Origin of the sequence: Paraburkholderia ferrariae NBRC 106233 (assembly GCF_000685035.1) — a bacterium.
In the GTDB taxonomy this organism is placed as follows: Bacteria; Pseudomonadota; Gammaproteobacteria; order Burkholderiales; family Burkholderiaceae; genus Paraburkholderia; species Paraburkholderia ferrariae.
On the sequence record NZ_BAYB01000034.1, the window covers coordinates 1 to 55,626 of the forward strand.

Annotated in this window: 54 protein-coding genes and 1 pseudogene (1 of these 55 only partly in view); 34 read left to right on the plus strand and 21 right to left on the minus strand. The window is 67.0% G+C overall.

Translation table 11 applies throughout. The annotated features are described in order from the left end of the window. Positions 1-245 precede the first annotated feature (245 nt). A complete protein-coding gene (locus BFE01S_RS40625; protein ID WP_042338963.1) occupies positions 246-704 on the plus strand; it encodes a hypothetical protein in 459 nt (152 codons plus the stop codon). 433 nt (positions 705-1,137) lie between these two features. Here BFE01S_RS40625 and BFE01S_RS29235 read toward each other — a convergent pair whose 3' ends face one another. From BFE01S_RS29235 to BFE01S_RS29245, 3 genes are read right to left on the minus strand one after another with little or no spacing between them, the layout of a single operon-like run. Then, positions 1,138-2,154 (minus strand): Acg family FMN-binding oxidoreductase, encoded by a 1,017-nt coding sequence (locus tag BFE01S_RS29235; protein WP_028228555.1) that lies wholly within the window; start codon positions 2,152-2,154, stop codon positions 1,138-1,140. A 54-nt stretch (positions 2,155-2,208) separates the two neighbouring features. After that, positions 2,209-3,021 (minus strand): universal stress protein, encoded by an 813-nt coding sequence (locus BFE01S_RS29240; protein ID WP_028228556.1) that lies wholly within the window; start codon positions 3,019-3,021, stop codon positions 2,209-2,211. Positions 3,022-3,081: 60 nt separating this feature from the next. After that, positions 3,082-3,897: a universal stress protein gene (locus BFE01S_RS29245; RefSeq protein WP_028228557.1), complete on the minus strand. Its 816-nt coding sequence runs from the start codon at positions 3,895-3,897 to the stop codon at positions 3,082-3,084. 180 nt (positions 3,898-4,077) lie between these two features. On the opposite strand from BFE01S_RS29245, the gene BFE01S_RS29250 reads away from it, so the two are divergent. The 3 genes from BFE01S_RS29250 to BFE01S_RS29260 all read left to right on the plus strand — a co-directional run bounded on the left by BFE01S_RS29250 (position 4,078) and on the right by BFE01S_RS29260 (position 6,744). Beyond that, positions 4,078-4,824, plus strand: a complete 747-nt coding sequence (locus tag BFE01S_RS29250; protein ID WP_028228558.1) for a beta-ketoacyl-ACP reductase — start codon at positions 4,078-4,080, stop codon at positions 4,822-4,824. Positions 4,825-4,891: 67 nt separating this feature from the next. After that, positions 4,892-5,542, plus strand: coding sequence for a BON domain-containing protein (locus BFE01S_RS29255; RefSeq protein ID WP_028228559.1), 651 nt, complete (start codon positions 4,892-4,894; stop codon positions 5,540-5,542). A 257-nt stretch (positions 5,543-5,799) separates the two neighbouring features. Beyond that, the gene (locus BFE01S_RS29260; protein WP_028228560.1) at positions 5,800-6,744 is read left to right on the plus strand and encodes a 1-phosphofructokinase family hexose kinase; all 945 of its coding nucleotides are present in this window, start codon (positions 5,800-5,802) and stop codon (positions 6,742-6,744) included. A 45-nt stretch (positions 6,745-6,789) separates the two neighbouring features. On the opposite strand, the gene BFE01S_RS29265 is transcribed toward BFE01S_RS29260, so the two are convergent. Further along, the gene (locus BFE01S_RS29265; protein WP_028228561.1) at positions 6,790-7,632 is read right to left on the minus strand and encodes a universal stress protein; all 843 of its coding nucleotides are present in this window, start codon (positions 7,630-7,632) and stop codon (positions 6,790-6,792) included. Positions 7,633-7,995: 363 nt separating this feature from the next. On the opposite strand from BFE01S_RS29265, the gene BFE01S_RS29270 reads away from it, so the two are divergent. The 9 genes from BFE01S_RS29270 (at position 7,996) to ftsH (ending at position 17,989) form a co-directional block, all read left to right on the plus strand. Beyond that, a complete protein-coding gene (locus BFE01S_RS29270; RefSeq protein ID WP_028228562.1) occupies positions 7,996-8,190 on the plus strand; it encodes a DUF2964 family protein in 195 nt (64 codons plus the stop codon). A gap of 10 nt (positions 8,191-8,200) precedes the next feature. Next, positions 8,201-9,337, plus strand: a complete 1,137-nt coding sequence (locus BFE01S_RS29275; RefSeq protein WP_028228563.1) for an ABC transporter permease — start codon at positions 8,201-8,203, stop codon at positions 9,335-9,337. A gap of 4 nt (positions 9,338-9,341) precedes the next feature. Next, on the plus strand, positions 9,342-10,043 hold the full coding sequence (locus tag BFE01S_RS29280; protein ID WP_028228564.1) for an ABC transporter ATP-binding protein: 702 nt from the start codon (positions 9,342-9,344) through the stop codon (positions 10,041-10,043). Continuing rightward, on the plus strand, positions 10,040-11,125 hold the full coding sequence (locus BFE01S_RS29285) for an HlyD family secretion protein (RefSeq protein ID WP_028228565.1): 1,086 nt from the start codon (positions 10,040-10,042) through the stop codon (positions 11,123-11,125). Before BFE01S_RS29280 ends, BFE01S_RS29285 begins: the two co-directional genes overlap by 4 nt. Then, positions 11,103-12,680, plus strand: coding sequence for an efflux transporter outer membrane subunit (locus tag BFE01S_RS40630; RefSeq protein ID WP_084170225.1), 1,578 nt, complete (start codon positions 11,103-11,105; stop codon positions 12,678-12,680). Before BFE01S_RS29285 ends, BFE01S_RS40630 begins: the two co-directional genes overlap by 23 nt. An 11-nt stretch (positions 12,681-12,691) precedes the next feature. Further along, on the plus strand, positions 12,692-13,141 hold the full coding sequence (locus BFE01S_RS29295; RefSeq protein WP_028228566.1) for a universal stress protein: 450 nt from the start codon (positions 12,692-12,694) through the stop codon (positions 13,139-13,141). After that, on the plus strand, positions 13,138-15,615 hold the full coding sequence (gene ppsA, locus BFE01S_RS40635) for a phosphoenolpyruvate synthase (RefSeq protein ID WP_156967188.1): 2,478 nt from the start codon (positions 13,138-13,140) through the stop codon (positions 15,613-15,615). The genes BFE01S_RS29295 and ppsA overlap by 4 nt, the downstream gene beginning before the upstream one ends. A 46-nt stretch (positions 15,616-15,661) precedes the next feature. Next, positions 15,662-15,982, plus strand: a complete 321-nt coding sequence (locus tag BFE01S_RS29305) for a hypothetical protein (RefSeq protein ID WP_028228567.1) — start codon at positions 15,662-15,664, stop codon at positions 15,980-15,982. An 81-nt stretch (positions 15,983-16,063) separates the two neighbouring features. Continuing rightward, positions 16,064-17,989 carry an ATP-dependent zinc metalloprotease FtsH gene (ftsH, locus tag BFE01S_RS40640; RefSeq protein ID WP_042338968.1) on the plus strand — a complete coding sequence of 642 codons (1,926 nt, stop codon included), beginning with the start codon at positions 16,064-16,066 and terminating at the stop codon, positions 17,987-17,989. A gap of 140 nt (positions 17,990-18,129) precedes the next feature. Here ftsH and BFE01S_RS40645 read toward each other — a convergent pair whose 3' ends face one another. The 4 genes from BFE01S_RS40645 to acs form a co-directional block, all read right to left on the minus strand. Further along, on the minus strand, positions 18,130-18,504 hold the full coding sequence (locus tag BFE01S_RS40645; protein WP_042338970.1) for a hypothetical protein: 375 nt from the start codon (positions 18,502-18,504) through the stop codon (positions 18,130-18,132). Between the two features lie 30 nt (positions 18,505-18,534). Continuing rightward, complete coding sequence (locus tag BFE01S_RS29320; protein WP_028228568.1) at positions 18,535-19,179, minus strand: nitroreductase family protein; 645 nt, start codon at positions 19,177-19,179, stop codon at positions 18,535-18,537. A 233-nt stretch (positions 19,180-19,412) separates the two neighbouring features. Further along, the gene (locus tag BFE01S_RS40650) at positions 19,413-20,009 is read right to left on the minus strand and encodes an acetate uptake transporter (RefSeq protein ID WP_042339009.1); all 597 of its coding nucleotides are present in this window, start codon (positions 20,007-20,009) and stop codon (positions 19,413-19,415) included. A gap of 82 nt (positions 20,010-20,091) precedes the next feature. Continuing rightward, positions 20,092-22,050 (minus strand): acetate--CoA ligase, encoded by a 1,959-nt coding sequence (gene acs, locus BFE01S_RS29330; RefSeq protein ID WP_042338972.1) that lies wholly within the window; start codon positions 22,048-22,050, stop codon positions 20,092-20,094. Between the two features lie 297 nt (positions 22,051-22,347). On the opposite strand from acs, the gene atpD reads away from it, so the two are divergent. From atpD to BFE01S_RS29395, 13 genes and pseudogenes are all read left to right on the plus strand, one after another. Next, on the plus strand, positions 22,348-23,841 hold the full coding sequence (gene atpD, locus BFE01S_RS40655; protein WP_084170227.1) for a F0F1 ATP synthase subunit beta: 1,494 nt from the start codon (positions 22,348-22,350) through the stop codon (positions 23,839-23,841). A gap of 10 nt (positions 23,842-23,851) precedes the next feature. Continuing rightward, positions 23,852-24,310 (plus strand): F0F1 ATP synthase subunit epsilon, encoded by a 459-nt coding sequence (locus BFE01S_RS29340; protein WP_028228570.1) that lies wholly within the window; start codon positions 23,852-23,854, stop codon positions 24,308-24,310. Continuing rightward, a pseudogene (locus tag BFE01S_RS46655) lies at positions 24,193-24,648 on the plus strand (AtpZ/AtpI family protein); the annotation flags it as partial. The gene BFE01S_RS29340 and the pseudogene BFE01S_RS46655, both read left to right, overlap by 118 nt. Then, complete coding sequence (locus BFE01S_RS29350; RefSeq protein WP_028228572.1) at positions 24,641-24,919, plus strand: N-ATPase subunit AtpR; 279 nt, start codon at positions 24,641-24,643, stop codon at positions 24,917-24,919. The pseudogene BFE01S_RS46655 and the gene BFE01S_RS29350, both read left to right, overlap by 8 nt. Beyond that, a complete protein-coding gene (locus BFE01S_RS40660; protein ID WP_042338976.1) occupies positions 24,916-25,614 on the plus strand; it encodes a F0F1 ATP synthase subunit A in 699 nt (232 codons plus the stop codon). Before BFE01S_RS29350 ends, BFE01S_RS40660 begins: the two co-directional genes overlap by 4 nt. A 2-nt stretch (positions 25,615-25,616) precedes the next feature. Then, complete coding sequence (locus BFE01S_RS40665) at positions 25,617-25,862, plus strand: F0F1 ATP synthase subunit C (RefSeq protein WP_042338978.1); 246 nt, start codon at positions 25,617-25,619, stop codon at positions 25,860-25,862. A 9-nt stretch (positions 25,863-25,871) separates the two neighbouring features. Further along, entirely contained in the window at positions 25,872-26,621 is a 750-nt protein-coding gene (locus BFE01S_RS29365) for an ATP synthase F0 subunit B (protein WP_028228573.1), read from the plus strand. Further along, a complete protein-coding gene (locus tag BFE01S_RS40670) occupies positions 26,539-28,206 on the plus strand; it encodes a F0F1 ATP synthase subunit alpha (protein ID WP_084170228.1) in 1,668 nt (555 codons plus the stop codon). Before BFE01S_RS29365 ends, BFE01S_RS40670 begins: the two co-directional genes overlap by 83 nt. Further along, on the plus strand, positions 28,203-29,078 hold the full coding sequence (locus BFE01S_RS29375) for a F0F1 ATP synthase subunit gamma (protein WP_028228574.1): 876 nt from the start codon (positions 28,203-28,205) through the stop codon (positions 29,076-29,078). Before BFE01S_RS40670 ends, BFE01S_RS29375 begins: the two co-directional genes overlap by 4 nt. A gap of 80 nt (positions 29,079-29,158) precedes the next feature. Beyond that, positions 29,159-29,809, plus strand: coding sequence for a BON domain-containing protein (locus BFE01S_RS29380; protein WP_028228575.1), 651 nt, complete (start codon positions 29,159-29,161; stop codon positions 29,807-29,809). A gap of 136 nt (positions 29,810-29,945) precedes the next feature. Further along, positions 29,946-30,557, plus strand: coding sequence for an NAD(P)H-dependent oxidoreductase (locus BFE01S_RS29385; RefSeq protein ID WP_042338980.1), 612 nt, complete (start codon positions 29,946-29,948; stop codon positions 30,555-30,557). A gap of 2 nt (positions 30,558-30,559) precedes the next feature. Continuing rightward, positions 30,560-31,438 carry an LOG family protein gene (locus tag BFE01S_RS40675; RefSeq protein ID WP_042338982.1) on the plus strand — a complete coding sequence of 293 codons (879 nt, stop codon included), beginning with the start codon at positions 30,560-30,562 and terminating at the stop codon, positions 31,436-31,438. Positions 31,439-31,572: 134 nt separating this feature from the next. Further along, positions 31,573-32,223, plus strand: a complete 651-nt coding sequence (locus BFE01S_RS29395) for a BON domain-containing protein (protein WP_028228577.1) — start codon at positions 31,573-31,575, stop codon at positions 32,221-32,223. Positions 32,224-32,359: 136 nt separating this feature from the next. Here the strand turns inward: BFE01S_RS29395 and BFE01S_RS29400 are convergent, their stop codons facing one another. Then, positions 32,360-33,832: an efflux transporter outer membrane subunit gene (locus tag BFE01S_RS29400; RefSeq protein ID WP_028228578.1), complete on the minus strand. Its 1,473-nt coding sequence runs from the start codon at positions 33,830-33,832 to the stop codon at positions 32,360-32,362. 226 nt (positions 33,833-34,058) lie between these two features. Here BFE01S_RS29400 and BFE01S_RS29405 point away from each other — a divergent pair, with 226 nt between their 5' ends. The 6 genes from BFE01S_RS29405 (at position 34,059) to BFE01S_RS29430 (ending at position 41,380) form a co-directional block, all read left to right on the plus strand. Next, positions 34,059-35,054 (plus strand): HlyD family secretion protein, encoded by a 996-nt coding sequence (locus tag BFE01S_RS29405; RefSeq protein WP_028228579.1) that lies wholly within the window; start codon positions 34,059-34,061, stop codon positions 35,052-35,054. 7 nt (positions 35,055-35,061) lie between these two features. Beyond that, entirely contained in the window at positions 35,062-36,024 is a 963-nt protein-coding gene (locus tag BFE01S_RS29410; protein ID WP_042338984.1) for an ABC transporter ATP-binding protein, read from the plus strand. Then, the gene (locus BFE01S_RS40680; RefSeq protein ID WP_042338986.1) at positions 36,021-37,019 is read left to right on the plus strand and encodes an ABC transporter ATP-binding protein; all 999 of its coding nucleotides are present in this window, start codon (positions 36,021-36,023) and stop codon (positions 37,017-37,019) included. Before BFE01S_RS29410 ends, BFE01S_RS40680 begins: the two co-directional genes overlap by 4 nt. Further along, positions 37,016-38,152: an ABC transporter permease gene (locus tag BFE01S_RS29420; protein WP_028228581.1), complete on the plus strand. Its 1,137-nt coding sequence runs from the start codon at positions 37,016-37,018 to the stop codon at positions 38,150-38,152. Before BFE01S_RS40680 ends, BFE01S_RS29420 begins: the two co-directional genes overlap by 4 nt. A gap of 23 nt (positions 38,153-38,175) precedes the next feature. Then, positions 38,176-39,306 (plus strand): ABC transporter permease, encoded by a 1,131-nt coding sequence (locus BFE01S_RS29425; protein WP_028228582.1) that lies wholly within the window; start codon positions 38,176-38,178, stop codon positions 39,304-39,306. 262 nt (positions 39,307-39,568) lie between these two features. Beyond that, entirely contained in the window at positions 39,569-41,380 is a 1,812-nt protein-coding gene (locus BFE01S_RS29430) for a PHA/PHB synthase family protein (protein ID WP_084170230.1), read from the plus strand. Positions 41,381-41,382: 2 nt separating this feature from the next. On the opposite strand, the gene phaZ is transcribed toward BFE01S_RS29430, so the two are convergent. The 4 genes from phaZ to BFE01S_RS29450 all read right to left on the minus strand — a co-directional run bounded on the left by phaZ (position 41,383) and on the right by BFE01S_RS29450 (position 46,109). Continuing rightward, the gene (phaZ, locus tag BFE01S_RS40685; protein WP_084170231.1) at positions 41,383-42,729 is read right to left on the minus strand and encodes a polyhydroxyalkanoate depolymerase; all 1,347 of its coding nucleotides are present in this window, start codon (positions 42,727-42,729) and stop codon (positions 41,383-41,385) included. Positions 42,730-42,767: 38 nt separating this feature from the next. Beyond that, a complete protein-coding gene (locus tag BFE01S_RS40690; protein WP_042338988.1) occupies positions 42,768-44,459 on the minus strand; it encodes a bifunctional aminoglycoside phosphotransferase/ATP-binding protein in 1,692 nt (563 codons plus the stop codon). Between the two features lie 195 nt (positions 44,460-44,654). Continuing rightward, on the minus strand, positions 44,655-45,371 hold the full coding sequence (locus BFE01S_RS29445; RefSeq protein WP_322787844.1) for a CBS domain-containing protein: 717 nt from the start codon (positions 45,369-45,371) through the stop codon (positions 44,655-44,657). Positions 45,372-45,389: 18 nt separating this feature from the next. Continuing rightward, positions 45,390-46,109: a Bax inhibitor-1/YccA family protein gene (locus BFE01S_RS29450; protein WP_028228585.1), complete on the minus strand. Its 720-nt coding sequence runs from the start codon at positions 46,107-46,109 to the stop codon at positions 45,390-45,392. Positions 46,110-46,554: 445 nt separating this feature from the next. On the opposite strand from BFE01S_RS29450, the gene BFE01S_RS44670 reads away from it, so the two are divergent. Continuing rightward, entirely contained in the window at positions 46,555-46,983 is a 429-nt protein-coding gene (locus tag BFE01S_RS44670; RefSeq protein WP_156967189.1) for a hypothetical protein, read from the plus strand. Positions 46,984-47,033: 50 nt separating this feature from the next. On the opposite strand, the gene BFE01S_RS40695 is transcribed toward BFE01S_RS44670, so the two are convergent. The 5 genes from BFE01S_RS40695 to BFE01S_RS29480 form a co-directional block, all read right to left on the minus strand. Beyond that, positions 47,034-48,848 carry an oleate hydratase gene (locus tag BFE01S_RS40695; protein WP_042338991.1) on the minus strand — a complete coding sequence of 605 codons (1,815 nt, stop codon included), beginning with the start codon at positions 48,846-48,848 and terminating at the stop codon, positions 47,034-47,036. A gap of 163 nt (positions 48,849-49,011) precedes the next feature. Next, positions 49,012-50,034 (minus strand): alcohol dehydrogenase AdhP, encoded by a 1,023-nt coding sequence (gene adhP / locus BFE01S_RS29465; RefSeq protein WP_028228587.1) that lies wholly within the window; start codon positions 50,032-50,034, stop codon positions 49,012-49,014. Positions 50,035-50,251: 217 nt separating this feature from the next. Continuing rightward, positions 50,252-50,512 (minus strand): hypothetical protein, encoded by a 261-nt coding sequence (locus tag BFE01S_RS44675; RefSeq protein WP_156967190.1) that lies wholly within the window; start codon positions 50,510-50,512, stop codon positions 50,252-50,254. Between the two features lie 148 nt (positions 50,513-50,660). Next, positions 50,661-51,476, minus strand: coding sequence for an oxidoreductase (locus BFE01S_RS29475; protein ID WP_028228589.1), 816 nt, complete (start codon positions 51,474-51,476; stop codon positions 50,661-50,663). A 34-nt stretch (positions 51,477-51,510) separates the two neighbouring features. Then, the gene (locus tag BFE01S_RS29480) at positions 51,511-52,251 is read right to left on the minus strand and encodes an SDR family NAD(P)-dependent oxidoreductase (protein WP_028228590.1); all 741 of its coding nucleotides are present in this window, start codon (positions 52,249-52,251) and stop codon (positions 51,511-51,513) included. A 289-nt stretch (positions 52,252-52,540) separates the two neighbouring features. Here BFE01S_RS29480 and BFE01S_RS29485 point away from each other — a divergent pair, with 289 nt between their 5' ends. Then, positions 52,541-53,122 carry a TetR/AcrR family transcriptional regulator gene (locus BFE01S_RS29485; protein ID WP_028228591.1) on the plus strand — a complete coding sequence of 194 codons (582 nt, stop codon included), beginning with the start codon at positions 52,541-52,543 and terminating at the stop codon, positions 53,120-53,122. Between the two features lie 168 nt (positions 53,123-53,290). Here the strand turns inward: BFE01S_RS29485 and BFE01S_RS29490 are convergent, their stop codons facing one another. From BFE01S_RS29490 to BFE01S_RS29500, 3 genes are all read right to left on the minus strand, one after another. Further along, on the minus strand, positions 53,291-53,836 hold the full coding sequence (locus BFE01S_RS29490; RefSeq protein ID WP_028228592.1) for a carbonic anhydrase: 546 nt from the start codon (positions 53,834-53,836) through the stop codon (positions 53,291-53,293). A gap of 53 nt (positions 53,837-53,889) precedes the next feature. Further along, positions 53,890-54,813, minus strand: a complete 924-nt coding sequence (locus tag BFE01S_RS29495) for an MBL fold metallo-hydrolase (protein ID WP_028228593.1) — start codon at positions 54,811-54,813, stop codon at positions 53,890-53,892. A 104-nt stretch (positions 54,814-54,917) separates the two neighbouring features. Beyond that, positions 54,918-55,626: the 3' portion of an alpha/beta fold hydrolase gene (locus BFE01S_RS29500; RefSeq protein ID WP_028228594.1), read on the minus strand. 113 nt of this gene lie beyond the right edge of the window; 709 of the gene's 822 nt are visible here — the last part of the coding sequence; its start codon lies off the right edge, out of view; it ends in the stop codon at positions 54,918-54,920.

Here is a 55,626-nt window from a genome sequence, read left to right on the forward strand (position 1 = left end):
GGGTGACGGACGTGCGTGCCGGCTCACCGGTCATGCTGGCGAGCCAGCACAGCGTCTTCCGGTAATCAGCATGCATGACCCCGTTGCGTGAGGCAATGGCCTTCGCGAGCGCCTGGGTCAGTCCGGCCGGCAGGGTTCGGGCCGGGGCCCGGCTTGAGCCAGGTCAATCGCGCGGGGCACCCCTTTTTTTATAGTGGGACAGGTGGCTCGCCGTCGCGGGCCCGTTCCAGATCGGAGTCCCGGTAATGGTTCGCAGATCGAAGGTGTTTCGGGATTTCGTTTCGCTTCTGCTCGCGGGCATGCTGGCGGCCTGTGCGACCCAGGATCGGCTGGAAGCGTTCCAGCAATCGGAAACCGCGCTGGAGGCCGCGCGCGAGCAGGCAGCTATCGAGTGTGCGACGCCCGGTGCGTGCGCACAGGCCTGGGAGCGCACGCGCGCCTTCGTCGAGTCGCATTCGCCCACGCCGGTCGAGCGCGTTACGCAAGAGTCGATCGAAACGCGCGAGCCGCACGAGTTCGGCGTCGCGTACTTCTGGGCGGAACGCTATACGGCGGCCGACGGCACGACGACGATTCACCTGAAAGGCATGTGCCGCGGCATGTACAGCACCGATGGCGGCCCCGGCTGGGCCTACCGGCGCTGCGCCCCGCAGTTGCGCGAGGTGCAGCTCGAATTTGCGCGCGAACTGGGCGGCGTCCGGTGAGGAGGCCCGGGGCGGTCTGCGCTAAGCGGAACGCCCGGGATTCCGGAGGATCTCGACCGGCAACGCCGAATTCAGCGGCAATCGTGAAGCACGCCCCGTGACGCCCGCTCCGGGCCGGCTATCGACCGAAAGCGAACCGGCCGAAAGCGAGCCGCCGGTTTGAAGCATGCGTTAGCGCCTGCCGGGCAGTCCGAACGCGATCAGCAGGCCGTACCGGTCCGATATCGCGATGCTGCTGTCGTTGCGCCTGTGCCAACAGGGCACGGACGCTGCCGTATGCATGGGGGGCTCCGGAAAGCCGGACGAATCCCTCGCCGCCGGACATATAAAGGCAGGGCAGACCCGAGCCCATCGCTCATAAGCATGGCAGGGCAGGCGCAGTCAGTGCCCGTCCGGCAATGTGGCAAGGAGCGATGCCGGCACGCATGCGCCGCTATGCAACCACCTCGTCGACCGGGCGGCGAGGCGTGGCCGCATCCGGGGTTCCGCGCCCGATGCGCAAGACAATCTGCGGGATGCACGTGTCGGGCAGACCGAACAGCGCAGGCACCCGCGCGCGCAGCGCTTCGACCTCGACAGGCTGGTTGAGATACGAAGCGCACAGACCGTGCAGGGTCGCCGTCAGCAAGACGCGTTCGAGCGCCTGACCGGTGGCGAGCCACGCCGGTGCATTGTCCACGCCGGTGGCAAAGCAGACCAGCAAGGGCGAGCCTGCCGCCAGCTCGCGATGTGTGGCGGCGACTCCGCCCCCTAAATCGAAGGTGCGGATCGCCGAAGCCACGAGCGGTGCCGCAAAATCGAGGAGATCGCCGAGCCCGGCCGCGTAGGCCGGCATGCCGTCTTCGGTGTGGCGCGGATGGATCCATCTCGCGAGTTCGCGCCGAAACCTCGAATCGGCAAACTGCTGCCGGTCGGCTTCGGCCACGAGGTCGGCAACCGCCTCGCGGCGCGCCATGGCGCTCACGCAAGCCATCTCCACGTTTTCGGCGCGCCCGGCTTCGAGCAGATGCTGTTCGATGGCGGCGTCCACGGGTTCCGGAGAAAACGCGTGGCGCGTGGTGACGCGCTCCTGGATCGCGCCCACGAGCGCGGCGAGTTCCGCGCCGGTGGCGTGGTTGCGCAGCAGCCGGATTTCGGCGAGCACATCGGGATCGACGCTCGACGGGAACAAGGTGATGGCATAGCCGATGCCGAGACTGGCGAGTGCCACGCGCAGGTTGAACAGCGCCGCGCCGCAACTGATGATGAGCTCCCGGTCGTACGGATCGACCACGGGCAACGCTCGCAGCCGGTCGGCGCACAGCATGATGCTGTCCTTGCCGAGCACGAAGCGCCAGGGCTGGCTGTTATGGCTCGACGGCGCGAGGGTGGCATGACGCAGTGCAAAGCGCACGGCGAAGTCGTCGGCAGCTTCGCTTGCATGGGAAGACGCGAGCGGATTGTCGAGCATGGCGGAACTCCTTTGTCAGAGCGGGCAACGGATCCGTAGTGGATCCGTAGCGGATCAGTGGGACAGCAGGACCGGGACGGTCATCGACTCGAGCAGCGTGCGCGTCACCCCGCCGAGCACGCGTTCCTCGATGCGTGCATGGGCGTAGGCGCCCGCCACGATCAGATCGGCGTGCACGTCGCTGGCCCGGCTCAGGATCGCCGCACCGGTCTCGAAGCCTCGCGCGGCGCTTTCGTGAAACGAAGCGTAGATGCCGTGCAGATCGAGCCACGCGGCCGCGTCCAGCAGTTCCTCCTCGGCGCGCATGCGGGCGGACTCCCGGTGCGGCACGATCATCTCGATCGATACCGCATTGGCGCGCCGCAACAGCGGCAGCGCGTCGGAAGCAGCACGGGCGGCTTCGCGGCTGCCGTCCCACGCGATCAGGACGTTCTGCCCGGGTGCCGGGAAATCGCCGGCTTGCGGAACCACGATGGCGGGCCGGGCTGCCGTCATCACCAGGTGCGTGACGAAGCGCTCGCTCGCCTGAAGGCCGCGATCGCCGTTTTCGTTCTGTCCGAGCACGAGCAGGTCCGCATGGCGCGCATGCAGCGTGGCCACCACGGCGTCGCACGGCCACGGCGCGCGCCATTCGACGCTGCGGCCCGCGCGCGCGGCCGCTTCGAGAAACTGTGTCCGGGCGAGCTCGCATCGTTCCTCCGGCGTGCGGGAGTCGGCCGCCGGTGCGCGGGCAGGCCATGCCGTATGCGGCAGATAGAAACCGATGAGATGGGCGTCGAAGCGTTCGGCAAGATCCAGTGCGAATGCGCGACGCACTGCGCATCGCTCCGAGTCGTCGAGGTGAACGAGCAGGGTCTTGTAGCACATGGCGATTTTTCCTTAGGGGGCGGTCGGGAAGCCAGCGCGTCGTGCGGCAGCGCGATCCGGTCAATGCGACATCAGTACGGGCACCGGCAGCGGCATCGAATCCATCAGGGTCTTCGTCACGCCGCCGAGGATCAGTTCCTTCCAGCGCGCGTGGCCATAGGCGCCCATGACGAGCAGGTCGCTGCGACTCTGCTCCACGCGCGCGAGCAGGGCCTCGCAGATCGTGCCGGTCGGCGCCGGATGCAGCCCGACGACTTCCACGTCGAGGCCGTGCCGCGCCAGCACGAGGCCCGCGTCGGCGCCGGGAATGCGGTCCCGCTGGTTACGCGACGGGGTCACGGTCACGAGCGTGGTGTGGCTTGCGAGCCGCACGAACGGCAACGCGTCGTACAGCGCGCGCGTGGCGGACTGGCCGTCGTCCCACGCCACCAGCACGCGCTCGCCTATAGTCGGGAAAGCCCCCGCGGAGGGAACCCACAAGACCGGCCGGCCCGCGGCCAGCGTCACGCGCGCCTGCAACGGATCGCCGGGGCCGGTCTGCCCCACCACGATCAGGTCTGCGAAACGCGCGCGCCGCAGCAAGTCGTGCTGCGCGTCCTCCGTCGTGCGCCACGTGCCCTTGAGGTCCTGTTCCGCCAGGCGCGCATGGAAGGCATGCTCGTGTTCGCGGCAGCGTTCGGCCAGTTCGCGCCGGCGCGCAGCCCAATAGCCCTCTTCGGGGAAGCGGGCGTAATCGGCGCGATGCTCGGGCTGCACGGGCGCGAAGAGCACGCTCACGTGCGCGCCGTGCCGTTTCGCGATGCGCAGCGCGATATCGAGGCGGCTTTGCGCATGTTCGCTTTCGTCCAGATGAACAAGAATGCTGCGGTACTCCATGATCGGCGCTCCACGCTGAAAGGGCCACCCATGCGGCGTTCTGTGTGGCTCAGTCTAGGCACCGAAGCCGGAACCCGATTGATGCACGTCAATCGTGGCTTCAGGCCGCTCCCTATAGTTGAGCCACGATGCGATCGCGCCCATACGCGGCCGGTCGCCGACTTGCGAGGAGGGGTGGTCATGGGCAGCGAACGCGTTGCATTTGTAAGTGGCGGGATGGGAGGGCTGGGCGCCGCGATCAGTCGCAGGCTGCACGATGCCGGCTTTATCGTCGCGATGTCGCATTCGGAGCAAAACGATCACGTGGCGACCTGGCTGCATCGCGAACGCGACGCGGGCCGCTCGTTTCATGCGTTCGAGCTCGATGTGGCGAACTACGATTCCTGCATCGAGTGTGCGAAAAGAGTGGTGGCGGAATTCGGCGCCGTCGACGTGCTGATCAACAACGCCGGCATCACGCACGACGCGAGCTTCCTCAAGCTCTCGAAGCAGGACTGGGACGACGTGCTGCGCACCAATCTCGACAGCATGTTCAATCTCACGAAGCCCTTCCTGCCCGGCATGGTGGAGCGCCGTTTCGGACGCGTCGTGAACATCGGCTCGGTCAACGGTTCGCGCGGCGCATTCGGGCAAACCAACTATGCGGCTGCGAAGGCGGGCATCCACGGTTTCACCATGTCGCTCGCGCTGGAGGTCGCAAAGCACGGCGTCACGGTGAACACCGTTTCGCCGGGCTACCTGGCCACGGCGATGGTGGAGGCGGTGCCGCAGGAGATCATGCAGACGCGCATCCTGCCGCAGATTCCGGTGGGCCGGCTGGGGCATCCCGAGGAAGTGGCCTCGCTGATTGCCTATCTGTGCTCGGACGACGGCGCGTTCGTGACGGGCGCCGACATTGCCGTCAACGGCGGAATGCACATGGGCTGAACGAGCGCGGCCGGGCGCCATGCCCGGGTCGGCCGTCCGGCCAGGACACACTTCGATGGAGGCAGCAATGAAGACGGATCTGCAGCTCAAGCACGACGTAGAAGAGGAACTGGAGTGGGAGCCGGCGGTGACGGCTTCGAATATCGGCGTAGAGGTGAAAGACGGCGTGGTCACGCTGACCGGCCATCTCGCCAGCCTCGGCGAGAAGCTCGCGGCCGAACAGGCCGCCCAGCGCGTGGGCGGCGTGCGGGCGCTGGTGGTGGGGCTGAGGGTGGATCTGCCGGGCAACGACGTCCGGACCGACGAGGACATTGCGCACATCGCGCGTTCCGTCTTGCGCTGGACGGCCGGGTTGAGCGAAGACGCGGTGCAGGTGCAGGTCGAGAAGGGGCACGTCGTGCTCAAGGGGGCAGTCGAATGGCCCTGGCAGAGCCAGACGGCGATGCGCGCGGTCGCGCAGCTGCGCGGCGTTGCGGACGTGGTCAGCCAGATCGAGGTCAGGCACAAGGTGGAGCCGGAAAAGATCGGCAAGGACATCCTGGCCGCCATGCGGCGCCACGCCGACCGGGAGGCACGCCATATTCAGGTGAGCGTGCACGAAGGCACGGTGACGCTGTCCGGCAAGGTTCACTCGTTTGCCGAACGCGCCGTGGCGCGTGGCGCCGCGTGGGCGGCGCCGGGCGTGCGTGCCGTGGTGGACGATCTGATCGTGGAATGACGCGGCCTGGCGCCAGCGCGAGCCGCGTTTCGCCGGCTTCCGCGGCAACGGCTCGGGCGAGCGTGACGGCAGCCGGCGAGCGGTTTTCGGCGGCGGACCTGGCGGCTCTTCTTGGGGTGAACGGTGGGATCGGCGATCCCCTGGTCTTGAGTCGGGTTCGCGCCCGCATGCGCACCCGCGAGCCGTCACCGGGCGTGCTGCCGGTCGTCGTGTGGAACGGTGTTGGCCTTGTCCTATAGGGAAAAAGCGAGCCAGGCATGGTGGATATTCTGACGCTGACGGTCAATCCCGCTGTGGATCTCTCCACGGCGGTGGAGCAGATGGTCGATACGCACAAGCTGCGCTGCGAGCCCGCGAGCCGGCACCCGGGCGGCGGCGGCATCAACGTCGCGCGGGTAATCCAGCGGCTCGACGGCGAGCACGCCAACTGCCTCGCGCTCTATCTCGCGGGCGGTGTGGCCGGCAACCTGCTGGAGCAGATGCTCCTGGCGGAGCGCGTGGCAAGCCGCCGGGTGCACATCGCGGGCGAAACGCGGGAGAACTTCTCGGTGAAAGAGCGCGCGACGGGCCGCGAATTTCGCTTCGTGCTGCCGGGGCCGCAGATCGGCACATCCGAATGGAGGAGTGCGTTCGAGGTTTTCGAGTCGCTCGCGCCGCAGCCGCGATACCTCGTGCTGAGCGGCAGCTTGCCCCCCGGCATGAGCGCGAACGCGTATGCGGAGATGGCGCAGCGGGCCCGTGCGCGCGGCGTACGGGTGGTGCTGGATACATCGGGGGCGCCGCTTGTGGAGGCGCTGAAAGCCGGCGTCTATCTCGTGAAACCGAGTCTGGGCGAACTCGCGGGGTTTGCCGGCCAGCCGCTCGAAGACGAAGCGCAGCAGATCGCGGCAGCGCGCCGGCTGGTCGGAGAAGGATGCGCGGAAATCGTCGCCTTGACGCTTGGGGAACGGGGGGCGCTTCTCGTCACTTCCGAGGAGATCTTGCGCGTGAAGGCGTTGCCGGTGCCGGTATCGAGCGCCATCGGCGCGGGCGACAGCTTTCTTGCCGGGCTGATCGTTGCCTTGCGCCGGGGCGAGGCGCTGGCCACGGCGGTGCGGCTTGCCCAGGCAGCCGCGTCGGCGACCTTGCTGACAACCGGTACGGCGCTCTGCGACCCGGCACAGGTGCAGCGCCTCTACGAGACGGCAACCCTGGCCGCCTGAGCGTGTTGTGCCGCTTCGCTGTCGATGTCGCGCGCGCTCCGGCGCTCAATGCGAGAGCAGTACGGGCACGGTCGCCGATTCGAGCATGGCCCGCGTCACCCCACCGAGCAGATGCTCGCGCCAAGGCAGATGACTGTAGGCGCCGGCCACGATCAGGTCGCATCCACTCGTCGCCATCCATGAGAGCAAGGCATCGCTCGCGGTCTCGTCCGAATCGCTGAGAGCCTGCGCGAAATCGACGTTGATCCCGTGCCTGGCGAGCATCTGGTCGATCTCCCATCCCTGCACACCGCGTGCCGCGGCGCGCGGCCCATCGCCGGCCTCGATGTGCAGCACCGTTACGCGCTTGGCAGCCCGCAGCAGAGGCATGGCGTCGTGCACGGCCCTGGCGGCTTCGCGGCCGCCGTCCCAGGCGATCACGATCGACTGGCCCACCGCACGCAGGGTGCCCGCATAGGGGAGGACCAGCACCGGCCTGCCCGACGTCAGAACCAGGTCCTCCAGAAAGCGCCGGCGCAGGGCAAAGGCGTCGCTATCGGGATTGGCCTGCTCCGCGATGAGCAAATCGGCGTGGCGGCTGCGGCGGATGATCGGTAGCTCGGCGTAGTCGTCGAACCCGAGCCAGTCTCCGCTCACGCCGCTGCGCCGCAAGGCGAGGCGAAATGCGTCTTCTGCCGCCTTCTGCTGCCCGCGGCGCACAGCGCAGTACGTGTCGTAGTAAGGCGCGCAACCGGCGACGATGAAGCACTCGCGCGCCGAAGACGTGAACGGCGAATACAGCCCGACGAGATGCGCGCCGAACCGGCTCGCGAGCGCCAGCGAAAAATCGAGCCGCTCGCTGCTCCGGTCGGTGGGGTCGAGATAGAGCAGCAGGGTCTGGTAATCCATGGCGGCGTCTCCTCCGGCTGGTGGCGCAGTGCGGATGCGCGAAGCGATGCCTCGCCACGCGGCTGCGAATTTCCCCAGTTTTGCCGCTACGTTCCGGGCGGCGTTGACGTATGTCAATTGCGGGGCCGGGCAGCCGGCGTCTCGCGCCTTACGTAAGTGCAGCGGGTAGCGCCCGGGCCTATCGCGCTGCCGCTTGATACACGTCAAGGGCGCGGAGGGCATGCGCCGCAGAATCGGTCCTGCGGGTTGGGCACGCGCCTGTGCAGTACAGGATGAGCGGTTACCTGAGCGCCACCCGCCTCACCGGAGACCCGCCATGCAATGCCTTCCTTCGCTACCGTGCCCGCACGCAGGGAGCGCCCCATGATCCGCGCGCAATGGCGAATCGTGTGCGCGACAGTGGCCGTGTTCGCGGCGCTGGCCGGGCTCTTCCTGGCGCTCGACGGCCTCGCGTTCGACACATGGGTGCGGTTCCGCTACGGCACGGCCGCGCTGCTTGCCGGCGCGGCCTGCTTTGTCATGTTGCTCAATCCCACGCCGCGCGATCATGAAGACTAGACGGATCGCCATGCCGGGCATCCTGCGTCTCGCCTTCAAGCTGCTCGTCAACGACAGCGCCAAATTCACGGCCTTGCTCATCGGCATCACGTTCGCGGTGTTCCTGATGGTCGAGATGACGTCGATGTTCGCCGGGATTCTCAACCGTTCCTCCTCAACCGTCATCAACGTCGGCGCCAGGATCTGGGTGATGGACCCGGCGGTGCAGACGATCGCGAGCAGCATCGGCATGCCCGACTACGTGCTCGACGCCGTGCGCAGCATCGACGGCGTCAAGTACGCCGTGCCCCTGTACTCGGGCGCGGCGCTCGTCAAGCTGCACGACGGCACCTACCAGGCGACGACCGTGATCGGGCTGGACGACACCACGCTCTACGGGTGGCCGAAGATGAAGTCGGGCCGCATCGAAGACATCTTTGCGGAGAACGGCTTCATCGCCGTGCAGGACGCCGAGTTCTACAAGCTCGAAAGCCCGGCGCCCGGCACCGACTTCGAGCTGAACGATCACCGCGCCGTGGTAGTCGGCATCGCCGCGGTGGCAAGCGGCAGCCTGTTCGGCACGCCCACGCTCTACACCACGTACAGCCGCGCCATCCAGTACATCCCCTCGACCCGCTACACCACTTCGTACATCCTCGTGGAGCCCAAGTCGGAAGCCGATATCGCGCACATCAAGGTTGCGGTGGCGCAGCTTGGCTACGTCGCCTACACGAAAGAAGAGTTCATGCAGCATATTTCGGACTTCTACAAGTACGAGACGAGCCTTGGCACCAACATCCTTCTGATGACGGCGATCAGCTTCGTCGTGGGCCTGTCGATCTCCGGGCAGACCTTCTACACGTTCATTCTCGAGAACCTGGAGAAGTTCGGCGCGCTCAAGGCCATCGGCGCGAAACGGCGGGAACTGGTCGCGATGATCCTGTTCCAGGCGGCCTTCACCTCGCTCACGGGCTATGGCCTCGGCGTCGGCCTGTGCGCCGCGTCCATCGAACTCGCGCGGCTGCGCATACGCGACTACGCGGCCATGATCACCTACGGCAACCTCGTGCTGGCGTTCGCGATGGTGGTGGTGATCGCCGCGCTCTCCAGCTACCTCGGCGTGCGCCGCGTGCTGCGCATCGAGCCGTTCGACATCTTCCGGGGTTGATGCCATGACGGAACAGATCGCCATCGACGCGCAGGCGCTCGACAAATGGTTCGGCGAAGGCGCGGCGCGCACCCAGGCGCTGCAGGGCGTGTCCATGCAGGCGCGCTTTGGCGAGATGGTGCTGATCGTCGGACCCTCGGGCAGCGGCAAGACCACGCTGCTAAGCGTCGTGTCCGGCATCCTCAGGCCCGACGCGGGCACGGTCTCGATCGACGGCGTGAATCTGTGGGCCCAGCCGGCCGACCGTCTCGCGGAGTTCCGGCTCAACCGCATTGGCTTCGTCTTTCAGGACTACCATCTGTTTCCGCGTCTCACCACGGCTGAAAACGTAGCCATTCCGCTGATCCTCAAGCGCCGGCCGTGGGACGACGCGATCGCCGAGGCGCAGCGCTATCTGGAGGTCGTCGGCCTTGCCGGGCGCGCGGCCCTGCCGCCCGTGAAGCTCTCCGGCGGCGAACAGCAGCGCGTGGCGATTGCGCGCGCCATCGTGAGCCAGCCGGACATTCTCGTGTTCGACGAGCCGACCGCCTCGCTCGACGGCGACACGGGGCGCAACATCATCGAGTTCGTCAAGCATCAGGTGCTCAACGACAAACGCTGCATCGTGATCGTCACGCACGACGCCCGGATTTTCGAGTACGCCGACCGCATCCTGCACATGGAGGACGGCAAGCTCAAGGACATTGCCCCGGGAGGCGCGCGATGAAGCATCGGCTTTTGTTCGCCGCGGCGTTCGCCGGCTTCCTCGCGAGCCTGGTGGCCGCCTGGGTGTTCGGCATCCAGCAGCCGCCGCAGCCGCCCGTGTTCCAGCCGGCGGCCAACCCTTATGCACATGGCGTCTACGCCACCGGTATCGTCGAAAGCGACCAGACCGCGGGCGCCAACGTCAATCTCTACCCCGACGTCACGGGGCCCGTCACGCGGCTCTACGTGCATGACGGCGACCGCGTAAAGGCTGGCGACATTCTCCTGACCATCGACGACTCCGTCCAGCGCGCGAATGCCGAACAGCTCGTGGCGCAGGCGAGCGCCGCCGAAGCGTTGCTCGAAGAACTCGAGGCGCAGCCGCGGCCGGAAACGCGCGACGTGGCCGATGCCCAGGTGCAGGCCGCCCGGGCGAGCCTCAAGATGGCCGAGGACACCTATGCCAAGCAGAAGCAGGCGTGGGACATCGACCCGAAAGCCGTGAGCCGGGACGTGCTCGACAACGCGGAAAACGCGGTACGGGTCGCGCATGCCAACCTCGATGTCGTGTCCCGCCAGGACCGCCTGACGCGCGCGGGGGCGTGGGTCTACGACGTCCGGAACCAGCAGGGCCAGGTCGAGGCGCTGCGCAAGGCCGCTGCCTCGGCCGGGGCCCTGCTCGCGCACTACACGCTGCGCGCGCCTTCGGACGGCGTGGTGCTCGCGGTGAACACGGCACAAGGGTCCTATCTTTCGCAACAGGGCGTGTACGACACCTACACGCAGGGCATGGAACCCGTGATCGTGCTCGGCACGGCGCCGGAGCACCTTGCCGTGCGCTGCTATGTGGATGAAATCCTGATCTCGCGGCTGCCGGACCCGTCGAAGCTCGAAGCGCGCATGAGCGTGCGCGGCGCGAACATGGACGCGGACCTGCATTTCGAGCGCATCCAGCCTTACGTCACGCCGAAGATCGAACTGTCCGATCAGCGCACCGAACGCGTGGACCTGCGCGTGCTGCCGGTCATCTTCCGCGTGGTGCCGAAGGCGGGGCTGCGGCTTTATCCAGGGCAGATCGTCGATGTGTACATTGCCGCTCGTTAGGCTCATCCAGCGCGCGCGTCTTGCGCTCGCGCCGGCCGCCCCGGCCTTGCTGGCTGCCGCGGTCGTGCTGCCGGGCTGTGCGGTCGGGCCGGACTTCTCACGCCCTCCGCTGCCGCGCGTGGATTCGTATGTGCGGGCCGACGGGGCCACGACCTTCGAGGCGGCGGGCGCGGCGCAGACCTTGCGCCCCGGCGTGCCGGTACGCAACGACTGGTGGACGCAGTTCGGCTGCAAGGAGATCGATTCGGCCGTGGACGATGCGCTGACGGGCAACGCCACGCTCGCCCAGGCCGAGGCCTCGTTGCAGCGTGCCGATCATCAACTGCGCGCCGGGGCCGGCATCTTCTATCCGCAGGTGGCGGCCGGCGCCGGTGCGTCGCGTCAGCGCTATGCGCCGCTGCATCTCGGCTCGGAGGCGACGCCGTATCTGTTCAATCTGTTCACGCTGTCCGCCTCGGTGAGCTATGCCATCGATCTGTGGGGCGGCAACCGCCGCCTCGTGGAGCAACTCGCCGCGCAGCGCGACGCGCAGCGTTACGCGCTGGAGGCCGCCTATCTCACCATCGCATCGAACGTCGTGAACACGATGATCGCGCGCGCCGCCTGGCACGACGAGATCGACGCAACGCGGGAGATGATCGAGCTCGTGCGCGAGCAGGTCCGCATCTCGAGGGAGCGGGCGATCGCCGGCACCGCCGCCTACGCGGCGGTGCTCACGCTGGAGAACGAGCAGGCCACCCTGGAGGCCTCGCTGCCGGTGCTGCAGCAAAAGCTCGCCCAGGCGGCGGATCTGCTGGCCACCTTGACGGGGGCGCTGCCCGCCCAATGGTCCGCACCCGCCTTCTCGCTGCAGGACGTCGCGCTGCCGGCGGACCTGCCGCAGACCGTGCCGTCCGAACTGGTGCGCCAGCGGCCCGACGTGCTGCAGGCGGAAGCGCTGCTGCACGCGGCGAGCGCCGGGGTCGGCGTGGCCACGGCCGCCATGCTGCCGAACATCACCCTGTCGGCAGGCGGCGGCCTGGCGGGCACATCGGTCGCGACACTGGGCGCGCGCGCGGGCCAGTCGTGGGATCTGGCCGCGGACGCAACCGCGCCGCTCTTTCAGGGCGGCACGCTGTGGTACGGGCGCAAGGCCGCCCAGGACGCCTATGACGCCTCGCGGGCGCAATACCGGCAGACGGTGCTAGGCGCCTTCGCCCAGGTGGCGGACGTGCTCTACGCGCTCGAATACGACGCCGGCGCACTGGATGCGCAAACGCGCGCGCTGGTGGCGGCACGGGAAGCGCTGCGCCTGCTGCGCGCCGACTATCGGGCGGGCACGGTCGATTACCTGCAGATTCTCGTCGCCGACGGGCAGTTGCATCAGGCGCAAATCGCCTGGCTGGAGGCCGACGCCCAGCGGCTGCAGGACACCGTGGCCCTCTACGCGGCATTGGGCGGCGGCTGGCACGACGCGGAGCAGGCGCCTGGCGGCATCTCGTCTCTTGATTCAAATCAAGGGCTTAAAACCGTGCGATCCGATGATGGGCAACGAGCCCCGGGCATCGCCGGGTAAGGAGGCAGAGCATGTACCAAAAAATTCTGGTTGCGTTCGACGGCAGCGACACGTCGAAAGAGGCGCTGGCCGAGGCACTGAGGCTCGCGCGTTTGACAGGCGGACAGGTGTGCGCGGTACACGTGATGGAAGTCCTGTCTCGCCTCGGCATGGGGCTGATCTACATTCCGCCGGATCTGCTCGATACCTACCGCGAAGCGGCCACGCAGCAGCTCGAAACCGCGCGCGCCGAGGCGAAGGCGCTCGGAGTGAATTGCGAGACGCAGTTGCTGGCGCCGGAAAACGTCAACGAAAGCGTCGCGGAATGCCTGCAACGCTGCGCCGCGCACTATGGCGCCCAACTCGTCGTGCTCGGCCCGCACGGGCGGCGCGGCGTGAAGCGCGCATTCCTCGGCAGCGTGGCGGAGGCGTTCGTGCGGCTCTCGGAGTGCCCGGTGCTGCTCGTGCGGGGCGAGTCGTGAAGGCCGCCGCCGCGCCTGTGCTCTGGCTTTCGGACGTCACGCGCGCCGATCTTCTGAAAGTGGGCGGCAAGAACGCGTCGCTGGGCGAGTTGAACGCGAACCTCGCGCCGCTCGGCATCAAGGTGCCGCCGGGGTTCGCCACCACGACGCAGGCGTTTCGCGACTTCATCGAAGCGAATGGCCTCGGCAACGTCATCGCCACGGCGCTCGACGATCTCGAAGCCCAGCGGAGCTCGCTCGCGCAAACCGGCGAGCTGATCCGTTCCGCGATCCTGCGCGGCACGTGGCCCGAGGAGATTGCCCACGCGATCCGGAGCGCCTATGCGCAATTGTGCCGCCACAGCGGCAACGAGCGGCTCGGCGTGGCGGTGCGTTCGAGCGCAACGGCCGAAGACCTGCCCGAAGCCAGCTTCGCCGGCCAGTTCGAGACGTTCCTGAACGTTTCGGGCGCCGACGCGGTGCTCGACGCGTGCCGGCGCTGCTACGCCTCGCTCTTCACCGACCGCGCGATCAGCTACCGGCAGTCCAGGTCGCTTGCCGCGCTGGAAGTGGCGATTTCGGTGGGGGTGCAGCAGATGGTGCGAGCCGATCTGGGCGGCGCGGGCGTGATGTTTTCCATCGACACCGAAACCGGCTTCAACCAGCTGGTCCTGATCGACGCCGCGTGGGGGCTCGGCGAAAACGTCGTGCAAGGCGCCGTCGATCCGGACGAGTACGAGGTCTTCAAGCCGCTGCTGGACGACCGCACCGTGACGCCCATCGTCGGCAAGAAATGCGGCGCCAAGGCGCTCAAGATGATCCGCTCGCGCAGTCGCGCGCAGCCCACGAGAAACGTGCGCACTTCGCTGGCCGAACGCACGGCCTATGTGCTGCAAGACGACGAAATACTGAAGCTGTCGCGCTGGGCCTGTCTGATCGAGGCGCACTACGGATGCCCGATGGACATCGAATGGGCGAAAGACGGCGCAACCGGCGAGATCTTCATCGTCCAGGCGCGGCCGGAAACGGTCCAGTCGCGCCGCGGCGCGGGCGCGCTCAAGACCTGGCACCTCGGCAAGACGGGAGCGAAACTGCTCTCGGGCATGAGCGTCGGCGAGGCGATCGGGGCCGGGGCCGTCTGCGTGATCGAGCAGCCGCGCGACATGGCGCGCTTCGTTGACGGGGCGGTACTGGTCGCGCAGAACACCGATCCGGACTGGGTGCCGATCATGCGGCGCGCTTCGGCAATCGTCACGGATCACGGCGGGCGCACCTCGCATGCTGCAATCGTGAGCCGCGAGCTGGGTCTTCCGGCCATCGTCGGAACGGGCAACGCCACGCGGGTGCTGCGCGAGCGCCAGCAGGTCACGGTCAGCTGCGCGCAGGGCGAGGAGGGCGCCGTCTACGAAGGCATTGCGGAGTTCGACTCGGAGGAAATCGACCTGTCGAACCTGCCGCCCACGCGCACGGCCATCATGCTGAACCTCGCGAACCCGGCGGCCGCTTTTCGCTGGTCGCGCGTGCCCGCCGATGGTGTGGGCCTCGCGCGCATGGAGTTCGTGATCGGCAACCAGATCAAGGTGCATCCCATGGCGCTCGTCCACTACGATCGTTTGAAAGATGCCTACGCGAAACGCACCATTCACGCTCTCACCGCCGGGTACGCCGACAAGACGGAGTATTTCGTCGAAGCGCTCTCGCGCGCGCTCGGCCGTATCGCGGCCGCCCAGTTCCCGCATCCGGTGATCGTGCGCACCAGCGACTTCAAGACCAACGAGTACGCCAACCTGGTGGGAGGGGCGCAGTTCGAACCGCACGAAGCGAATCCCATGCTGGGTTTTCGCGGCGCTTCGCGCTACTACTCGCCGCAGTACCGCGAAGGGTTTGCGCTGGAGTGCCGCGCGATCCGGCGCCTGCGCGAAACGATGGGCTTCACCAACGTCGTCGTGATGATTCCGTTCTGCCGCACCCCGGAGGAGGCCGACCGCGTGCTGGAGGTCATGAAGGAGAACGGCCTCGAGCGCGGGCGTCACGGCCTCGAGGTCTATGTGATGTGCGAGATCCCCTCCAACGTGGTGCTGGCCCGCGAATTCGCGCAGCGGTTCGACGGTTTTTCCATCGGCAGCAACGATCTCACGCAACTCACCCTCGGCGTGGACCGCGACTCGGCACAGCTTTCCGGGCTCTTCGACGAAGAAAGCGACGCCGTCAAATGGATGGTGCGCCGGGTGATCGCCGAGGCCCATCAAGCCGGCGCGAAGGTGGGGCTGTGCGGCGAAGCGCCGGCGCATCGTCCCGGGTTCACGGCGTTTCTTGTCGAGTGCGGGATCGATTCGATTTCGGTGAGCCCCGACAGCTTCGTTGCCGTCAAACAATGCGTTGCCGCCAGCGAGGCCGCGGCCGCCGATTCGAAACCCGACCCGATGCGCGACGACTTGAAGCCGGGTACACAACCGGGCGTGCCGGCGACGGCGGCCGAACGGATGCCGCTGTAAGGCGCCCCGGGCTCTTAACGTAGACCGAATGGATCAGGAGCGTGACATGAAAGACATCCCCCAAATCGAGCTCTTTTCCCCCTGGTGGCAGGTGTGGCTGAGCGAGTACTGCGCAGCCGGCGAACGCTTCTGGGAAGAGTATCTGACCCAGGCGACGCATAACCAGGCGGCATTCGGGAGCCTGCTGCGCGAACTGTACCTCGGCTTCGAAAAGGCCTGGGCGTCTGCCTCGGCGCCGGTTTTGGCGGCACAATCTCCTGCTGCCGCACCGTCGGCGACCGACTGGACGACGTACCTCAGCGGGTTCATGGGCGTGCGCCCGGACAGCGAAGCCCAGCCCGTGCGCCAGCCGCCGCGCTCCGCCTGATCGGCCGGTTTCGACGCCACTGCGCAGCAGAGCGGGGGGCGGCCATGAAGACCGAAGCGCAACGAGAGGAGTGGAGTTGCCATGAAGAATAAATTCGATCCCGGCAGCCTGGCGTTTTTCCTGGGGTTGCTGTTGCTCGTGCCGCTCCTGTTCCTGTGGCTCGCGCCGAGCGAACCCGCCATTGCGTACAGCGACTTCCGCCGCCTGCTGGACGAACACCAGGTCGATAACCTCGAGATCAGTCCCACGCGCATCACCGGCGAGCTGCGCTCCGAACAGGCGAAGGCGATGCTTCCCGCCTCCGATGCCGCGGCGTCCTGGTCGGGGGCGCCCCCTTACGCATTTTCGACCCTCCGCGTTCCCGACGACACGCTGGCCGCCCGGCTTGCGAGTTCCGGCATGCGCTACCGCGGCGCGCTCGACAACGGCTGGGCGTCCACGCTGGCGGGCTGGCTCGTCCCGCTTTTGCTGCTCGTGTTCGTCTGGCAGTTCATGATGCGGCGCGGCGGCGGGGCACGCGATTTCATGGGGATCGGGCGAAGCCGTGCGCAGGTCTATGTGCAGCGGGAAACCGGGGCGACGTTCAACGACATTGCCGGCATCGACGAGGCCAAAAAAGAGCTTCAGCAAATCGTCTCTTTTCTGTGTCACCCGGAGCGCTACCGGCGGCTCGGGGGCAAGATCCCGAAAGGCATCCTGATACTCGGTGCGCCCGGCACCGGCAAGACCCTGCTGGCGAAGGCGCTCGCAGGTGAAGCGGGCGTGCCGTTCTTCTCCATCAGCGGTTCCTCGTTCGTGGAGATGTTCGTCGGCGTGGGCGCGGCGCGCGTGCGCAGCCTCTTCGAGCAGGCGCAGGGTCAGGCGCCGTGCATCGTGTTCATCGACGAACTCGATGCGATCGGCAAGGTGCGCGGTGCGAATCCCGCATCGGGCAACGACGAACGCGAGCAGACGCTCAACCAGTTGCTCGTCGAGATGGACGGCTTCGAACCGAATACCGGCGTCATCATTCTGGCGGCCACCAACCGCCCCGAAACGCTCGACCCGGCGCTGCTGCGTCCGGGGCGCTTCGACCGCCACATCGCCATCGACCGCCCGGACCTCGTGGGCCGCCGCCAGATCCTCGCCGTCCATACGCGCAAGATGCCCCTCGCAGCGGACGTCGATCTCGACGAACTGGCGGCGCGCACGCCCGGCTGCGTGGGGGCCGATCTGGCGAACATCGTGAACGAAGCGGCGTTGCATGCGGCGGAAGCCGACCGGCTCGATGTCGCCATGGCGGATTTCGACGAAGCCATCGATCGCGCGCTGGCGGGCTCCGAACGCAAGAGCCGCGTGATGAACGCGCAGGAAAAGCTCACGATCGCCTACCACGAGGCGGGGCACGCGCTGGTTGCCCAGAGCCGCGCCCATTGCGACCCCGTCAAGAAGGTGTCGATCATTCCTCGCGGCGTCGCGGCGCTCGGCTACACGCAGCAGGTGCCCACCGAAGATCGTTACGTGCTCCGGCGCAGCGAACTGCTGGATCGGCTCGACGTGCTGATCGGCGGCCGGGTCTCGGAAGAGCTCGTGTTCGACGATGTGTCGACCGGCGCGGAAAACGACCTCGAACGCGCCACTGCGATGGCATGGCACATGGTGGCCCGCTACGGCATGAGCGAGCGCATCGGGCTTGCGAACTGCGCCGACGACGGCGGCATGGGGCACGTCCTCGCCGGTGCGGACGGCCCGCGTCGCGGCGAGCACACGGCGCAGCGCATCGACGACGAAGTACGCCGCCTGCTGGACGACGCCCACGAACGCGTGGTCCGCACGCTCACCGAGCGGCGCGATGCGCTGGAGCGGATCGCGAATCGCTTGCTCGAACGCGAGGTACTGGAGCACGACGAACTGATCGCATTGATGGCAGGCCAGCCGGCGCCGGGAGAGGGCGCGCACGAATGCGCGGGAGAAGCGGCGCCGGACGCGCCGCCGTCGCCGTCGCTCACGGCCGAGCGCGCCGCGTGATCTGGCGCAGGGCGCCCGATGCCGCGCCCGCTTGAAGCGCTCATCGAGGCGGGGCCACGGCCGGCCGTGCGGAGTCAGCAGCGTGTCGCGGGGCGCCTTGCTCTCATCCGGCAGCGCGTGAGCAGATTCTTTTTTGCGGTCTACGCCGGTACAGCCGTGGCTGCGCCGAACCAGGGCACCTGGTCGGCCAGGCATTCTGTGTAGGACTCCCATCCAAAAGGATTGTCGTCGAAGAGCAGTTCCCGCACCGGCGCGGCCAGCGCGTAATGATCGAGCGACAAGTCCAGCAGCAGCGCGGGCCAATGGCAGAACGCGCGCAGGGTGCGGCACTCGAGCTCGTCGACGGTCATGGTCTGGGCCACGTTGGCCAGCAAGGGAATGTCGGGCACCTCGTATTTTCGTAACAGATCGCCCACCGTCTGGTCCCCGTGGGCGTGTTCCTTCACGTAATCCAGCATCTCGAGAACGTTGCCAAGCTGCAGCAGCAACGCGCGGCGTTCAAAAGCATCTTTCATGACTGGCTCCCAGGGGGTTCGTATCGACAATCAAAGCGGTCTGCCAACGGTCTGCGCCAGCATCGGCAATTCGTCTTCGTTCAGGCGCAGGGCGTCGGCCAGCAGCCGGTGGTTGATCCAGCCGCGTACCACGGTGGCGAGCCCTTCCGATGCGCAGTACAGCGAAACATTCTGGGCAATCGCGCCCACGGCCACGGCCGCGAAGAGTTCGCGTTGCCGCGGCGGCGTGCCGAGCGCCTGCGAGCCGCGCAGCACATACACGAGATCGAGCGCCGCCTTGCCGACGAAGTCCTGATAGCCGGTCATGTTGCGCGCGTCCACGGCATGTTTGAGCAGGAGCCGATCGAGCGCGGGCTCATAGCGATAGACACCGTGGGGCAGTGCCACATAGATGTCGATCTCGTTGAAGCCGTGCGCGGACGGCGCAGTATGGCCGCCGCTTGCGGGGCGGTTGATGCCGTCGGCCGCCCACAGCAGTTCGCCGAGCGTGTCGAGCGCAATCGGTGCGTCCGCATACTCGCGCACGCTTTGGCGCCGCGCGAGGGCCGCCATCAGCGGCAGGCCCGCGTCGAGACGCGGGCGGGGCAGGTCGACGAATTCGCTGGCTGCGACGCTCGCCGGCGCGGACGGCAGCAGCGGTAAAGGCGGGTAATCGATGCGTTGAACTTCGGTCATGGCACTCTCCAGTCACAGCCCCTCGAATCGGCCGGACCTCGATGGCAAGCTTGCCTTTCGGTCCGATTGTTCCCTGAAGTTTCCTGAAAACTCACACGCTGCTGATCCTGTAGCGACCGAAAGCCTTCCGGCGTCGCCGAACTATTTGACGATGCCCGTTTTCATGTGGTTTTCCTGCAAGGAAGGTGAAGCACGGCCGGGCCACGCGGGCGCCCGCATGGCCCGTGGCGGCGTCACGCGGTGCGCGCGCCGCGCAGATCTTCCCCGCCCGCATTGGCCGGCGCTCCGGTCGGCAGCACGCGCCGCCCGTGGGTCTCGTTGATGATCTCCGCCGCCGACAGATAGAACGCAATAAGCGCGGTCAGGAGTCCTGCATAGCCGCCCGCATGATGAATCGCCTGCGACCCGGTCCATTCGCTGGCCGCCAGCAGAAAGAACGTGACCGAGAGCACGGCGAAAAGCAGTTGCAGTGCGCGCGCGGCACGCCAGGTCGCGATCCACATATAGAACGTAAACACGCCCCACAGCAGCAGGTACCAGCCGACGAACGCAGGCACGACATGCTCGTGGAGGAACAGGAGATAGAGCGCCAGCGACCACCAGAACGCACCGTAGGCGATGAAGGCCGTGGCGCCGAAGGTGTTGCCGCGCGGAACTTCCATGAGACCCGCGAGCGTCTGGGCCGTGCCGCCGAACGCCAGAGCGCAGGCGAGCACGAGGCCGAGAGCGTCGCCGCTGAACCAGCCGGCATTGATCATGCTGAGCAGCCACGTCGTGAGGGCGAATCCGGCGAGGCCGAGCGCAGCGGGGTTGGGGGCGGTGGATTTCATGAGCGATGTCTCCTGATAGACGTCGGGGTTGCAGGCGGCCCTCGGCGGGCGCATGCGGAACGGGCGCGCGACGCGCCGGCCGTCATGCCGCCTTGCTGAATTGCGAGATCACGGCGGGATTTTCGACGGTCGAGGTGTCCTGTTCGATCGCTTCGCCTTTTGCGACGGAGCGCAGCAGCCGGCGCACGATCTTGCCGGAACGCGTCTTCGGCATGGCGTCGCCGAAGCGGATCTCGCGCGGTTTGGCGATCGGCCCGATCTCGTGGCCCACCCACGCGCGCAGCGCGTCGGCAACCCGTTGCGCCTCGGCGTCCACGGGGCGCTGCCCCTTGAGCACGACGAACGCGACGATGGCTTCGCCCGTCGTGGCATCCGGGCGGCCCACCACGGCAGCTTCGGCCACTTCCGGGTGCGCGGCGAGCGCGGACTCGATCTCCGCGGTGCCCATGCGGTGGCCGGAGACGTTGAGCACGTCGTCCACGCGGCCGGTGATCGTGAAGTAGCCGGTGTGGGGATCGCGGATCGCGCCGTCGCCGGCAAGATAGAGCGTGCCGCCCAGCTCTTCCGGGAAATAACCGGCGCGATAGCGCGCAGGATTGCCCCACACCGTGCGCAGCATCGAAGGCCAGGGGCGCTTGATGACGAGCAGGCCGCCGTTGCCGTTCGGCACGTCGCGGCCGGATTCGTCGACGATAGCCGCCTCGATGCCGGGCAGCGGCAAGGTGCAGGAACCCGGCACGAGCGGCGTGACGCCCGGAAGCGGCGCGATCATGTGGCCGCCGGTCTCGGTTTGCCAGAAGGTGTCGAGCACGGGGCAGCGGCCGCCGCCCACCTCGGCGGCGAACCAGCGCCACGCGTCGGGATTGATCGGCTCGCCCACGGTGCCGAGCAGGCGCAGCGTGCCCAGATCGTAGCGGGAGGGATGCACTTCGGGGTGGCTGTCCGCAGCCTTGATGAGCGAGCGGATGGCCGTGGGCGCCGTATAGAAGATCGATACCTTGTGGCGCCCGATCATCTGCCAGAAGCGCCCCGCGTCGGGCCACGTGGGCACGCCTTCGAAGATCACCTGGGTCGCGCCCACCGCCGTCGGACCGTAGCAGATGTAGCTGTGGCCCGTGATCCAGCCGATGTCGGCGGTGCACCAGAACACGTCCGACGCGCGGATGTCGAAGGTCCACTTCATGGTCAGGGCGGCCCACAGCAGATAGCCGCCCGTGCTGTGCTGCACGCCCTTGGGCGTCCCCGTGGAACCGGACGTATAGAGGATGAAGAGCGGATGCTCGGCATCGACCCATTCGGGCTCGCACGCGGCGCTCTGTGCCGCTTCGATCTCGTGGAGCCAGACGTCGCGCCCGGCTTGCCAGGGGACCGCGCCGCCCGTGCGCCGGTAGACGATCACCGTATGCACGTTTTCGCCGCCGTCCATCGAAAGCGCCTCGTCCGCAATGGTCTTGAGCGGCAGATGACGGCCGCCGCGCACCTGCTCGTCGGCGGTGATGAGCACGCATGCGCCCACGTTGACCATGCGCTCGTGCAGCGACTTGGCGGAGAACCCGCCGAACACGACCGAATGCGGCGCACCGATGCGCGCGCACGCCTGCATCGCCACCACGCCCTCCACCGACATGGGCAGATAGATCATGACCCGGTCGCCGCGCCGCACGCCGCGTTCGCGCAGCGCGTTGGCAACGCGGCAAACGCGCGCGTGCAACTCGCCGTAGCTGAGCGTAGTGACTTCGCCGCCGTCCGCTTCGAAGATCAGCGCCGTGCGCGCCGCGCCGCCGTTCGCGAGGTGCCGGTCGAGACAGTTGTACGACGCGTTGAGCAGACCGTCGTCGAACCACTTGAAGAACGGCGCGTTCGTTGCGTCGAGCGTGCGCGTGAACGGGCGCTGCCAGTCGAGGTGTTCGCGCGCGAGTCGGGCCCAGTACGCCTCGGGATCGCGCTGCGCCTCTTCGACGAGTGCGCGATAGGCGTTCATTCCGTCAATGGCGGCGCCCGCGAGCAAGGGTATAGGGGCGTTGGGCGCGCCACTGGACATCGGTTCGGGTGTGGACATGGTCTCCTCGCTGGCGTGAATCGATGGCGTAATGCGTTAGCGATGGCAACGCCTCGCCTCTGCATATCGAGCGGTGTGCGGCGCCGCGGCTTGCGTTTGCCGGTTCAGTCTCGGCGGCCGGCGCGGCACCTCGATTGACTCAGATCAACCGGAGCGATGCGGGCCGCATGCCGAAGCGCCGTCGTTCCGGGATCGGCGATGAATTGATCGAGATCAGTCGAAACAGGTCGCGAGCCCCTATCGTGGACGGATTCCAGCCCTGCCACGCGGAGCCGCTACGTGCCGAACGCCCCCGAACCGAACGCCCCCTCCGGCCCCGCAGACGCGGCCGGCCCGCGGGCTGCCGGCCGCGTGAGCGCGGTACGCGGCGCGGTGCTCGACGTCGTGTTCGAGACCGGGCCGCTGCCGCCTGTGGAGGACGCGTTGTGGATCGTCCGCGAAGACGGCTCGCGCGTGGCCGCGGAGGTCGAGGCCCACCTCGGCGCCACGACCCTGCGCGCGCTCTCGCTGGCGTCCACGGCGGGGTTGCGGCGCGGCGAGCGCGTGGAGGCGCGGGGCGGCCCGCTCGACGTGCCGGTGGGCGACGCGGTGCTCGGCCGCCTCGTCGACGTGGGCGGCACGGCGCACGACGGCGGCCCGCCGCTCGATACGGGCGCGCCGCGCCGCCCGATTCATCGCCAGGCGCCGCCGCTCGCGGCGCTGCGCGGCTCCACCGATATCTTCACGACCGGCATCAAGGCCATCGACCTGCTCGCGCCGCTCGCCCAGGGCGGCAAGGCCGCGATGTTCGGCGGCGCGGGGGTGGGCAAGACCGTGCTCGTGATGGAACTGATCCACGCGATGGTCGAGCGCTATCAGGGGATTTCCGTGTTCGCGGGCGTGGGGGAACGCTCGCGCGAGGGCCACGAAATGCTCTCGGACATGCGCGCTTCGAACGTGCTCGCCCGCACGGTGCTCGTGTACGGCCAGATGAACGAGCCGCCCGGTGCGCGCTGGCGCGTGCCGCTCACTGCGCTCACGATCGCCGAGTACTTTCGCGACGAGAAGCACCAGAACGTGCTGCTGATGATCGACAACGTGTTCCGCTTCGTGCAGGCGGGGGCGGAGGTCTCGGCCTCGCTCGGGCGCATGCCCTCGCGGGTCGGCTACCAGCCCACGCTCGCGAGCGAAGTGGCGGCGCTGCAGGAGCGCATCGTCTCGGTGGGCGACGCGGCGGTGACCGCCGTGGAGGCGGTCTACGTGCCCGCCGACGACTTCACCGACCCGGCCGTGACGACGATTGCCGCGCACGTGGACAGCATGGTGGTGCTCTCGCGCGCCATGGCGGCGGAGGGCATGTATCCGGCCATCGATCCGATTGCCTCGTCGTCGGTGCTGCTCGACCCGCTGGTGGTGGGCGCGGAGCACGCTGCCGTCGCCACCGAAGTGCGGCGGCTCATCGAACATCATCGCGAACTGCAGGACGTGATCGCGCTGCTCGGCGTCGAGGAGCTGGGCGCGGGGGACCGTGTGCTGGTGCAGCGCGCGCGCCGCCTGCAGCGCTTTCTGACCCAGCCCTTTGCGGTGACCGAGGCGTTCTCGGGACTGCCGGGGCGTTCGGTGGCGATCGCCGACACGGTAGCGGGGTGCAAGGCGATTCTCGCGGGCGAGTGCGACGACTGGGAGGAGCGCTCGCTGTACATGGTGGGCACGCTCGAAGAGGCCCGCGAGAAGGAGCGGGCCTCGAATGTCGCGGGCGCGGCGGCAGTGCGGGCGCCCGGCGGACCCGCATGAGGGAGCCGACATGAGTGCCGCGCCGCTCGATCTTACGATTGCCACGCCGCTCGAGGTGGCGGTGAACCACGCGGCCGCCGTTTCGGTGCGCGCCGAGGATGCGAGCGGCGCGTTCGGCATTCGCGCGGGCCATGCCGACTTCATCACCTTGTTGCCGCCCTCGGTGGTGCGCTGGGCCTCGCCGGACGGCGAGCGCCGCTGCTGCGCCGTGGATGGCGGCGTGATGACGGTATCGGGCGGGCGCGTCGTCGCCATCGCATGCCGCGAGGCGATCGTCGGCGATTCGCTCGCGCAGCTTGAAGGCGAGGTCGCCCGCGTGCGCGCCGCGCAACTGGACACGGAACGGCGTGCGCGCGTGGAGGCCGTTCGCCTGCATGCCCGGGCCGTGCGCCAGATGCTGCGCTACCTGCGCGGGCCCGTGGTGCCCGACGGCCAGGACAACGCGCCGGCGCAGGGAGACGGGCCATGAGCGGGCAACCGGGACCGGGCGGGCCACAGGAGCCGCTGGGGCCGATGCGAGACGCCGATCACGTCGCACGGGCCGCACGCGACGCCGCCGGGCGCGAGGCGCGCGGCCGGGCGCAGCCCGAACCGTCGCTCGCCAGCCGGCTGGGCCAGATCGGCGTGCTCGGCTGGACCATCGTGCTGCCCACGCTGGCGGCACTGGCAATCGGGCGCCTGCTCGACCGGCTGTCCGGCACGCGCGTGTTCTTCTCGGCGCCCATGCTGATGCTCGGCGCGGCGGCGGGCCTCTGGTTCGCGTGGAAATGGATGCATCGACAGGAAAGGAGCCATCGCGATGACTAGTCACTGGACCTTCTGGGCGCTCGCGGCGGGTCTCGCCGCCGGCTTTGCGGCGGGCGCCGCGCATTTCGCGGCGCTGCGCTGGAACACGCGGTTGTTCGTTGCGGGGCGCTTCGGCTACGCATTCGGCGCACTGGCCGCACGCTGCGTGCTGACCGCGCTGCTGCTGCTCGTGCTCGCGCGTACCGGCGCGCCGGCGCTGCTCGCCGGCATGGCCGGCCTGCTGCTCGCGCGCCATGCGACGCTGCGCGCGGTGGCGGCCGTGCGGTCATGACAAGCTCGCCGCTCGCCACCGCACCGCTCTGGCACCTCGGGCCGCTGTCGATCACGGCGCCCGTCGTGGCCACGTGGGCCATCATGGCGGTCGTTGCAATCGGCTCCCTGCTGCTGACACGGCGGCTCGCGCTCGTGCCTTCGAAAACCCAGACCGTGCTGGAGCTGTTCGTCACGACGCTCGACCAGCAGATCCGCGACACCATCGAGAGCGATCCCGGCCCGTATCGCGCGCTGATCGGTACGCTGTTCCTGTTCGTCCTCGTGGCCAACTGGTCCTCGCTCCTGCCGGGCGTGGAGCCGCCGACCGCGCATCTCGAAACCGATGCCGCGCTGGCCCTGATCGTGCTCGCCGCGACCGTCTTTCATGGGCTGCGCACGCGCGGCCTGCGCGGCTATCTCGCGACGTTCGCCGAACCGACGTGGGTCATGATTCCGCTGAATGTCGTCGAGCAGTTGACGCGCACGTTCTCTCTCGTCGTGCGCCTGTTCGGCAACGTGATGAGCGGCGTCTTCGTGGTGGGCATCGTGCTTTCGCTCGCAGGGCTGCTGGTGCCGATTCCGCTGATGGCGCTCGATCTTTTGACGGGGGCCGTGCAGGCCTATATTTTCGCGGTGCTGGCCATGGTGTTCGTCGGCGCCGCAGCCAGCACCGAACGCGCCGGCACCAGCCGGCGCGCACACGGGCAAGGATGACCATGAACCTTATCGAAATCATCAGCATCGCTGCCGCCGCGCTTGCGGTCTCTTTCGGGGCCATCGGGCCGGCACTGGCCGAAGGCCGCGCCGTCGCCGCCGCGATGGACGCCATCGCACGTCAGCCGGACGCCGCGGGCACCGTATCGCGCACGCTCTTTGTCGGGCTCGCGATGATCGAAACGATGGCGATCTACTGCCTCGTGATCGCGCTCCTGCTGCTGTTCGCCAATCCGTTCGTGAAGTGAGGCGGGGCCATGCATATCGACTGGTCCACGCTCGCGCTGCAGACAGTCAATGCACTCGTGCTGGTGTGGCTGCTCGCGCGCTTTCTGTTCCGGCCGGTGGCGGACATCGTCGCGGCCCGCCAGAAGGCGGCCCAGACCCTGCTTGCCGATGCCGAGGCGAGCCGCCGTGCGGCGCAGACCGGGCACGACGCTGCGCGGGCCGAAGCGGCGCGGCTCGCGGCGTCGCGCGAGGCCGTGCTGCAGGCCGCAGAAGCGGATGCCGGGGCGCGCAAGGCGGACCTGCTCGCTGCGGCGCAAGCCCAGGCCGTCCAGTTGCGCGTGGAGGCCGAAGATGCACTGAAGCGCGAGCGTGCCGCGCAGACGCGGGCCATGGAGGACGACGCGGCGCGGCTGGCCGCCGAAATTGCCGGAAGGCTGCTCGACCGGCTGCCGCCCAAGGCGCGCGTGCACGGCTTCATCGGCGCCACGGCCGAGGCGCTGGCCGCGCTGCCGCCCGCGCTGCGCGCGGAATTCGGCGCCGATGGCGAGCCGCTTGCGCTCACCGCGCCGCGCACGCTCAGCACTGCCGAGCAGCGGCTCTGCGAAACCGCCTTCGGCGCGGCGCTCGGACGGCCCGTTACGCTGGCGGTGCACGCCGATCCGTCGCTGATCGCGGGACTCGAACTCACGAGCGCGCATGCCACGGTGCGCAATCATCTGCGTCACGATCTGGACGCCATTCGCGACGCACTGGGGGAACACGAAGGTGTGCGCAGCTGAATCGAATCCGGACCACCCGGACCATCTGGACCACCCGGACCATCCGGACGACTGGCTCGCGCGGCAGCGCGGGGCGCTCGCTCGCGTGCGCCTTGCCGCGGCAGCGCAGACCTTCGGGCGCGTGGAGCGGGTGGCCGACGGCGTAGCCCGCGTTTCGGGACTGCCCGACGTCGCGCTCGACGAAACGGTGCGCTTCGCGAGCGGTGCGCTCGGCTATGTGCGCACGCTCGATGCCGGGTCGGTCAACGTGGTGCTGCTCGACGACGCGGCGCATGTGGAGGCGGGCGACCGCGTCGAACGCACCGGCGCCGTCATGCGGGTGCCGGTGGGCGAGGCGCTGCTGGGGCGCGTGATCGATCCGCTCGGCCGCCCGCTGGACGGCGGCGAGCCGGTGGCCGCCGCGGCCTGGCTGCCGGTGGAGCGCCCCGCGCCCGCCATCATCGAGCGGGACGCCGTGAACGAACCGCTGGAGACCGGCGTGCTGATCGTCGATGCGCTGTTCGCAATCGGGCGCGGCCAGCGCGAGCTCATCATCGGCGACCGCGCGACCGGCAAGACGTCGCTCGCCGTCGACACGATCGTCAACCAGCGCACGAGCGACGTGATCTGCGTCTACGTGGCGGTGGGCCAGCGTGCAACGGCCGTGCAGCGCGTGATCGACGCGGTGCGCGCGCATGGCGCGCCGCACCGCTGCGTGTTCGTGGTGGCGGCTGCGTCGGCTTCGCCCGGCATGCAGTGGATCGCGCCGTTCGCGGGGTTCTCGGTCGCGGAGTATTTCCGCGACCGCGGCCAGCACGCGCTCGTCGTGATCGACGATCTTTCGAAGCATGCGGCCACGCACCGGGAACTGGCGCTGCTCACCGGCGACCCACCGGGGCGCGAGGCCTATCCCGGCGACATCTTCTACCTGCACGCGCGCCTGCTGGAGCGTGCGGCGAAGCTCGCCGCCGGTTTGGGGGGCGGCTCGCTGACCGCATTGCCGATCGCGGAAACCGACGCAGGCAATCTCTCGGCCTATATCCCGACCAATCTGATCTCGATTACCGACGGCCAGCTCGTGACCGATGCGGCGCTTTTCGCCGCCAACCAGCGGCCCGCCGTCAACGTCGGCCTGAGCGTGAGCCGCGTGGGCGGCAAGGCGCAGGTGCCCGAATTGCGCCAGGTGGCGGGGCAGTTGCGACTCGACTATGCGCAGTTTCTCGAACTGGAGATGTTCACGCGCTTCGGGGGGCTCACGGATGCGCGCGTGAGCGCGCAGATCGCGCGTGGCGAACGGATACGCGCATTGCTTGCGCAGCCGCGCTTCAGCCCGCTTGCCACGGCCGACCAGATCGCCCTGCTGGCGGCGCTCGGCGCCGGCGAACTCGACGCGGTGCCCGCGAACCGCATCGCGCAAATCCGCGAGCATCTCGCGCAACGCCGGGCGCAAGGCGCGCCTGGCGACGCGGCGCCAGCGTCTGCGGCAACGCTTGCCGCACTGCGCGAACGCGTGCGCGAGCTGGTTGCAGGCGAGGCAGCGGACAACGCAGACAAAGCGGACAAAGCAGACGACCCAGGCGAGGCGCCAGCCGGAGAGGCCCCGTGAGCGGCAAGCTCGGCGAGATCGAAGCGCGGATCGCGGCCACCGATCAACTCGATGCCGTGGTCGGGGCCATGCGCGGGATTGCCGCCTCGCGCTCGCGCGAGGCGCAGGGGCGGCTCCCCGGCATTCGTGCCGCGGCCGCAGCGGCGGCGGGGGCCATCGCCGAGGTGCTGGCGTTTGCGCCCGCGAACGCTTCGCCGCGCTCGCCGGATGCGGGGCAGGGCACCGAGGTGTGCGTCGTCGTCGGCACGGAGCAGGGCTTCGTGGGCGGACTCAACGACCAGATCGCGGCGCAGGCCCTGAGCGATGCGGCCCGGGAGACGGCCCGCGCGCGCCAGTGGCTGCTGGTCGGCACGCGCCTCACGAGTGCCTTTGCCGGACGCGGCGTGGCGCCCGCATGGTCCGCGCCGATGGCCCCGCATTCGTCGGTCGTCCCGCGTCTCGCGGCACGCGTGAGCGACGCGCTCTATGCCCGGCTTGCCGACGGCGGGCATGCGACACGCGTTTCCGTGCTGCATGCGCTGGCCGGCGAACCGAGTTTGCGCATCGTGCGGCGAACGCTCATTCCCTTCGATTTCGCGCGCTTTCACGTGAGCCCGCGCACGCAGCCGCCGCTCGTCAACCTGCCGCCCGCGCCGCTGCTGGCCGGGCTCGTGGAGTTCTACGTCTATACCGAACTGTGCGAGGCGCTGATGCTCGCGTTCGCCGCCGAAAACGAAGCGCGCGTGCGCGCCATGCTGGCTGCGCGCACCCACGTCCAGCAACGTCTGGGCGGCCTCGAACAGCAGTACCGCGCGCTGCGCCAGGACGAGATCACGGCGGAGATCGTCGAGCTGACCACGGGGCGCGAGGCGGCCGGGATCGCTGGGGATTGATCGACGTCAGTCCGGCGGCGGCGCCGTGCGCGATGCTTGGGTTCGGGCACACCGTCGCCCGACATCGCAAGGAGGAGCCGATGAAATCCGATCAAGATCTGACGCTGGACGTGGCATGCGAGCTCGCATGGGACCCGGCTGTCGATGCGTCTCGCGTGGAAGTGGCCGTGCAGGACCGCATCGTGACGCTCTCCGGCAGCGTGCCCGACTACGCGCAGAAGCTGGCTGCCCAGCGCGCCGCCGAGCGTGTGGAGGGCAGCCGCGCCATCGCCGTCGAACTGCGGGTCGATCCGCCGCCCGCCGCGTTGCACCCGGATGCGGATCTGGCCGGGGCTATCGTGCTGGCGCTGCGCTGGCAGGCCGGGCTCCCCGGCAACGCGGTGCACGTCGAGGTCGAGCGGGGCTGCGTGACGCTCTCCGGCGAGGTGGACTGGGGCTACCAGCGCAACCAGGCCGAAAAGGTGGTGAGCCGCATGCGCGGCGTGCTGGGGGTAGCCAACCAGATCACCGTGCGCCACAGCGACGCCGTGGCCGACGTCGCAGAGCACATTTCCGCCGCCTTCGCGCGCCGGGCGCAGCGCGAATTCAAAGGTATCCGCATCGACGTGAAGAACGGCGTCGCCACCCTGAGCGGCACCGTCTCTTCGCATCGCGACCGGCGCGCGGCGTGCGGCGCCGCGTGGTCCACCCGCGGGGTGCGGGGCGTGGTGGACGAACTGGTCGTCGAGTGAGCGGCAGCCGCCGTTGCGCTCTAGGCGGTGGATACCTTGTTGACGTGCGTCAACCGGATGGCGGTGCCGACGCGCAGGATGAATCTTGCGGCGCGTGCTGGCGCCGGGCGATTGGATTGACGGAGGAGAGCTTGCCATGCAGAAACATTTGATCGTGGCCGCGCATCCCGTGGAAGACAGTTTCACCATGAGCGTGACGCGAGCCTATGCCGGAGAGTTGATCCGGGCAGGTCACGACGTGTGCATTCACGACCTGTACCGGATGGGATTCAATCCGCTCCTGTCCGCCCGCGAGTTGACCGACGGCTGCGACGTGCGGGTTCGTTCGGCCGATGTGCTCGTCGCGCAGGAGGACGTTCTCTCGGCAAACGTCGTGACCGTGGTCTATCCGCTCTGGTGGATGGCGATGCCCGCAATGATGAAAGGCTACGTCGATCGCGTGTTCAGCCGCGGCTTCGCCTACGAAACCGGGAGCAACGGAGAAGTGCGCGGGCTCCTGCATGGACGAAAGGCGGCGGTCGTGACGGTTTCGGGCGCGCCGCTGAAGGTTCTCGTCGAGGACGGCCGCTGGGAAGCCATGCGGCTGCTGCAGGACACGCACCTATTCCAGGCCGCCGGTTTCGACCTGATCGGCCATCTGCATTTCGACGAGGTGAACCCGGACATGCCAGCCGAAGCCGCAGCCGCCGACTTCGCGCGAGCGCGCAACTTCGTTCGCGAGCACTTTGGCTGCGTGCCGGCTGCATGACGATGGACACGAAGCGCGATCCGGACCCCGCGTCCGGGGGCGGACCGCTCGTGCCGGCGCGCGTGCGGCGTCTGATCGAGAGCCCGACCTATATCCAGGCCGACGAGGACGGAGCGTTTCTGCGTCGCACGGAAATGTGCGGCGTGCGCCTGCAACTCGACTACTGGAAAGCCGCCGAGAAACTGCAGCAGTTCGGCATTGCGGACACTGTCGTGGTGTACGGGAGCACGCGCGTCGCGGACCCTGCCCGCGCCCGCCGCGCGCTCGCCGAGGCGCGACGCCGCGTCAAGGAGGCACCGGAGGACGCCGGGCATCGGCGCGCCCTTCACCAGGCCGAGGCCATGGTCCGACACAGCGTCTACTACGAAGTGGCGCGCGAGCTGGGCAGGCTGGTCGGTGCAGCAAGGGGAACCCGGCGGCTGCCGCGGCTCACGATCGTCACGGGCGGCGGTCCCGGCATTATGGAGGCGGCCAATCGGGGCGCATTCGAGAGTCGTTCGCCAACCGTCGGATTGAACATCGCGCTGCCGCACGACCAGCTTCCGAACGCCTACCTGACACCGGGCTTGTGTTTCCAGTTTCACTACTTCGCCATTCGCAAGCTGCATCTGCTGGAAAAGGCCAAGGCCGCCGTTTTCTTTCCGGGCGGTTACGGCACCTGCGATGAATTGTTCGAAGTCCTGACGCTTCTGCAGACCCGCAAAATCGCGCCGATTCCCGTGGTGCTGGTCGGCGAGAGCTACTGGCGCAGCGTCGTCAACTTCGAGTTGATGGCGCAGGAGGGGATGATCTCGGCCGACGACCTTGCACTGTTTCGCTTCTGCGAGAGCGCCGAGGCGATCTGGTCGGCGATCCGCCGATGGTACGACGCGCAGGCATGACGCCCGCGCACGGCACGCCGCCGTTGATGTCGCAGCATGGAGGAAACGATGAACTGGCTTGAACAATACTTTTCCCGAAGCGCGCCTGCACTCAATCTGTGCCGCCTGCGCGCGGCAAACCGGAGCGAATTGCCATGAAGACCGATAGCGACGTGAAGCGCGATGTGGAAGCCGAACTTGCGTGCGAAGGGTCGATCAATGCGCTGAATATCGGCGTCGAGGTTGCCAACGGTGTCGTGACCTTGTCGGGCCATCCGTCCAGCTACGCCGAAAAGAATGCGGCGGAAAAAGCGGCCGGGCGGGTGGCGGGGGTGCGCGCGATCGTCGTCGAAATGACGGTGCGCCTGCCGCACCACGACGTGCGCAACGACGAGGACATCGCCAGCACCGTGCGCTCGATCCTCGAATGGACCGTGGGCCTCGACAACCAGAACGTGCAGGTGCAGGTGGAGAACGGCTGGGTCACCCTGGTGGGCGAATGCGACTGGGGGTATCAGAGCCACGCCGCGCAGCGCGCGATTTCGCACATGCGCGGCGTGACGGGCGTGACCGACAAGGTCCGCATTCGTGGCGAAACGTCGATCGAAGACATCGCGCGCGGCATTCGCGCCGCAATCGAGCGCCATGGCGAGCGCGAGGCCCGGCACGTCCAGATCGAAATCACGGACGGCACCGCCATCCTGAGCGGCAAGGTCGCTTCGCACGCCGAGCGGCAGCTCGTGGGCGGTGCGGCCAGAGCGACGCCGGGCGTACGTTCGGTCGTCAATCTGCTGACCGTCGAATGAGGGCGGCGAGCGAGGGGTGCCATCTGCGGTATGCGCGGCATGCGTGCTTCGCACGCGGGCAACCTCATGGTGATGCGCGACGACGAAGAGGACGGCGGACTGATCGGCATCGTCACGCTCGACGACTTCATCGAGGTCAGCGCAGCGTGCCGGCGGCGCCGCTCGCCACCTGAGCCTCCCAGCCGCCGCCGGTCGCTTCAAAGAGCTGGGCGGTGTCGAGGTAGCGCTGCCCCCTGGCTTTTGCATAGCCGAGCCGCGCCTGGGCGTAGAGGCGTTGAGCCTGCAGTACGTCGAGCAGGCTCGACGCGCCCACCCGATAGCTCTCCTGCGAGAGGGCAAGCGAGGCCTGGGCGGAGTCGAGTGCGGCGCGCTCGGCCGCAAGCTCCTCGGCGTCGTGCTGCAGCGCCTTGAGCGTATCGGCAACCTGGCCGAACGCCGCCAGCACGGTTTGCCGGTAGACGCCGAGTTGAGCGTCGAAGACATCGATGGCCGCCTGCTGCTGCGCCTTCAGCGCGCCGCCGTGAAAGAGCGGTGCGGTGATACCCGCGGCCACGCTCCACAGGCCATTGGCGGAATCGAACAGCGGCCCCATGCTGCCGGCTTGCTGCACCCATGACGCGCTCAGCGTGACGCTCGGGTAGAGATTGGCGGTTGCCACGCCGATGGCGGCGCTCGCCGCGTGCAGTTGCGCCTCGGCGGCGAGGATGTCCGGCCGCCCCCGCACGAGTGCGGCCGGCATTGTCACCGGAACGTCCACCGGCAGGACCAGCATGTCGAAATCGAAAGACGGCGCGGCCCACTCCGCCGGGGTCTTGCCGACGAGGATGGCCAGCGCATCGTGCGCGGCGCTCAGTTGCTGCTCGAGCGGCGGCAGCAGCGCCACATCGGCGGCCAGCTGGCTTTGGGCCGCCAGCACGTCGGTGCGCGCGGCCTTGCCGGCGCTGCGTTCGATTTCGACGAGATCGACGTTGCGGCGGTCCACGGCGATGATGTCCTGGACCGCCCGCAGTTGTTCGCGCGCGCTCGCGCTCGTGATCGCGGTGTTGACCGCGTTGCCGGTGAGCGTGAGCCAGGCCGCCGCGAGCGCATAGCGCTGGACTTCGGCGAGGGCCGTGTTCTCCTCGACCTGCCGGCGCACGAGGCCGAACAGGTCCGGCGCGTAGCTCACCGTCGGGCCGATTGCGAAGAGACTGCCGATGACATGCTCGCCACCGGCGGGAGCATTGGTGCTCACGCGCTCGCGCTCGATGCCGGCAGCCAGATCCGCCTGGGGAAAGTAGCCGCCGCGCGCGACGAGAACCGCCTGCTGCGCCTGCGCGAGCGTGGCGCGCGCCGTGTCGAGCGTGGGGCTTTGTGCAATGGCGAGCGCAAGCGTGGTGTCGAGCGCTTCGCACCGGAACATGGTCCACCACTGGCTGACGAGCTGCCCCCCGGGGTCCAGATGTTGCTGCGGATCTGTGGAACCGGCAGGCGGCAGTGTGACGGGTACGGGCCGATAGCCGGCTGCGGCGGAGATCGCCGGTTTCGAATAGTCCGGGCCGGCCGCGCAGCCGCCGAGGGCGCCCAGGACACCCAGGATGGCGAGGGAGAATGGCAGGCGGCGACGCACGGCGGCAATCTCCTTGCAAAGTGGCTGTACAGGGCGCGGCGCAATGGCCCGGTGTATGGCACAAACGGCACACATGGCACACATGGCACCAGCGCGCGCGGGTCATGGGTCATGTGACGCATGTTCGGTGCTCGCGGATGCCTGCTGGTTGACGCATATCAACCGGGTCAGGAAGGCGGCCTCTACAGTGGGGGCCGTGTTTCATGGCAGATCGCGTGCTTTCATCATGACCGGCAAAACGTTGCGAATCCGGATTGCGCTTGGATGCCTGCTGCTCGGCGCAGCGGCCGCCGGCTATGGCGCGCTGCGCCTGCCCGCGCTCTTCGGGCATCGTGCGGCGGCGCAGCGCGTGATCGTCTCCGGCAATATCGAGGCGCATCAGAGCGTGCTGAGCGTCACCCAGGTCCAGGCGCCGATCGTGTACCTGCCGTTCGACGAGGGCGCCTACGTGACGCGCGGCACCGTGCTGGCGCGCGTGGACGACCGCATTTACCGGCGCCAGACGGAGATCGACCGCGCGAACCTGAACGTGCAGCTTGCCCAGGTGCAGGCGAACATCCATAGCCAGAGCGCCGTGCAGAACAGCGTCAAGAGCGACGAGTACGATCTCGCGGAAAAAAAGCTCGATCTCGGCCGCGCCGAAGTGCTGGCGCAGCACGACGCCGTCTCGTTGCAGACGCGCGACCTCGCCCGCACTGCCGAGCGGCAGTCCGCGGCGGCGCTCGCCCACGACAACGCCATGGAAATCGCTGCGCAGAACGCGGTAGCGCTTGCGCAGGCCAACGTGGAAGCGGCGCGCGCGAAGCTGCAGCTCGACGACACCATGCTCTCCTACACCGAACTGCGTGCCCCGTTCAATGGCGTGATCGCCGTGCGGGAGGCCGAACTGGGCGAACTGGCCGGCCCGGGCGTCGCGGTGTTTACGCTCGACGAACTGGACCATGTCTGGTTGCGCGTGTACGTGAACGAGCCCGACATCGGCCGTATCCGGCTGGGCGAAGCGGCCGACGTCACCACCGATGCGTGGCCGTCCCGGGTCTATCGCGGGCGGGTGAGCTTCATCTCCCCGCAGGCCGAGTTCACGCCCAAGACCGTGGAGACGCACGCCGAGCGCGTCACGCTCGTCTACCGGGTGCGTATCGACATCGACAATCCAACGCACGAACTGCTGCCGGGCATGCCTGCGGACGCGACGATTGCGCTCGTCGCCAGCGGGCATTGAAGCAGAAATGAAGCCTGAAACGAGTCCGCAAGAGAGCGCGCCGCCCGTTCGCCCCGCGATCGTGGCCGTCGATCTCGCGCGTCGCTTCGGCACGCTCGAAGCGGTGCGCGACGTGAGCATGAGTGTCGCGCAGGGCGAGATTTTCGGGCTCGTCGGGCCGGACGGCGCGGGCAAGACCACGGTGATGCGCATGCTGGCCGGCGTGCTGCGCCCGGACGCCGGCACGATCGCGCTGGAAGGCATCGACGTGGTCGGCGAACCCGAGCGCGCGAAGGCGGTGCTCAGCTACATGCCGCAGCGTTTCGGGCTGTACGAAGATCTCACTGTCGACGAAAACATCTTCTTTTACGGCGAACTGTTCGAGTTGCCCAAGGCGCAGTTCCGCGAGCGCCGCACGGAGCTGCTCGAGGCGGCCGGGCTCGCGCCGTTCCGGCGCCGTCTTGCCGGACAGCTCTCGGGCGGCATGAAGCAAAAGCTCGGACTCGTCTGCGCGCTGATCCATACGCCGCGAATCCTGCTGCTCGACGAGCCGACGACGGGCGTAGACCCGGTCTCGCGCCGCGACTTCTGGGCCATCCTGTACCGGCTGCGCGAGCAAGGGGTAACGATCGTGATGTCCACGGCCTATATGGACGAAGCGGAACGCTGCTCGCGCCTCGCGCTGCTGCACGAAGGGCGGGTACGCTGCTGCGACACGCCGCAACGGCTCAAGGACATCGTGCGCGGGTCGCTGCTCTCGGTTACGGGCGGCGATCCGCGCGCCAATGCCGCAGCGCTTGCCGAAGCGCCGGGCGTGGCCGGCGTGCTGCTGATGGGGGACCGCGTGCACGTGCGGGTGGACGACGCAGCAAGGCGCAAGGACGAGCTCACGGCGCGCCTGGACGGGCAGGGACTGCCGCATGCGCGGGTCGAGCCGGTCGAGCCCGGCATCGAAGACGTCTTTGTCGCACTGGTGGGAGCGCCGGCGTGAACGACTCCGTCCCGAGCGGCGCGGCGCCCGCGGAACCGGTCGTGCTGGCGCGCGGCCTGACGAAGCGCTTCGGCAAATTCACCGCGGTCGATTCGCTCGATCTGACCATCGCGCGGGGGGAAGTGGTGGGATTCATCGGCCCCAATGGCGCGGGCAAATCCACCACGATCCGCCTGCTCTGCGGGCTGCTCACGCCCAGCTCGGGCACGGCGCGCGTCGCGGGTTTCGATGTCGCGACTCAAGCCGAGGCGCTGCGGGCTCATATTGGGTACATGTCGCAGAAGTTCTCGCTGTACGGCGACCTGACCTGCCGCGAGAATCTGCGCTTTTTCGGCGGTATCTATCGCGTGCCGGGCGCGTCGCTCGACGAGCGCATCCGCTTCGTCATCGGCATGGCCGGGCTCGAAGGCCGCGAAGACACGCTGGTGCGCACGCTCGCGGGCGGCTGGCGGCAGCGCCTCGCGCTCGGCTGCGCGATCCTGCACCGGCCGCCCGTGCTGTTTCTCGACGAGCCCACTTCGGGCGTCGAGCCGCAGGCGCGCCGCCGCTTCTGGGACCTCATTCACGATCTGGCCGCCGAGGGCGTGACGGTGCTGGTCTCAACCCATTACATGGACGAGGCGGAGTACTGCAACCGCGTCGCCCTGATCGACGCGGGGCGGCTCATCGCGATCGGCAGCCCGGGCCAGCTGCGCGAGCGCGAGCTGGGCGGCACGCTCTACGAACTCGCCTGCACGGCGCCTGGCGAAGCGGTGGCCGTACTGCGCGCGGCGCCGGGCGTGCTGGAGGCCGCCATTTTCGGCGACCGGCTCCATGTCCTGATTGCGCAGGGCAGCGACGCCTCGAGCTTGTCGGCACTGCTCGCACAAGCCCGGCTGGAAGCGTCCGCGCCGGTCGCCATTGCACCGGGCCTCGAAGATGTGTTCGTGCAGCTGGTGATGCGCACCGCGCGCGAGCGCGAACGTGAACGTGAGCGCCAACGGGAGCACGCATGAGCCTGCGCCGCCTGCTCGCCATGGCCTACAAGGAGACGCTGCAGATCTGGCGCGACCGGCGCAGCCTCGCCATCGCGCTGCTCATGCCGCTCATGCAGATGGCACTGCTGGGCTATGGCGTGAGCCTCGACATCAGGCACGTGCCGCTGTGCATTCACGATGAAGAGCGCAGCCAGACGAGCCGCGAGCTGGTGCAGAGCTTCATCGCGTCGGGCTGGTTCTCGGCGGTCGTGTTGAGCGAGAGCGAGCGCGACGTGCGTGCAGCGATGAATCGCGGCGATTGCAGGATGGCGGTCACGATCCCGGTAAGCTTTTCGCGCGTCCTGACGAGCACTGGCACGGCGCCGGTGCAGACCATCGCCGACGCGAGCGACACCAACACGGCCAACGTCGCCATCGGCTACGCGCAAGGCATCGTGGCCCAGGTGACGACCCGCTTTGCCACGCGCTGGAACGAGGCGCACGGCTTGCGGCCCCAGCAGTACGGCACCGTCGATCTGGAGGCGCGGGTCTGGTACAACGAAGGACTCGACAGCCGCAACTTCATCATTCCGGGCGTGGTGGCCGTGATTCTGGCACTCGTCGGCGCGCAGCTCACCTCGCTCACCGTGGCGCGCGAGTGGGAACGCGGGACCATGGAGCAGTTGATCTCCACGCCGGTCAAGCCGCTCGAAGTGATGCTGGGCAAGCTCGTGCCTTACTTCGCGGTCGGTTTCGTGGACGCGGCGTTTTGCCTGCTGGGCGCGGTGTACTGGTTCGACGTGCCGTTCCGCGGCAGTCTTTCCACGCTGCTCGTCACGACCGCGCTGTTCACGCTGGTGGTGCTGGGGATCGGTTACCTGATGTCCGTGCATATCCGCAGCCAGCTCGGCGCGAGCCAGGTCGCGCTGCTGCTGACGATGATGCCCACCACGATGCTCTCGGGCTATACATTCGCGATCGACCAGATGCCGCGAGCGGTTCAGGCCATCACGCTGCTGGTGTACGCGCGCTACTACGTGACGATCCTGCGCGCCGTGTTCCTCAAGGGCAGTCCGCTTGCGGACATTGCCGCCCCGTTCGGCGCGCTCGCGCTCTACGCGCTCGTGATCGTCGTCCTGAGCGTGCGCGCATTCAAAAAGAGTCTGGACTGAGCCGCGAGTCCGAGGGGGGCACCATGTTCGAACGCGTAGGATCGATGCTGGTCAAGGAGTTTCTCGAACTCAAGCGCGACCCGTGGGCGCTGTTCCGGCTCTTCGTGCCGCTGCTCATCCAGGTGCTCGTCTACGGCTATGCCGCGACCTTCACCGTCAATCACGTTCCCGTCGTGCTGCTCGATCTCGATCGCAGCGAAGCGAGCCGCGATCTCGTGTCCCATTTTCTTTCCACGGGCCGGTTCGAACTCGTCGGCGAAGCCGCTACCGAGCGCGAAATGACGCACGACGTGGACACCGGCCACGCGACGCTCGCGCTCGTCATTCACGCCGGCTTCGCGCAATACCTGCAGGACGGCGAGACGGCGCCGCTCCAGGTGATCGTGGACGGCTCCAATTCGAATACGGCGCTGATCGCGCTCGGCTACGTGGACCAGATCGTCGCGCAGTTCCAGAGCGACTGGATGGCGCGCGGCTGGCCCGTGACGGCCGGCGCCGCACCGCCTTCCGTCACGGTTGCGCTGCGGGAGCGGCCCTGGTTCAATCCGGATATCGACGACCGGTGGTTCTTCATTCCCGGCGTAGTGGGCACGCTCACGCTGATCCAGGTGGTGAGCCTCACGGCATTTGCCGTCGTGCGCGAGCGCGAGATCGGCACGCTCGAACAGATCATGGTGAGCCCGATACGGCCATACGAATTCATCCTGGGCAAGACGGTGCCGTTCTTCCTGATCGGGCTCGGCGATGTCGCCATCGTGACCGCGGTGGGCGTGTGGTGGTTCCAGGTGCCGTTCGTCGGGAACGGGTTCGCGATGCTCGCGGGCGTGTCGCTCTTCCTGCTGGCGACGCTCGGACTCGGGCTGCTGATTTCGACGTTTTCGCGCACCCAGCAACAGGCGTTCGCGCTGAACTTCTTCCTCGTCAATCCGATTTTCATTCTCTCCGGCTTCGCATTCCCGATTTCGTCCATGCCCGCCGTTCTGCAATGGCTCACGTGGCTCAACCCGCTGCGCTACTTTCTCGTGGTGCTGCGCGCCGAATTCCTCAAGGGCGCGGAGGTCCAGGTGCTGTGGCCGCAGTTCGCGGCCCTGGCGCTGCTCGGCGCGGCGCTGCTGGGACTCAGCGTCCTGCGCTTTCGCAAGTCGCTGGATTGAGTCGGTGCGAATCCGCCGAAACGGCGTTCGATGCGTGCGCGATCGCATGGGCGTGCGCGGCATGGGCCGCGGGATCGGGCACGACGCCGAGCCAGCCGGGCGCCGCGCAGAGCCGTCCCGCACCCGGGCGATACGGCGCCGGCTTCAACCTCCGTGCGGGGGAGTCTGGAGCGCGGGCTGCCCCCGCGATTGACCCAGATCAACGGGGTTCGCGGGTGCTGAACGCACAGTGAAGCGGTTGCCCGTGAGCAAGGGAAGGACGATGAATACTGCCGTAGACGACGCTACCCAGCCGGTGAGCGCGCCCGATCTCCATGCGGTGCCGGCGCGTGTTGCCGCCGATGCCCGGCCTGCCGCGACGCCGGCCGACGAATGGAATCGTACGGCCCATGCGGCCATGGCCGCCATGACGTTCGGGCTCTCGCCCATCTCGCTTGCCCTGGCGGCGATCGACTGGGGGACGCATCTCGCGGCAGCGCCCGGCAAATGCTTCGACCTTGCCACGCGGGCCGTCCTCGGAGCCGCCCTGGTGCCAGCCCAGGTCGCCGCTTCGCAGCAGGACGAGGACGAAAACAACAGCGGTGTTGCCGTGCACGCGGGCGAAGCCGATCCGCGCTTTGCCGCCGCTGCCTGGTCGAACTGGCCGTTTCACCTCTATCGCGACGGCTTTCTGGGAGTTCAACGCTGGTGGCGCGAAGCGACGCGCGGCGTGCCGGGCGTGGAGCACCATCACGAGCAACTCATGAGCTTCGTCGCGCGCCAGTGGCTGGACGCGTGTTCGCCCGGCAACTTCATCGCCACCAACCCCGTGGTGCTCGATGCGACGGTCCGCTCGGGCGGCGCGAATCTCGCGGCGGGGGCGCGCAACTGGCTCGACGACGCGCTCGCGCTGTCCGCCAGCCGCGCCGGCGTGCATGCGCGCGGCCCGCAGGCCTTCGTGCCGGGACGCGACGTGGCCTGCACGCCGGGCCGGGTGGTATGGCGCAACGAACTGTGCGAACTGCTCCAGTACGCCCCGGCGACGCCCGGCGTGGCCCGCGAACCGATCCTGATCGTACCGTCGTGGATCATGAAGTACTACATTCTGGACCTGCAGCCGCACGATTCGATGATCCGCTTTCTGGTCGAATCGGGCTTTACCGTGTTCGTGATCTCGTGGCGCAATCCCGGTGCGCAGGCGCGCGATCTCGGCCTCGACGATTATCTGCGCGACGGCTTCCTGGCGGCGTTCGAGGCGGTTCGCCCGCGCTGCGGCGCGGCGGTGCACGCGGTGGGCTATTGCCTTGGCGGAACGCTGCTTGCGATCGGGGCGGCGGCGCTGGCCCGCGACGGGCGGCACGACGCATTGCACACCATCACCTTGCTGGCCGCGCTGACCGATTTCAGCGAGCCCGGCGAACTGGGGCTTTTCATCGATGCGAGCGAACTCGCGGCGCTTGATGCGCTGATGTGGCGGCAGGGGTACCTGGACGGTTCGCAGATGTCCGCGGCGTTCCAGTTGCTCAATGCGCGCGACCTGATCTGGTCGCGCATGATGAGCGAGTATCTGCTCGGGCGGCGCACCAAGCGCAACGACCTGATGTCGTGGAACGACGACACCACGCGCATGCCGTACCGCATGCACACCGAGTACCTCACGCAGCTCTTTCTCGACAACGATCTCGCGGCGGGCCGCTATTGCGTGGACGGCAGGCCGGTCGCGCTTTCCGATATCGAGGCGCCCATGTTCGTCGTCGGGACCGAGCGCGACCACGTCTCGCCCTGGCGCTCGGTCTACAAGCTGCATCTGCTCACGCACAACGCGCTGACTTTCGTGCTGACGGCCGGCGGCCATAATGCCGGCATCGTATCCGAGCCTGGCCATGCGCACCGCTACTATCGGTGCGCGACGCGCGAGCCCGGCGGGGCCTACCGGAGCCGGAACGAATTCGTCAAAGAGACGCCGGCCGTCGATGGCTCATGGTGGCTCGCCTGGCGGGACTGGCTGCGCGAGCGCTCGACGGGCGAGGTGCCGGCGCGCACGCCGGAGGCAGGGCTCGGCGCGGCGCCGGGCGAATACGTGCTCGAAAGCTGAAATCAGCCACGCATCTTGCCTTGCGCCTGTTTTTGCGGTTGCTTTCGCGGCCGGCTCTGCATGCGTCTGCAGGTTTGCGCCGGCACGCGGCCCGGCGCATCGCCCGACTGGCCTTCTGCACCGCGCCGCCGCGCACGCATGGCCTCGGCACGTGCAAACGCCGCCTGCAACGCAGGATGTACGTCTGCGCGCCAGCGCTCTCCCGTGAACAACCCATAATGATCGCAGTCCTCAACGTCCAGATCTAGCCGTTCCTGCGGCGCAAGACTGCTGCACAGGTCGAGCGCTGCATGCGTCTGTCCGGCTCCGGTAACGGCATCGCGCGTGCCCTCGACGGTAAGCAGGAGCACATCGCGCAGCGCGGCCGGATCGACGGGCGCACCGTGAACACGCCAGCTGCGGGTTGCCAGCAACGCGCGCTGGAAGACGATGTCCACGGTGTCCAGGAAGTATTCGGCCGGCATGTCGAGCAGCGCGGTGTACTCGCGCACGGCCCGGCGCGCGGCGGCCAGCGCGTCTGCATCGGTGCGCGAAGCCGCTTGTGCATAGCGTTCGGCCAGTGCCATGTAGCGATGCGGATAAACGAGCGCGATCTCGGCCTGCTGCAGCCACGCGGGAAACACTTTCCGGCCTTGCCCCGCGAAACCGGCAGGCACGCTGTCGATCAGGTGGTCGCGGCACCAGTCGAGCGTACGCGACGCTGCGGCCAGACCGAGTGTGCTGGGATGGATGCGCGCGTCGAGCGGGCCGCCGATCAGCGTGATGCTTGCGGGAGGGGCGCACCCGCGCTGCGCGCGCAGCGCGAGCGCGCCCAGCACCGGAAAGGTCGATTGACACACGGCGACGACGTGCAGCGGCCGCCCGTCCTGAACCAGCGTATCGACGAAACCGTCGAGCAGGGCCACGTATTCGTCGAGACCAAAGCGGCCAGCCGCGAGCGGCACGTCGCGCGCGTTGATCCAGTCGGTGATATAGACGTCGCCGTCGGCAAGCAGCGACTCGACCGTTTCCCGCATCAGCACGGCCGCATGGCCCGCCAGCGGCGCGCACAGCAGGATGGCGCGCGAGGCCCCGGCGCGCGCGAAGCGGCGCAGGTCGCAAAACGGCGTATGCGCGACGACGCGCTCATCGACTTCGACGCGGTGGCCGTCGAGCGGTAGGGAGCCGATCGCGAAGGGCGGCGCAGCGGCCGCGAGACAGAGCAGCGGTTCGAACAGATCCGCATAGCAGGACGACGCACGCTGGGCCAGCGCCTCCGGCCACGCCCCCCAGGCGCCGGGCGCAAACTGCGTTGCCGCGTGCCAGGCACGCAGCCACTGGCGCTGCTGTTCGACAAGGGCATACCACATCGCAGACCTCTATGACCGGCTCCTTCGCCTGAGCCGGATTACCGGTTTTCCGACGTTTCTCGCAGCGCGGCCGAATGGGCCTGGCCGGGCATCGTCGCGCGCATGGGGGGCAGGGCGGGTTCCGTTTTCCCCAGTGCACCCAGTGCGTCCAGGAGGGGCGCCCAGAAGGCTGCGCCCGCGTAGGCCGCGGGGGCGACCGCAGTATCGAAGCGAATCGCCAGTGCCGCTTCCGTGGCGCTCAACGGCTCGGCCTGCTCGATCTGGCTGGCGAGCACGGCCACGTCCGCATCGGAGGGGTCGCGCCCCAATGCCGCTCTCGCCGCAATGCGGCCGCGCAGCGTCGGGAGATCCGCCGTGAAGTCGAGAATCGCGACCGGGACGCCCGATCGCTGCGCGAGTGCGACGAATTCCGCCCGGTGCCGCGCATGCAGGAAGGTCGCATCGACGATTGCCGTACGACCGCTTTCGAGCACGTTCTGCGCGTGCGAGAGAAGGGCGTCGTACACCGCATCGAGCCGCTCCGCCGTATAGGCCGAATGCGGCAGGCGCACCGTTTCGGACACGGCGGCGAGACGCTTGCGCACGGCATCGCTCGACAGGCGGATCGCGCCCAGCCGCCCGGCGAGCGCCCGGCTCGCGACCGATTTGCCCGACCCCGAGACGCCGTGGCACAGCAGCAGGCTTGCACGCGGTTCCCGTCCCGCGATATCCGTCGCGACACGCAGATAACGCGCGTGCGCGGCGCCGTCCCCCCGCAGGCGCGCCGCCAGTGCGCGCACGAGAGCGCGATAGACCATGTAGAACGGCATCACGTGAAGGGACGCGTAATCCCCCGTCGCAGCCAGCCACCCGCACAGCAGCCGATGGGCGCAGTCCTCGCGGCCATGCGCCGCAAAATCCATGATCGCGAACGCGCTATCGCTCGCCACATCGATCCAGCGCAGGGCGTCGTCGAACTCGATGCAGTCGAACATCAGCAACTGGTGGCGCCATTGGACGATGTTGTCCAGATGCAGATCGCCGTGGCACGCGCGCACGAAGCCGTTCGCGTGCCGCCAGGCGAGCTTCGGCGCGATGCGCGCGAGTTCCCGTTCGCACCACGTACGCAGGGCGGCCTCGGCAGGCACCGTGGCGTCGAGCGCAGCGACGAGCGGGCGCGCCTGGTCCGCTACGGTGGCTGCGCTGCCATACGAGGCGTGCGGCGCACGGCGCGCAGCGTGCAGATGGTAATGCGCGAGCCGCGCGGCCAGCCGGTCCGCGTCGGCAAGCGCTTCTTCGCCTCGCGCGCTGCGGGCGGACAGTACCTCGCGCGGCGCGAAGCGGCGCATCCGGACCACGTATTCGAGGGCAGTGGCCTGCGCATTGCCCGCTGCCGGGCGTGCGGGCAGCGCGCCGGCGAAGGTGCCGCGCCGGCCACGCGCCACGAGCCGCCACACACCGAGATAGAGCGGTGCGGCCAGGGCCTGGTTGAACGCGTATTCGGCTTGCGCGCAACGCCGGCGCTGCGCAGGCCGCGTGAGATCGACGAAGCTGAACTTCACGGGCTTGAGGATCTTGTACGCATAGCGTCCGGCCAGATACACGACCGAGAGATGGGTTTCGATGCGCTCGACGCGGCCCGCAGGGTGGGGATAGGTGGCGGCCCGGCGCAGGGCATGCCCGACGAGCCGCGCGTTGCGGCGCATCGGACCGCCGCTCAGCACGAAAGGAACGTGTGGCGAGCGAGACATGGCTTCCTCATGATCGGTACTCCGGGTCGAGGGGCGCATCGGCATCGACTGCGCTTTTACCCATTCCACCGGACGACCGCGCGGCACCGCTTGACCTGCATCAAGCCGGCCGCCCAAACCATGCGTGGCGTACGACGGCTTCTCCGTTTCGAAGCCCAAGGCTCACGGGCCAGGCTCGTGCGCAACCCACAACCGTCACACGGGAAATTCCAGGTGACTCCGCACTTCCTTGACCCCGGGGACATTTTCCGCGGCCACGCGAATCGCATTGCCCTCGTCCCGGCTCGTAATGACGCCCCACAGATGAACGACGCCGTTGGTGACGATTACGTTGCGACGCTGGAGCGCCCAGCGATTGCCGCTCATGGCCGAGAGAACGGCCTCGCGGATTGCCGCGTCGCCCGGCGCGACGCTGCGGCGCAGTTCGGGTCCGACGCTGGCCAGCGCACGAATGAGGTCGGCCCGGCTGACCAGTCCGACCACCTTGCCGTCTCTGAGCACGGGAACGCGCTTGATGCGGTGCCGCTCCATCAGCGTGGCGATTTCGTCCAGCGGCGTTTCTTCGTTCACGCTGAAGACGCGGGTCGTCATCACGTCGCTCAACCGGCGCGAATGCGTCTTCACGTATTCACTGGCGAGTTCGTGCTTCGGGGCGATCCATTCCTGCCACCGCGCATGCCGCGCTCCGTCCGTGCCGATCTCCGCGCGCCGCAGCAGGTCGCTCTCGGTCACCATGCCGACCAGTTTGCCGTCCCGATCGACCACCGGCATGCCGCTCACGTGATAGTCGGCGAGCATTTGCGCCGTTTCCCTCACGCTGATATCGGGCCTGGCTACCACCACGCCTAAAGCCATGACGTCGATAGCACGCATTGTGTTCTCCTTGGCAACAAAAACGGCGATTGAAGACAATCCCCTACGATGACGGGCCTAGCGGCGGCGGGTGCCCAGCAGGCGCATCAACATCAGGAAAAGATTGAGAAAGTCGAGATAGAGCGCCAGTGCGCCCACGATCGCCTTCCTGCCCGCGGCGACGTCGTCGTCGCCCTCGGCATAGATTTCGCGGATGCGTTGCGTGTCGTATGCGGTAAGGCCCGTGAACACGAGCACGCCAATCAGGGAAACGGTGAACTGCAGCGCCGTCGAAACCACGAAGAGGTTGACGAGCCCGGCGAGCACGACACCGATGAGCCCCATGAAAAGAAATGAACCGAAGCGCGAGAGGTCGGCGCGCGTGGCGTAGCCGTAGAGGCTGGTTGCACCATAGGTGGCGGCGCCGATGAGAAACACGCGCGCGATGCTCTCGCCCGCGTACACGAGAAAGAGACCCGAGAGCGAGAGGCCGACCAGTGCGGCATAGGTCCAGAAGCAGATTTGCGCGGTGCCCGTGCCCAGACGTTCGATGCGCCAGCTCAGCAGGACGACGAGCGCCAGCGGCGCGAGCAGCACGATCCAGAAGAGCGGGGTGGCGGCAACGGACGCGTAGAATCCGCTCGCCGCTCCGAAATACGCCACGACACCGGTCAGAACGAGTCCTGCGGCCATGTAGCCATAGACGCGCAGCATGTACGGCCCGAGGCCCATGTAGCCGCTCTCCGGCAACCGTCGCGCGGCCTTGCGGCGGCCTTCGCCGGTGAAATCGCTTTCCATGATCGATCCTCTTTCCGCGGGCTGGATGCGCTCAGCGCAACGGAACGCCGTTTCGCATGATCTGGACGGCCGTTGCCTCGACGTAATCGACGCGTACGCTGTCCCCGGGCTTCAGGCCGTCGGGCAGGCTGTCGGCCGAAGTTCTGCAAGCCGTGAATGGGAGATTTGCCTTTTTTCGCGTTACTCCGATTGATATGTATCAAGCATTGGCGCTCGTGCGTCCTTACGATGCAGTCATCGAACGGCCGCTGCCGCAGCTCGGCGTGCCCGGTCCTGCCGGTGCGCGACAGCCCCGGCAGCGGAGTACCCGCCGGCACCGGGGCGTGACCCCGTCCGTCGAGGTCGCCAGGACTTGACCTGTATCAAGCCTGCAACGAGGCGGAAATTCACCATGGGCCTGCTGTGCCCGCATGGCGCACCGCCGAACTCACATTGAAGGCAAATCATGACCCATTCGCGCTCGACCCCGCCGATGAGTAAGGGTCCCTCGTCACCGAGGGAAGCACGCGCCAACAGTCCCGGCGAGGCCGTCATGCGGGCGCAGGCGAGTGAGCCCCGAACGCCGCCTCGGCAAACCGGCGGGCATCAACGGGGAACAACGCCACGCAAGGGCAGCCAGTCTGCCAGGAATGAACGCGCGACGGAAACCTCCGCCGCCGTGTTGCAGCGGGTCGATGTGGTGTTCTACAAGGAGATCCTGGATCACCTGGGCTTTCCGCACCGTTGCGAGTTGGCCCGCGTTCGCCACGAGGCCGTTGAACTCGACGACGCGATCGCGGGCGCCGTGCTCGAATTCGAGCACGCGCAGCGCGTATGGGACTGGACGATTGCAGCCGACGGCTACGAGGTGCAGAGCTTGCCCGCGGCTGCCTAAGAGAACCTCAGAGCCTCAGAGATTCGCGCCGGCCCAGGCGATCTTCTTTTTCATTGGCCGCCTGTCGATTCAGGATCGGTCCGTTCCCGGCGGGTCGAACTGGCCGGGACAATCCCGTGATCCCGTAGAAGGGTACCGATTTCGGTGCTGTCGAGTTTCTCCAGCAACAGCTTGCTCAGGAATTCCGGTCCGGGAATCCTGAACGTCTTGCCGTCACGCAAGCGGCTCACCGCCTCCAGCAACGTACGGATATCGAAGGTAGAGGCGAATACTTCCGGCACGCCGCGCTCGATCCCCAGCAGCGTATACACCGCTTCCATCGGCGTACGGACGGAGTACTCCGTGGTGAAGATGCAGTCGCGCTGGTGCGACTCGGCAAACTGGCCGATGAAAGCGAAATTCATCGCCCCCTGCGGCACGACATCGGGCCTGTCTCCGCGCTGGCGCGGCATGAAGAACGCGGTAACGTAGGGCATCATCACGGGAACCGTCTTCGCGCCGGTGGCCGCGAGTTCCGGAATATCCTCGGGTGGCACCCCCAGGTGGTAGAGCCACTCCTGGGTGATCTCTTCGCCCGTGCATGCCTGAAGCGGCTTTTTCACGAAGTCGCCAGGTCTTTCCACGAACAGTCCATAGAACCAGGCCACGACCCGGTCCTTCGGCTGGTTCTTGAAGTGCGGTTGCCGGCTCACCGTCCAGCTCAATAGCCAGGCTGAATCCTTTACCGTTACGATGCCGCCGGTAACGACGCCGCCGCTATGGGGGTCGCGTTTCGCGATCTTCTGGATATATCGGGGAATGCGTTCGTCCAGCGTCGTAATCGTTGCCGATTCCCATTTGGTTTCGGGAATGTGGGCGCCGAACACGTCGGGACGGCCGAATGCCGGATCCTTTCTGGCGATGCGGCGCCACAAGTCCCAGGCCGGCGCCGGTCCGTCGAGGAGTTTCGCCGGCGTCCGGTGGTCGCCGCAGTCGGAATTTTCCGTAAGCGATCCAATGGTGATAAACGCAAGATCATTCCGGCCAAGCGCAACGCCGCCCGGCACACCGTCGCGCTTCCAGTGAATGTAGGTGGCCGCCTTGCAACCCGGAGCCAGATCGAAATCCACGTCGATGACTTCGGTACCGAACTGAAAATGAACGCCTTGATCCTGCAGCCACCTGACCAGCGGCAACACCAGCGATTCGTACTGGTTGTAGCGGGTGAACTTGAGCGTGCTGAAGTTCGGCAAGCCGCCAATATGGTGGATGAAGCGGTGAAGGTACAGCTTCATTTCCAATGCCGAGTGCCATGACTCGAAGGCGAACATGGTGCGCCAGTAAAGCCAGAAGTTGCTGTCGAAGAAGTCCTGGCTGAACACCTCGTCGATACGCTTGTTTTCCATTTCCTCGCAGGTGGAGAGAAACAGCTTGACCACGTCCGCCTGTGCCCGGGTGTCGAGGGTAAAGAGATCGTCAGTATGGGCATCCTCGCCGCGATTCGCCGTTGCCCGCTGCAGCGAGTAGCTGGGGTCGTCCTTGTTCAGCCAGTAGAACTCGTCGAGTACGCTGGCGCCTTCGATCTCGAGCGAGGGAATGGAGCGAAACAAGTCCCACAGGCATTCGAAGTGCTCCTCCATCTCGCGGCCGCCGCGAATCACGAACCCTTTCTCAGGCTCCTTGATGCCGTCCAGCGCACCGCCGGGCAAGGAGAGACGTTCGAGTATGGTGATGCGGCTGCCGGGCATATGGCCGTCGCGAATCAGAAATGCCGCACCGGCGAGGGAGGCGAGGCCCGAGCCAATGAACCATGCGGTCTTTTCCTCGATGCCCGCGGGCTTGCGTGGTCGGGCGAAAGCTTCGTAGTTGCCGCTACTGTAGTGCATATGCGATTTTTCCTTGTCGATGACGACGCGTGCCCGGCCCCATGGGCATCCGCGCCGCCGTGATACCGTGCTTCAGCCGTTTCTCGATCTTGCCGCTTTCGGCAATGACGGTTGCACGACCTGCCTGAGCATAACGCCGACGTTTCGTGCGGCCGTCCACGCCTCAAAGCGTCAGGACGACGCGACCGTCCACCTTGCCCTCGCGCAGCGCGCCCAAAACCTCGTTGATGTTTTCGAGCCGGTCACGATGGATGTGAGCGCGAACCATGCCTTGCGCCGCGAATTCGATGGACTCCTGAAGATCGCGGCGCGTGCCGACTATCGAGCCCCGCACGGTGATCCCGTTGAGCACGGTGGAGAAAATCGGTAATGGAAAGTCGCCGGGCGGTAATCCGTTGAGCGCAACGGTTCCGCCGCGGCGGACCATACCGAGCGCCTGCGCAAAGGCACTGCGCGAGACCGCAGTGACGAGCACGCCGTGCACGCCGCCGATCTCCTTCTGGATGAACGCGGCGGGGTCGGTCTTCGACGCATCGACGGTCAGCTTCGCGCCCAGCTCGCGGGCCAGCGCAAGCTTGTCCCCGGCGACATCGACTGCGACGACATGCAGTCCCATCGCCTTCGCATATTGGACCGCCACATGACCGAGTCCGCCGATCCCCGAAATCGCGATCCATTGACCGGGCCGCGTATCGGTGACGCGAATGCCCTTGTAAACGGTGACGCCCGCACACAGAATCGGCGCGATCTCTTCGAAGCCGACTTCCGCCGGCAGATGCCCGACGTAGTTGGGATCGGCGAGCACGTACTCGGCATAGCCGCCATTGACGGAATAGCCGGTGTTCTGCTGGGCGTGGCACAGCGTTTCCCAACCGCCCAGACAGTGCTCGCAATGGCCGCATGCCGTGTAGAGCCACGGCACGCCGACACGATCGCCTTCCTTGACGAGCTTCACGCCGGCGCCGACCGCCGCCACGAAGCCGACACCCTCGTGCCCGGGAATGAACGGAAGTGTCGGCTTGACGGGCCAGTCGCCGTCCGCGGCGTGAAGGTCGGTGTGGCACACACCGGAAGCCTTGATGTTGACGACGATCTGCCCGGGACCCGGCGTTGGGATGGGTACCTCTTCGATCCGGAGCGGCGCCCCGAACTGGTGGACGACGGCGGCTTTCATGGACTGGGCCATAAGGAATCTCCTGTAGCTCCGGTAGGTTGACCGCGCTATCTTCGGATGTTCCTTGCCATGGGAATTGATGGAGATCAATTCGCAAGGGGTTGAGCCGCGTCTCAGCGACCGCCTGGATGACCTTGAGCAGGACAGCGTGCCGGTGGTCGAGAACACGATGCCAATGTCCGCTCTTCAGTCATCTCAAGGCGGTGACCGCGACCTTTCCAGGCGCCCGTCACCAATGTTTGACATCGTGAATCGGCGGGGAGTAGGGGCTCAGAATCACGTCGGTGTGCGGCTCCCGCCGCTGCTTCTCATACTGCGCGGTAGATTCGGTTGACTGTCTTAACGCGGGATAGTCGATCTTCTCAACGGGGAGGCGGGAAGACGGATCGGCCGACGTATCGACGTGGGGTGCCGATGCATCGCTTTGCGCGAAAGTCACACCCGGAACTGCAATGACAGTTGCAGCGATGATCGGTAGAAATACGTTCATGATTAGGCATCCCGATAGTCAGACGGGGCAAACGAAGCGCAAGAATCAGTCTCGAAGTCAGTCAGTTACGGACAAATGCGTTTCGAGTGCCCGCCATATAAGTGCATATGCATATAAAAATGCGCAAATACCATGCAATGACGTCTTGTCACATGGCCTTACCCTGGAGACCGAACGCGCGCCGGAGGCTCTTGTCGACCTGGGCGAACGGCGCAAAGCGTCGCAAGAAGCTGAGAAGCTTTGCGCGTCCGTCCGCTGGCTGCCTGAGCTGCCGCGTCCCCTCAATGATCGAAAGGATCTTCTTCGCCACTTCGCCCGGCAGGGGGGCGCTCTTCACCTGTTGCTGTACCGCGTCGACGCTGCTCGCCAACGCGGCAGCATAATCCTCGATGACGGCCTGGGTTCGCGTTGCATTCGTGTCCAGCTTCGTTCGCGTAAAGCTCGGCTCCACGAGCACGACACGGACGCCTAACGCGCGAACCTCGTGGTCCAGCGATTCGGAGAGACCCTCGAGTGCGTGCTTGCTACTTGCATAAAGCCCCATGAAAGGGGCTGGCAGGAAGCCCAGAACGGAACTGATGTTCACCACGAGGCCGCTGCGATTGTGCCGCATCGAGGGCAGCACGGCGCGCATCGCACGCAGGACACCGAAGACATTGACGTCGAACAGCGCATTGGCTTCGGCGTCACTGGTGGCCTCTACCGGCCCCACCAGGGAGACACCCGCATTGTTGATAAGGATATCGATACGGCCGGCCTTCTCGAGTACGAAGTTCACCGCCGACGTCACTGACGCCTCGTCCTGCACGTCCATCTGGACGTACTCGACACCAGGCGCCGCAGCGGCGGCATCCAGTCTGCGCACGCCGCCGAAGACACGATACCCCGCATGTGAGAGCGCTCTCGCGGTCGCGTCCCCGATGCCGGAGGACGCGCCGGTGATCAAAACAACTTTTGTGGCCATGGGAGGGACTCCTGCTATAGGGACGCAGCCTGCGTCAGGCAATGACGTGAACGAGTTGCGCCATGTGAGCCTGGACGCCGTCGGGATCGTCCCTGAACGCCTTTGCCGTGGCTTGCGAGAGTTCACCGGGAAAAACTTCATCCCGTCCCTCAGCGAGCGCGTCCAGTGCTCCGGCGGCAACCTGCTGGGGTGTCAGTTTCGGTTCCGGCAACGCAGCGCCCATAGCCGTGTCCGTTTGCACCGGCAAGACGGCGAGTACCTGAACGCCACGCGACTTCAGTTCGGCCCGCAGGGTCCGGGTGAGATGCAATGCTGCCGCTTTCGATGCCGAGTAAGTTCCAGCGACGGGCAGCGTGATATGCGAGAGCACCGAAAGAATGTTGACGATTGCGCCGCCCGCGCGGAATGCCGGCGTGCCGCGTAACGCTTGAGAAAGCGCGAGAACACCGAAATAGTTCACTTCCATCTCGGCGCGCGCGCCGGAGGTGTCGCCGGCAGAAAGCGCGCCCGTAAAGGCAGCCGTTCCTGCGTTGTTAATCAGAAGATTAATGTCTGGAGTGACGCTGGCGATGCCCGCGATCTGGTCGGAACGGGCGAGATCCAGTTCCACCGCGACCAGGCGGTCTGACGCGGCAACCAGGTCCTGCACGGACGCCGGGTTGCGCACGCCGAGATAGATCTTCGCCGCGCCGCGTTCGAGCAACGCTTTGACGAAAGCACGACCAATGCCGCCGTTCGCGCCGGTCAACAGTACTACGGAACCTTCGATGTTCATGTTTGCCTCCAGGTGGGGTTTCGGGTCAGGCGGTAGCACCTGACTATCATTACGCTTGCAATGAATACAATGATTGCGTTTACAATGAATAAAGTCAAGTGATTTCCTCGGAGGCGTTTTCTCGCGCCGGGAGGCGGTTGTGGTCGGGGCTTGATGCTCAAAGCGATTGCCCATAACTCGTTTAGACGGACGCTCTTCCGCTTGCGAACAAGGCGTAAAATTGTGATCGTAATGATTAGACCTGGCCGGCCTCTCGGGGCAATTAGGGCCGGGTGCTCTGGAGAACAGGATGAAGGTCACCAAGGCTCGGGCAACCGAAAACCGCGAAGCGATTGAGAAAGCCGCAGCCGCTCTGATCCGCGAACGCGGTTTTGATCAAATAAGCGTTGCCGAGGTCGCAGCGGCAGCCGGGCTGACACACGGTGCGCTTTATAGCCATTACCGGTCCAAGGAGGCACTGACCCAGGCCGCAACAAGCCGCGCCTTCGAAGACACGCTGAGCGAGTTTGCCGGGCTCTCACCGGCCGAATTTGTTCACCGCTATCTGTCCGCTGCGCATCGGGACCACCCGGAGTGCGGCTGTCCCAACGCGGCACTCGTAACCGAGGTATGGCGACAGGCGGCCGGCACGCGCGAAACCTTTCGCGATGGCGTCCAGCGCTATGTCCAGCTGATTGCACAAATGCTGGACACGAGCGACGAGGCCGAAAGCAAGGCAATGGCAGTGACCATGCTGGCCGCGATGGTGGGGGCAGTCGCCCTGTCGCGGGCAATCCGGGACATTGACACCTCTTGTTCGGATGAAATCCTCAGGGACGTCGGTGCGCAACTCGCACGCTTCACAAAGACAGACGAGCCAGTGGACCGTTGACAGACTGCGCCGGATCAAAATCAACACGCGCAGAGCGATGCCGTCGCTGGCAATCACTACGGCTGCGGCAGCGGGTTTTCCGGAGATGCCGCAGGGCGCTGACTGCGGGCGCGGGCAGTGCAAGGGTGGGGCATAACGTCTTGCTTTGCGGCCAGTTTCGCGGCCAGTTCAGATTGCATCAGGCCGTGAGCGAGGCGGTGGAACGACGATTTCGACCTTGCCCGTCACAACGTCGTAAACCAGACCCGAGACCGTGTAGCACCCGGAGGCGTCGGTGTTCGCCCGGAGGGCTTCCACGTCGAGCACAACCGCTTTATACGGGTCGTCGATTTCCAGGCTCGCGAGTTCAGCCATCGTCACCCCCATATGGACGGCCAGGCGCCGGGGTTCATGGCAGTAGCACCGTTTAATGCCGCAGTCGGTATGGTGCAGGACGATGAGGTTCCAGTCGGGGCCGATATCTGCGCCTGCGGCAACGGCGACTGCGCGCAGAATTCCGAGCGTTTCAAATACTGCGGGGTTCACCCGGCCGCCGACGTTACGGAAGATCCCTGCTTCTCCGGGCGCGAGCTTGAATATGTCCATGGGATCTACGCGCGGGTCTACGCATCCAATGATTAACGTCTTGCTTGCCGGCATCATCCGGAGGCCCGGATTGAAGCCGCTTTCGGCAAACTCGACGTTACGGCGCATCAGGGTGTCGATATAGTCCAAGGCGTTCTCCTTGCAACGGGGAATGTGACGCTTCCGGCCATCGGGCAACTGCATCAGATCGCGTTCAGCGGGATTCTGAGGTAGCACTTGCCGTTGTCTTCCATAGGTGGAAAAGCACCAGCCCGCATGTTCACCTGCATCGCCTGAAGAATCAGGCTCGGCAGCGCCAGCGTCGCATCTCGCGCCGTTCGCGCCCCGACGAACGCTCCCTCCGTGATTCCGTCACGAACATGTACGTTAGCGGTGCGTTCGGCCCCGATGGTTGTTTCCCAGGCATAGGTATCGCGGCCTGGGGCTTTGTAGTCGTGGCTCAGGAATAGTCGTGCTTCGTCGGGAAGGCAGAGCAGGCGCCGAATGGACCGGTAAAGCCGCCGCGCATCTCCGCCGGGCAAGTCGGTTCTTGCAGTCCCGTAGTCCGGCATGAACATCGTGTTGCCGCAGAACACCGCGTCACCGATTACGTAGGCGAGACCGGCCGGCGTATGGCCTGGCACATCGAGCACCCCGCATTCGATCACGCCGATCCTGAACTTCTCGCCGTCATCGAGCAGATGATCGAACTGCGAGCCGTCTCGCGGGAATTCCGGCCCAGCGTTGAAGAGGTCGCCGAAGATTTGCTGGACCGTCGTTATGGCGCGCCCGATTGCGTGCGTACCGCCGACACGCGCCTGCAGAAAAGGCGCGGCGGTCAGATGGTCTGCATGCGCGTGGGTCTCGAGCAGCCATTCAGTCGAGAGGCCCTCGGACTCGATATACGCAACGATGGCCTCGGCAGACGTCGACGAATACCGGCAGGTCGTTGCATCGAAGTCGAGCACAGGGTCGATGATCGCCGCTGCAAGCGAAGCCGGATCATGAACGACATAACTCGCGGTGAACGTGGCCTCGTCAAAAAATGAACGGACAACCGGCGTTGGCTGTCGACCAGCGCGGGTCCGAACGATCAGCGCGATGGCGTGTTCAAGGGATGGATCCACGCGATATCTCCTTTGTCTCGCCCGCGCGCTAGCGCCGCCTGGCGTGCAATCTTTGCGCGAGGCTCTGCGTAGAGCGGTATACAGGCTCATCGCAGACAAGCCTTTCAGCTTTGCAGGAATTCGAGTAGATCGAGGTTGACTGCATTCGCGTTGACGGTCGCCATGCCGTGCGAACCGCCGGGGTAAACTTTGAGCCTTGCATTCGGGGCAAGGTCGACCGACCGTCGCGCGGATGCGTCGATGGGGACGATCTGATCGTCGTCGCCATGCAGAATGAGCAGGGGTACATCGATTTTTTTCAGATCCTCCGTATAGTCGACTTCGGAGAATTCGCGAATGCAATCAAATTGCCCTTTTATCGAGCCCATCAACCCTTGAGCCTGGAAAGCGTCAATCGTACCCTGCGACACTTCCGCGCCCGAACGGTTGAAGTTATAGAACGGGACCGCCAGATCCTTGTAGAGTTGCGAGCGGTTGTTGACGACCCCGGCGCGAAGGCCATCGAATACGTCCATCGGCAGGCCACCGGGGTTTTCCGTAGTCCTCAGCATGATCGGCGGAACGGCTCCGATCAGCACCGCTTTGGCGACGCGACCGGTTCCGTGACGGCCGATGTAATGGGCGACCTCGCCCCCACCGGTCGAATGCCCGACGAGAACCGCATCCTGCAGATCGAGATGATTTAATAGCGCTGCGAGGTCGTCGGCATACTGATCCATGTTGTTGCCGTCCCACGTCTGACCAGAACGGCCGTGACCGCGACGATCGTGCGCGATGACGCGATAGCCTTTCGTTCCGAAGAACAGCATCTGT

Excerpts from the sequence above, each read along its gene's own strand:
- BFE01S_RS29430 (WP_084170230.1), top strand. The coding sequence starts at position 39,569 with ATGAATACTGCCGTAGACGACGCTACCCAGCCGGTGAGCGCGCCCGAT.
- BFE01S_RS29405 (WP_028228579.1), top strand. The coding sequence starts at position 34,059 with ATGACCGGCAAAACGTTGCGAATCCGGATTGCGCTTGGATGCCTGCTG.
- BFE01S_RS29280 (WP_028228564.1), top strand. The coding sequence starts at position 9,342 with ATGACGGAACAGATCGCCATCGACGCGCAGGCGCTCGACAAATGGTTC.
- BFE01S_RS29485 (WP_028228591.1), top strand. The coding sequence starts at position 52,541 with ATGAAGGTCACCAAGGCTCGGGCAACCGAAAACCGCGAAGCGATTGAG.
- BFE01S_RS29380 (WP_028228575.1), top strand. The coding sequence starts at position 29,159 with ATGAAATCCGATCAAGATCTGACGCTGGACGTGGCATGCGAGCTCGCA.
- BFE01S_RS29250 (WP_028228558.1), top strand. The coding sequence starts at position 4,078 with ATGGGCAGCGAACGCGTTGCATTTGTAAGTGGCGGGATGGGAGGGCTG.
- BFE01S_RS29240 (WP_028228556.1), bottom strand. The coding sequence starts at position 3,021 with ATGTGCTACAAGACCCTGCTCGTTCACCTCGACGACTCGGAGCGATGC.
- BFE01S_RS29450 (WP_028228585.1), bottom strand. The coding sequence starts at position 46,109 with ATGGAAAGCGATTTCACCGGCGAAGGCCGCCGCAAGGCCGCGCGACGG.
- BFE01S_RS29475 (WP_028228589.1), bottom strand. The coding sequence starts at position 51,476 with ATGGCCACAAAAGTTGTTTTGATCACCGGCGCGTCCTCCGGCATCGGG.
- BFE01S_RS29285 (WP_028228565.1), top strand. The coding sequence starts at position 10,040 with ATGAAGCATCGGCTTTTGTTCGCCGCGGCGTTCGCCGGCTTCCTCGCG.
- BFE01S_RS40695 (WP_042338991.1), bottom strand. The coding sequence starts at position 48,848 with ATGCACTACAGTAGCGGCAACTACGAAGCTTTCGCCCGACCACGCAAG.
- BFE01S_RS29260 (WP_028228560.1), top strand. The coding sequence starts at position 5,800 with ATGGTGGATATTCTGACGCTGACGGTCAATCCCGCTGTGGATCTCTCC.
- BFE01S_RS40665 (WP_042338978.1), top strand. The coding sequence starts at position 25,617 with ATGAACCTTATCGAAATCATCAGCATCGCTGCCGCCGCGCTTGCGGTC.
- BFE01S_RS29395 (WP_028228577.1), top strand. The coding sequence starts at position 31,573 with ATGAAGACCGATAGCGACGTGAAGCGCGATGTGGAAGCCGAACTTGCG.
- BFE01S_RS44670 (WP_156967189.1), top strand. The coding sequence starts at position 46,555 with ATGACCCATTCGCGCTCGACCCCGCCGATGAGTAAGGGTCCCTCGTCA.
- BFE01S_RS29270 (WP_028228562.1), top strand. The coding sequence starts at position 7,996 with ATGATCCGCGCGCAATGGCGAATCGTGTGCGCGACAGTGGCCGTGTTC.
- BFE01S_RS40690 (WP_042338988.1), bottom strand. The coding sequence starts at position 44,459 with ATGTCTCGCTCGCCACACGTTCCTTTCGTGCTGAGCGGCGGTCCGATG.
- BFE01S_RS40625 (WP_042338963.1), top strand. The coding sequence starts at position 246 with ATGGTTCGCAGATCGAAGGTGTTTCGGGATTTCGTTTCGCTTCTGCTC.
- BFE01S_RS40650 (WP_042339009.1), bottom strand. The coding sequence starts at position 20,009 with ATGAAATCCACCGCCCCCAACCCCGCTGCGCTCGGCCTCGCCGGATTC.
- BFE01S_RS29385 (WP_042338980.1), top strand. The coding sequence starts at position 29,946 with ATGCAGAAACATTTGATCGTGGCCGCGCATCCCGTGGAAGACAGTTTC.
- BFE01S_RS40675 (WP_042338982.1), top strand. The coding sequence starts at position 30,560 with ATGGACACGAAGCGCGATCCGGACCCCGCGTCCGGGGGCGGACCGCTC.
- BFE01S_RS40630 (WP_084170225.1), top strand. The coding sequence starts at position 11,103 with ATGTGTACATTGCCGCTCGTTAGGCTCATCCAGCGCGCGCGTCTTGCG.
- BFE01S_RS29480 (WP_028228590.1), bottom strand. The coding sequence starts at position 52,251 with ATGAACATCGAAGGTTCCGTAGTACTGTTGACCGGCGCGAACGGCGGC.
- ftsH (WP_042338968.1), top strand. The coding sequence starts at position 16,064 with ATGAAGAATAAATTCGATCCCGGCAGCCTGGCGTTTTTCCTGGGGTTG.
- BFE01S_RS29320 (WP_028228568.1), bottom strand. The coding sequence starts at position 19,179 with ATGACCGAAGTTCAACGCATCGATTACCCGCCTTTACCGCTGCTGCCG.
- BFE01S_RS29410 (WP_042338984.1), top strand. The coding sequence starts at position 35,062 with ATGAAGCCTGAAACGAGTCCGCAAGAGAGCGCGCCGCCCGTTCGCCCC.
- BFE01S_RS40670 (WP_084170228.1), top strand. The coding sequence starts at position 26,539 with ATGCCACGGTGCGCAATCATCTGCGTCACGATCTGGACGCCATTCGCG.
- BFE01S_RS29295 (WP_028228566.1), top strand. The coding sequence starts at position 12,692 with ATGTACCAAAAAATTCTGGTTGCGTTCGACGGCAGCGACACGTCGAAA.
- phaZ (WP_084170231.1), bottom strand. The coding sequence starts at position 42,729 with ATGTGGTATGCCCTTGTCGAACAGCAGCGCCAGTGGCTGCGTGCCTGG.
- BFE01S_RS29265 (WP_028228561.1), bottom strand. The coding sequence starts at position 7,632 with ATGGATTACCAGACCCTGCTGCTCTATCTCGACCCCACCGACCGGAGC.
- BFE01S_RS29420 (WP_028228581.1), top strand. The coding sequence starts at position 37,016 with ATGAGCCTGCGCCGCCTGCTCGCCATGGCCTACAAGGAGACGCTGCAG.
- BFE01S_RS40645 (WP_042338970.1), bottom strand. The coding sequence starts at position 18,504 with ATGAAAGATGCTTTTGAACGCCGCGCGTTGCTGCTGCAGCTTGGCAAC.
- BFE01S_RS29350 (WP_028228572.1), top strand. The coding sequence starts at position 24,641 with ATGACTAGTCACTGGACCTTCTGGGCGCTCGCGGCGGGTCTCGCCGCC.
- BFE01S_RS29365 (WP_028228573.1), top strand. The coding sequence starts at position 25,872 with ATGCATATCGACTGGTCCACGCTCGCGCTGCAGACAGTCAATGCACTC.
- BFE01S_RS29245 (WP_028228557.1), bottom strand. The coding sequence starts at position 3,897 with ATGGAGTACCGCAGCATTCTTGTTCATCTGGACGAAAGCGAACATGCG.
- BFE01S_RS29305 (WP_028228567.1), top strand. The coding sequence starts at position 15,662 with ATGAAAGACATCCCCCAAATCGAGCTCTTTTCCCCCTGGTGGCAGGTG.
- BFE01S_RS29235 (WP_028228555.1), bottom strand. The coding sequence starts at position 2,154 with ATGCTCGACAATCCGCTCGCGTCTTCCCATGCAAGCGAAGCTGCCGAC.
- acs (WP_042338972.1), bottom strand. The coding sequence starts at position 22,050 with ATGTCCAGTGGCGCGCCCAACGCCCCTATACCCTTGCTCGCGGGCGCC.
- BFE01S_RS44675 (WP_156967190.1), bottom strand. The coding sequence starts at position 50,512 with ATGAACGTATTTCTACCGATCATCGCTGCAACTGTCATTGCAGTTCCG.
- BFE01S_RS40660 (WP_042338976.1), top strand. The coding sequence starts at position 24,916 with ATGACAAGCTCGCCGCTCGCCACCGCACCGCTCTGGCACCTCGGGCCG.
- adhP (WP_028228587.1), bottom strand. The coding sequence starts at position 50,034 with ATGGCCCAGTCCATGAAAGCCGCCGTCGTCCACCAGTTCGGGGCGCCG.
- BFE01S_RS29255 (WP_028228559.1), top strand. The coding sequence starts at position 4,892 with ATGAAGACGGATCTGCAGCTCAAGCACGACGTAGAAGAGGAACTGGAG.
- BFE01S_RS29340 (WP_028228570.1), top strand. The coding sequence starts at position 23,852 with ATGAGTGCCGCGCCGCTCGATCTTACGATTGCCACGCCGCTCGAGGTG.
- BFE01S_RS29275 (WP_028228563.1), top strand. The coding sequence starts at position 8,201 with ATGCCGGGCATCCTGCGTCTCGCCTTCAAGCTGCTCGTCAACGACAGC.
- BFE01S_RS29425 (WP_028228582.1), top strand. The coding sequence starts at position 38,176 with ATGTTCGAACGCGTAGGATCGATGCTGGTCAAGGAGTTTCTCGAACTC.